Consider the following 55307-nt stretch of genomic DNA (forward strand, 5'->3'; position numbering starts at 1 on the left):
GGCGGCAAGCTCCAGGTCCCGGAGAACATCAGCCTGCTACCATTGCCGCCCTACTCGCCCGAGTTGAACCCGGTCGAGAACGTCTGGCAGTTCCTGCGCCAGAACCAGCTCAGCAACCGGGTCTACGAAACCTACGACGCTATCGTCGATGCGTGCTGCGATGCCTGGAACGCCCTCATCAACGATCCAAGCCGCATCACCTCCATCGCCACCCGCGACTACGCACAGGTCAACCGTTGAGGGCGTTGGTATGACGCCCGCGCAGCAGGCGCGGGTCGGGCGGCGCCTGCCCGGCGACAGCGCGGCACGGTGGGACGGGATGGGGCTGCCGGACCGGGTGACGCTGCTATTCGGCACGGGGGGTTGAGGCTCGGGCTCAGCCGCCCTTCTTCCGGCGCTTCGGTGCCGCCTTGGGCTTGCCGCGACGGAACAGCGCCTCAGGCTCCTGCGTGCCGCGCAGGCGACGGATGGCGGCGGCGATGTCGGGGTCCGAACGTTCCAGCGCGGCGGGATCGTCGGGGTGCTCCAGGTCGATGGCCCGGGCTCGGAGCAGCGCGATCTCGGTCGCCAGGATCTGGGGCGCCAGGCGGTCGAGGAGGTCCGCGATGTCACGCAACAGCGGCGGGTCTTTCGCCTGTTCCGCCAGGGCCATCGCCAAGTGCGGCAGCAGCGGCGGGGGAGCCGCCAAAGGATCAGATGAGGCGAGGACCTGGAGGAGCGGCGCGATGGCGCCATAGGCGGCGGCGCGACCCTGACTGGCGACGAGTGCCATGATCCGGCCAGCCGCGGCCCCGGCCGCGCGGTTCGCCATGAACAGGTCTGTGAAGCGGTCAGCATGGGCCAGCACCAGCTGCCCGATCGCCGCGCCCTGCCCCGCCGGAAGCGCCAGCGACAGGGCATGATCGAGGTAGAGCGCTGGCCATTCCGACTCATTTTCGTCCTCGGCCTTGTGCCCGAGCAGGGTCGCGAGGCGATCCACCGCGTCAGGCAAGCCGAGGCCACCTCGGGACGCGAAGAGGAGGAGGAAGCGCGATGCCTCCGCCTGTTCCCGTCGGTCGCCCGCCGCCTCCGCGCGCGCCAGCGCTTCCCGCAGCGTGGCGGTGGCCGCCGCGTGCTCGCCCATCTGGCCCTGGTTCCAGCCAATTGCACAAAGCGCCTCAGCCTGTTTCAGCAGGTCGCCAGCCGCCTCCGCCCGCGCCTGCGCATCATGCAGAGTGGCGATGGCCGCCGCGTGCTCGCCCATCGCTCCCTGGCTTAAGCCCGTCAGGCGAAGCACGGCCGCTTGTTCGCGCCGGGCACCCAGGGCCTCCGCCCTCGCTAGCGCCTCCCGCAGCGTAGCGATGGCCGCCGCGTGCTCGCCCATCTGGCCCTGGCTCCAGCCCAACAGGCGGAGCGCCGCCGCCTGCTCGCGGCGGTTGCCAGCCGCCTCCGCCCGCGACAGCGCCTCCCGCAGCGTGGAGATGGCCGCTGCCGGCTCACCCATCCGGCCCTGGCTCCAGCCGATCCAGCGAAGCGCACGCAGCGTTCGACGCGGATCACCATCCGCCCCCAGCATGGCCAGTGCGTCACGCAGCGTCTCGATGGCGGCGGTGTGGCGCGCCGCATCGCCGAGCGCATCACCCAGATCGAACAGCGCCGCGAGTTCCGCCTCGCGGTCGCCACGGCGTCGCGCCGCCGCGAGCCTGGCCTCGCTGGCGGCCACCCGGGCCGCCGGCGTCTCGCCGCCAGGCAGGACCAGATGCTTCGGCCCGGCCAGCAGCCGCTCATACACCGCGGCCTCCGCCATGCGCCCGGCGGAGCGCAGTTTCTCGGCCTCCGCCTGCTTCTCCTCCGCCGTGAAGAAGCCCGCGAGAAAATCGGCGATGCGTTCCAACCTCGGCTGCCGGCCTTCCGGGTCGAAATAGCGCAGGCGGTAGAAATGGGCGAAGAGGCGGTCGGTGACCTGATAGACCGAATCCCGCGCGCCTGGCCGTTCGGAGGCGCCGCCTGACAGGGTCTCGCTGGTCAGCAACTCGCGAAACGGCTCGGCAATGTCAGCCTGGCTGGCGCCCATCAGCGCGGCGATCTCGCTCTGCGACCGCGGCTCCCCCTGGCGCAGAAGCGTGTCCAGCACGGCACGGGCGCGGGGGCTGAGCGCCTTGAGGCGGGCGCGGTAGTAGTCAGAGAGTTCGTCGACCAGCGCATCCAGCGCGGCGGCCGCGCTTTCCGCGTCCCGGCTTTCCAGCACCTCATAGAGCACGGTCGCGATGCGCGGGCTGCCGCCGGCGAAGATGGCGATGGCGCGGGCGCGGGCGCGGGCGGCGCCTTCCAGCAGGGGGCGGCCCTCCCGCTCCCGGATCCGGTCGAAGAAGCCGAGGCAATCCTCCTCCCCCCACCGGCGCAACTCGAAGGGGGCATAGGCCTGGTAGAGCGGCGCGGCGGGGTCGCCATCCACGGCGGTGGTGCTGGTGCCCAGCAGCATCAGCCGCCCATCCTCCCGCGTCAGCAGCCCGCGCAATTGCTGTCCGGCGGCAGGATCGGCGAAGACGTCGCGCAGCAGATCGTCGAAATTCTCCACACCCACCACCAGCAGGCCATCGGGGCCGAGGCGTTCGTCGATGGCCGCGCGCAGGGCGGTGCAGGCATCCTCCCAGGCCCGCGGGCCTAGGTCCCGCCGCACGCCGACCTCGGCGGCGGTGCGGCCTTCAAGCACCCGGCGGATCTCGGACAGGAACAGGGCGGGGCGGACGATGTTCGGCTGTTCCTCCGGCAGCAGGGCGAAGCCGATGCCCGGCCGGTCGCGCAGCGCGTTCTGCACCATGCGGAGGAAGAAGGATTTGCCGAAGCCGCGGGGGGCGACGAGGAGGATGTGCTGGGCGGGCCGGCGCGTGCGGTTGGCCTCGATCTCGGCCAGCGCGTCATGCAGCACCTCCCCACGCCCCGTCGCCAGCGCGTCCACGACCTCATCGGACAGGGTGTAGGGGTTGAAGCGCTTGAGCAGCGACATCGCCGGTCAGCCCCTCGGCCGGCTGCGCCACCAGGCGCGCACCATGCGATCGGCGAGCGCCAGGGTCCGGGAATCACTGTCCCAGGCCAGGAAGCCATCCTCCCGCAGGATGGCGATGATGTCCTCGATCTCGGTTGCCGGTTCACCGGCCTCGGTGAAGGCGGTTTGGAAGGTCTCGAAGGGGATGGGCGCGTCGCTGCCCGCGACGATGGCGAGGGCGCGGTCGAGGCGGTTCAGCAGCGTCCGGTCCCGGTCGGCGGCCCCCTTGGCCGCGCCGTATTCGGCCAGGCGATCGGTGAACTGGGCGAAGAAATTCTGTTCGACGCCGGGGCGGATGATGTCGCGGAAGACGCGGTCGATCGCCGCCGAATCCCTGGCACGGGCGCTGAGCAGGCGGCGGAAGGCGAACTGGATCAGGCTGGGGTGGAATTCGACCAGGCGATCCAGCACCTGGGCATGAAGCGCATCGTCCCAGGCCAGGGCGCCGTCGCTGCCGGCCACCAGGGCGCGCACCATCGCCTCGGCCTCCGGCCGCGGCAGGGGCCGGAGCGAGACCTCCGTGAGGTCATTGAGCAAGGTGCCATCCAGGCCATGCGCCTTGACCAGCCCGCGCATGCCGACCGAGCCCGTGAGGAACATCGCGACGCGGGGATAGCCCCGCCATTCGCGCAGGCCGGCGAGGAGGCGGTTCGCGGTCTCCGCGCCATCCTTCTGCTTCAGCATCTTCTGGAACAGCATCGGCAATTCGTCGATGCAGAGGATGAAGGGGACGCTGCTTTCGGCGAGGCGTTCCCCGACCGCGGGTGCGATCACGGTCCAGTAGGCGAGGAGATCGGCCTCATCCTCCTCCCGCAGGTCGTCGCGGCCATCCTGCAGCAGGTCACCGATCTTCTTGCGCAGCTTCTCCGCCAGCATCACGCCATCGGCCAGCTTCTCCCGCACCCGGTCGCGGAGCGTCTTGTCCGGCAACCCGCGGAGGATGGCGCCGAAAAGGGCAGCGAGTCCGCGGAAATTCTGCGCGTCCACATGCACGACGACAGCGCCGCTGGCCGCGAGGCGGGCCCGGACCTCCGCCATGACGGAGCTTTTGCCGATGCGGCGGAGGCCGAACATGGTGAAGGATTCGCCGGCGGCGAGGCCGGCGACGAGGTCCTCCACCGCCTCCGGCCGCGGCCAGAAATCAGCGCCGGAGACGTGCATGCCGTAGCAGGCCTTGAGACGGGCGGGGCGGGTGGCGGCCATGGCGCGCTCCTATCTGATAGCGCAGATATCTACGCCATCAGATACGCCGTCAAGAACTATCCACTCGAACAGATATCTTCCCGAGCAGCTGCTACTCCACCCGGATTTCCCTGACCTGCACCTGGTTGTCCGCGCGATGCGTGATCGCGACACCCGCCCGATGCGCCCAGGGGATCATCATGTGGTACATCGGGATGTGGCCGAGATCCGCATTGTGGATCGCATGCGCCTGGCGGATCAGGGCGCGGCGGGCCTCCGGGTCACCCTCCACGTCGATGCGCGGCAGCAGCGCGTCGAACTCCGCATTGCTGTAGCCGCCGGCATTCCAGGTGGCGGCGCCTCCCACGCTGCGGGACGCCATGATGGCGCGCAGCGTGTAGCTGGCATCGAAGGTCGGTACGCCCCAGGACAGGGCGAACATCATCGGCTCCTGCCGCCTGATGCGCTGGCTGAACACCGCATTGGGCTGGATGGTCAGCTGCGCGCGGATGCCCACGCGGGCCAGCATGCCGGCCACGGCCTGGCAGGCCTCGTCATAGGTGCCGGTGGGACATTCGAAGGGCACGGAGAAGCCGTTCGGGTAGCCCGCCTCCGCCAACAAGGCGCGGGACCGCGCGGGGTCGTAGGGCGTGCGGCGATCGCCTTCCTGCGACCAGCCATTGACGAATTGCGTCCACATGCTGCCCGTCGGCACGCCCTGGCCGCGCAGCGTGGTACGGCGCATCGCATCGAGGTCCAGCGCATGGGCGATGGCCTGGCGGACGCGAAGGTCCTTGAAGGGGTTGCGGCCGCGCACATCGCTGCCGGCCAGCTCGTCCACATCCTGCCGCAGGCCGAGCCAGACGGTCCGGTTCTCCTGCCCCTCCAGGATCCGCAGGCGCGGGTCGCGCTGGATGCGGGCCACGTCCTGCACCGGCACCACATGGACCATGTCGACCTCCCCCGACAGCAGCGCGGCCATGCGCGTGGCGTCGGAGGTCAGCGTGATGTGGTGGTATTCCGTGACGTTGCCGCGCGGCGCGATGCCGGCCGCCGTGCCCCACCAATTGGGGTTGCGGACCATCACCGTGCGCTGCTCGGCTTCCCGCGACCGGATCACGAAGGGGCCGGTGCCATTGGCGTTGCGGACGGTGAAGGTCTCCTCCCGCTGCGCGAAATTCTGCGGCAGGGTGGCGCGGTGCGTCTCCGCCCAGCCGCGGTCCATCATCATCACGCGGGTCATCTTGTCGGGGATGACGGGGTCGGGGACGCGGGTGACGATATCGACCGTCAGGCGGTCCACCGCCACGGCCTCCGCCACCGTATCGACGAAGATGCCGTAGTTGGAGGTGGGCGCGAGCGAGCGCTGGATGCTGAAGACGACGTCATCCGAGTCGAAGGCCTCGCCGCCCGCGAAGCGCACGCCATCCCGCAGGTGGAAGCGCCAGCGATTCGGCTCCACCTGTTCCCAGCGGGATGCCAGGCCGGGCTGGACCTTGAGGTCGTCGCCCCGGTGGGTCAGGCCCTCATAGACCTGGTGGACCACCAGGAAGGTGAAGAGCGCATTGGTGGCATGGGGGTCGAGCGTCGCGGCATCCACGCTGGTGGCCATGCGGAAGACCCGCGCCTGCGGGGCCGTCGCGGTCTGAGCCGCCACCTGCCCCGAGAGCAGGGCGGCTGCCGCCACCCCCAGCATCCATGTCCGTCGCGCCATCGAGGATCCCCTTGCCTTACGAGGCCGACAGGGTGGCGCGCGACAACTCTTGAGAAAAGGGGCATTCGCAATTCGGCAGGATCCTCCCTATATTACCGATCAGAAACCCAGACCGGAGGATACGACCCCCCCATGCGACGCACCGCACGTGTCATGACCGCCCTCGCCGTGGTGGCCCTTGCCCTCGGCCCGGCCCTGGCCGAGGCGAAGCCTGGCGGCAATTCCTCCTCCGGCAGCCGCGGTAGCCGCACCCAGATGGCGCCTCCGGCCACCCAGACCGCGCCCGGTGGCGCGCAGCAGATGCAGCGCACGCAGCAGGCCCCCGCGCCGGCCGCGAACCCGGCCACCAGCGCCGCGCGCCCGGGCGTGCCCGCCGCCGCGCAGGGCAGCTTCTTCAGCCGCAACCCGATGATGGCGGGGCTGATGGGCGGGTTGCTCGGCGCCGGCCTGTTCGGCCTGCTCTCCGGCTCCGGCCTGTTCGGCGGCATGGCGGGCTTCGCCAGCATCCTCGGCCTGCTGCTGCAGGTCGCGCTGATCGGCGGCCTGGTCTACCTGGTGATGCGCCTGGTGCGCGGCGCGCGCCGCCCCGCCGTGGCCGCCGGCCCGGCCGGCTATGCCCGCGACATGAACGGTGGCGATGACGGCCGCCGCCCCCTGAACCCGGGTGCCATGGGCATGGGTGCGATGGCCGGTGGCGCCGCTGCAGCCGTGGCCAGCAAGCCGATCCAGGTGGCGCCTGCCGATTTCGAGACCTTCGGCCAGGCCCTGCTCGATGTGAACGCCGCCTGGTCCCGCCAGGACCTGGAAGCGCTGCGCCGCCTCTCCACCCCGGAGATGACGAACTACTTCGCGCAGGATCTGTCTGACCTCCGCGCCCGTGGCTGGACCAACACCACCAGCGATGTGCGCCTGGAAGCGGGCGACCTGTCCGAGGCCTGGGAAGAGAACGGCCAGCACTACGCGACCGTCACGATGCGCTTCTCCCTCATCGACGTCACCCGCGCGGCGGATGGCACGGTGGTGGAGGGCCATCCCACGAACCGGAGCACGTCGACCGAGTTCTGGACCTTCGTCCGCTCCCCCGGCGAGGCCTGGCGCCTGTCGGCGATCCAGCAGACCGCCTGACCGCGCCACGCCGCGGAGACCGGAAGGGGGGCCGAAAGGCTCCCCTTTTTTCGTGCCCGGCCGCTGGGCGGCCCTTCTTGAACTCACATTACCGAATATCCATCTGCTAGCGCGGCGACGAAGCGCCTCCCCCCGAACCCGCTCTTCGAACCGGCTCTCCAGAACGGCCAGCAGGTGGAAGCATGCAACGCGCGTGGCGGATCGACCTGTTCCGGGGCCTTGCCCTGGTCATGATCTTCGTCAACCACATCCCGGACAACCCGCTGGCCGCCTTCACCACGGCGGCCTATGGCTTCTCCGACGCGGCGGAGGGCTTCGTCCTCCTGGCCGGGGTCGCGGCCGGGCTGGTGTTCCTGAAGCGCCTGGAATCGGGCGGGGTGGCGCAGGTATCGGCCCGGGCGTGGCGGCGGGCCTTCGACCTCTATGCCGCGCATCTCCTGACCGTGCTGCTGGCCTGCGCCATCGTCGCCCATGCCGCCAGCACCCAGGGCGACCCCCGGCTGCTGGGCTGGATCAACCTCGGCCCGGTGTTCGAGGATACGGCCGCGGCGCTGGTGGGCGTGGTGCTGCTGGGCCACCAACCGGGCTACCTGAACATCCTGCCGATGTATGTGGTGTTCCTGCTGCTGCTGCCGGCGCTGCTGCCGCTGGCGGCGACGCGACCGCGCATGCTGCTGGCGGCCTCCGCCCTGGTCTGGGCGGCGGCGAACCACTGGAACCTGAACCTGCCGCACTACCCGAACGAGGATGGCTGGTTCTTCAACCCGCTGGCCTGGCAGTTCCTGTTCGTCATCGGCCTGGTGATCGGCACGCGCCTGGCGCGCGGCCTGCCCGTGGTGCCGCGGTCCAACCTGCTGCTGGGCGCCGCGATCGCCTATCTGCTGGCCGCCCTCCTCCTCAGCCTGGATGAGACGCTGGTCTGGCCGACGCTGCCGCTGCCCTGGTTCCTCTACGGGCTCGACAAGACCTGGCTGACCCTGCCACGGCTGCTGCATGCCCTGGCGCTGGCCCTGGTCCTGGCGCGGCTGCCGGTGGCGGAGGCGCTGGCGGCGCTCGACCGGCGGGGCGTGCTGACCATGCTCGGGCAGCACGCGTTGCCGGTCTTCTGCGCGGGCTCCGTCCTCGCCATCGGGGCGCAGGTCGCGCGCTTCATGCTGGAGGCAGGGGTGGCACTGGAACTGCTCCTGGTGCTTGGCGGCCTCGCCATCCAGGTCGGGCTGGCGGCAACCCTGGCCTGGATGGACCGCGGCCGCAGCCGTCCGCCCGCCCGCGCGACGACGGAAGGAGCCTACCCATGAGACTGGCGCTGCCCCTTCTTCTGCTGGCGCTGCTGCTGGCACCCGGCCCGGCGCGCGCCGGCGGCTGCCCCGGGCCGGTGCCGGAAGCCGATCTCGGCGCCGGCCTGCCGAGGCTGGCGGGGGCGCTGGCGGCGGCCGGGCCGGTCGACATCCTGCTGGTCGGGATGGGGGGCGCCCGGGCCGGGAGCCTGGAAGGACCCTTCGCACAGAGCCTGTCCCAGGCCCTGCAGCACCGCCTGCCGGGGCGGGAGGTGCGGGTGCAGATCATCCCCACCGCGGGGATGCTGGCCAAGGACGCGGCGGAACGCGTCCGCCGCGCGACGACGGAGACGGAGCCGGCGCTGGTGGTCTGGCGCACCGGCATGGCGGATGCCCTGGCCATGACGGACCCCGCGAAATTCGGCCTCACCATCCGCCGGATGGCGGAATGGGTGGCGGCGCAGCAATCCGACCTGGTGCTGGTGGACCTCGCCTATCACGCCGGATCGCCGCAGGAGCCCACCTACCGCCGCTATGTGGAGGCGCTGGGCACCGCCGTCCGCGGCATGGCGGTGCCGGTGTTCCGCCGCTACGCCATCATGGAGGCCTGGGGCCGCCAGGGTGCCACCCCGGCCGCCGCGCTCGGTGAAAGCTGCCTGGGGGAGATGCTGGCCGGCGCCCTGCTGCGCCAGGCGCTTCGGTGAGCATCCCGTCGGGCACCTCTTTGGGCACCCCCGCGCCCCTACCCCCCCACCGCCGCGCGCCGCGCCACATCCTCCCCCAGCGCGGCGCGGGTCGCGGCGACCAGGGCCTCGATCCGGTAGGGCTTGGGCAGCAGCGCGATGCCGTCCGTCTCCGCATCCCGCCGGGCGGCGGCGGCATAGGCGGTGGTCAGCAGCACCGGCAAATGGGGGCGGCGGCGCCGCACCTCCCGCGCCAGTTCCACGCCATTCATGCCGCCGGGCATCATCACGTCGCTGAACACCAGATCCACCCGGCGATGATCCGCCAGCGCCCCCAGCGCCGCGGCGGCGCTGGCGGCGCGGGTCACGGTGAAGCCGATCTGGGACAGCATCTCCTGCACCAGGGCCGCGACCTCGTCATCATCCTCCACCAGCAGGACATGGCCCGCGAGGCCGCCGGCAGGCGCTTCCACCGCCGCCGCGGTGTCCTCCTTCGCGGGATGGCGGTGGGAGCGCGGCAGCAGCAGGGCGATGGCGGAACCCTGGCCGAGCGCCGTCTCGATCCTGACCGTGCCGCCGGATTGCCGCGCGAAGCCATAGACCTGCGCGAGGCCGAGGCCCGATCCCTTGCCGATGTCCTTGGTGGTGAAGAAGGGCTCGAAGACCCGCGCCACCACCTCCGGCGCCATGCCCGTGCCGCTGTCGATGACGGAGAGCTTGACGACGTCGCCGCGCAGTTCCGGCTCCTCCAGCCCCGCGACATTCTCCGCCCGGATGGTGATGGTACCGCCGGCGGGCATGGCGTCCCGCGCATTGACGGAGAGGTTGAGGATCGACAGCTCCAGTTCCCCGGGGTCGATCTCCACCGGCCAGAGGCTGGGCGGGAAATCGAGCGCGACATGCACGTCGCCCCGCAGGCTGCGGTCCAGCAATTCCCGCATGCCGCCGATATGGCGGCGGAGGTCCACCGGTTCCGGCTGCAGCGCCTGGCGGCGGGAGAAGGCGAGGAGCTGGCGCGTCAGCCCCGCGCCGCGCATCGCGGCCTGGCGCATGCCATCCATCAGCAGGCGCCGGCGGTTCGGGTCCGCCTGGCGGTCCAGCATGTCGAGTCCGCCGGTGATGACCATCAGCAGGTTGTTGAAGTCATGCGCGACGCCGCCGGTCAGCTGGCCCATCGCCTCGATCTTCTGGGCGTGGCGCAGCGATTCCGCGATGCGTTCGCGTTCCGCGATCTGGTGGCGCAGCGCGGCATTGGCCTGTTCCAGTTCCCGCGTCCGGTGCGCGACCAGGCCTTCCAGTTCCCGCGCCGTCCGGGCCTGTTCGGCCAGGTGGGCGCGCAGCTCGTATTGCCGCCGCCGGGCGCGCAGCGCGGCCTGGATGGTGCTGGTCAGCGTGATGGCCTGCACCGGGCGTTCCAGCAGGGACACGTTGCGCAGCGCCGCCACCATGCGGGCGCGGCCGGCGACCACGGCGGGCTGTTCGCGGTGGCTGGTCAGCACCACGAAGGGCAGGTCGGACCAGGGCGGCTGGCGGCGCACCCAGGTGACGAGCGGTTCCGTCGGCGCGTTGAACAGCGCTTCCTCCGCCACGAAGGCGGCGTCCGCCCCCTCCTCCAGCCCCTGCACCAGGGCCGGCAGGTCGGCGCATTCGCAGGCGCGCAGCCCGGCCCGCCGGAACAGCTCGGCCGAGGCCGCGCCATCCCGGCCCGTGGGCGCGAGCACCAGCACCGTCCAGGGGTGGGCGTCAGAGCCCGGGGTCATCGTCGCCCAGCAGCGGCTCCGCCGTGCCGAGATAGGTGGGCATGCCGGTGAAGACGCCGCTGAAATCGCGCAGCGGCGGGCCGATGCGGATGCCCCGCGCGCCCAGTCGGAATTCGCGGATCGACGTCTCATGCGCGCTCGACCGCTTCTTCACCACGGACAGCGCCCGGCGCACCGATCCCGCATGTTCGAAGTAACGCAGCATCAGCACCGAATCCGCGAGGTAGCTGAGGTCCACCGGGCTGTGCAGCGGCCCGACCAGCCCGTGCTGCGCCAGCACCAGGATGGTCAGCACGCCGAGCTGCGCGAGGTAGCTGAGCAGCTCATGCATCTGCAGGATCAGGAAGCGCTCATCCGGCATGGCGCTGAGGTAGCCGTTCAGGCTGTCGATCACGATGATCCGGGCGTGCTCCACCTCCACCGCCTGGCGCACCAGGCTGGCGAATTCACCCGGCGCCAGCTCCGCGGGGTCGATCTGCTGGATGCGGACCAGGCCGGCATCGATGGCGGCGCGCAGCGGCAGGCCGAGCGCGGCGGCGCGGGCCAGGATGGTGCCCCCGCCCTCGTCGAAGGCGTAGAAGACGGCGCGTTCGCCCCGCTGCGCCGCGGCCACGGCGTAGAGGATGGCGAGCGAGGATTTCCCCACCCCCGCCACGCCCAGCAGCAGCGCATTGGTCCCGCGTTCCAGCCCGCCGCCCAGCATGGCGTCCAGCCCCGGCACGCCGGATGGCGTGGCTTCGCTGCTGAAGGTCGCGTGGTGTTCGGCGGCGACCAGGCGCGGATGGATCACGAGCCCGCCGCGGCGGATGGTGAAATCGTGGAAGCCGCCGCGGAAGGGAATGCCGCGCATCTTCACCACGCGCAGCCGCCGCCGGTCGCCCCCGTAATCCACCGCCGCCTGGTCCAGCATGACGACGCCATGCGCGATGGAGTGCAGTTGCAGGTCGTCCCGCTGCGACGACAGGTCATCCAGCATCAGCACGGTGCAGGCGCGCGACGCGAAGAAATGCTTCACCGCCAGGATCTGCCGGCGGTAGCGCAGCGAGTTCTGCGCCAGCAGCCGCAGCTCCGACAGGCTGTCGAACACCACGCGCTTCGGGTCGATCGCTGCCACCCTCTCGAAGATCAGGCGCGTCGTCTCGCCGAGTTCGACCTCGGCGGGATGGAAGACCGTGAGTTCGCGATCGGGGTCGAGGCTGGCTTCCGGCGGGACGAGTTCGAAGACCGTGACGCCGCGCAGCGACCAGCCATGGCGCTTGGCGACCAGCCGCAATTCACGCTCCGTCTCCGAGAGGGAGATGTAGAGCGTCGTCTCCCCGAGCCGGGCGCCTTCGAGCAGGAATTGCAGCGCGAGGGTGGTCTTGCCCGCGCCGGGGCGGCCTTCCACCAGGTAGACCCGGTCCGGGTCGAAGCCGCCGCCGAGAATGTCGTCGAGGCCCGCGCTGCCGGTGGAGATGCGGGGGGGATCCTCCTCGGCCTCGGTGTCGTCACGCCACTCGGTCATGCAGCACTCCCGCGGCGTGGGCCCGGAGCGCCATCCGCCGAAGCGGCATCCTGCGCGGCGCCCTGCCATGGCGGGAGGGTGCGGACGATCACGGCTGCGATGGAACGGGGCCGCCGCGGCCCGGCGGGCTACACGGGTGCGAGAGGGTGGAACACCGCCGGTTGCCATGCGACCGAGACGGCATCGCCCGGCGCCACGATCCCGCCTTCCAGCACCACCGCCATGACGCCCGCCTTGCGGATCAGCGACCCATCCGCGGCGCGGCCGAGCACCGCCTTCATCAGGCCGGGCTGGAAGGCATCGATCTGGTGGCAGGGGTTGCGCAGGCCCGTGACCTCCACCAGCGCCGTCGCGCCGAGGCGAAGCCGCGCGCCGGTCGGCAGGGCCAGCAGGTCGATCCCCCGCGTGGTGACGTTCTCCCCCATCTCGGCAGGGGCGACGCGGAACCCGGCCTCGGCCAGTTCGTCGAACAGCTCCGCCTGGATCAGGTGAAGCTGGCGGAGGTTGGGCACCGTCGGGTCGCGCGCAACGCGGGAGCGGTGCTTCACCGTGACGCCGGCATGGGCATCGCCTTCCACGCCGAGGCCCGCCAACAGGGTGATGGCGGGGGCGTGCTGCTTGGAGAAGCGGTGCGTGCCATCGCGCGCGACGGCGATCACGGCGGCGGCCATCAGAAGCGCTTCAGCAGGCGGTCGATGTAGTCCAGCTCCTCCTGCGGTCGGCCGCGTTCGGCGCCGCGCTTGCGCAGTTCCTCCTGGATGCGGCGGGTGCGGAGCAGCTCGGCCTCATCCGGCACGCGCGTGTCGCTGCCATTATCCTGGGCGCCGGGGGCTTCGCGGGTGCGCCGGCCGAGGGGATCGCGGCCCGGGCCCTGGTCCTGCGCCTGGTCCTGGCCCTGGCCCTCCCCCTGGCCCTCGCCCATCATCTCGCCCTCGCCTTCCCCTTCCTCCTCGCCTTCCTGGCCCTGGCCGAACTGGCGCTGCATCTGCTGCGCCATCTGGCGGCTGCCTTCCTGGAGTTCGCGGATGGCGGTCTGCTGGGGCGTGCGGGCGTCGCGGCCCTCGCTGAGCGCTTCCTGCGCCTCCCGCATCGCCTGGTCGGCGCGGCCGAGCTGGGCGGGGACCTCCCCGGTCAGGTCGCCGAATTGCTGCATCACCTCGCCAAGGGCCCGACGCAGCGCGCGCTGGGTGCGGGCTTCGCGGCTGGCCTCGGCGCGGGCGGCCTCATCGGCTTCGCGGCGCTGCGCTTCCGCCTGCTGTTCCTGCTGCGGGTTGGGGCGGGACCAGGGGGCGCGGTTCTGCAGCTGCTGGGCGCGGCGCTCGGCCTCCCGCCGCTGGGTCTCGGCGTCCGCCCGGCGATGGCCGCTATCCATCATCTCCGTCTGGCGGCGGACCATGTCCTGCACCACGCCCATCTGCTGCTGGCCGCGTTCGCGCTGCTGGCGCTGGCGCTGCTCGGCCTCGTTGCGCGGCGTGCGGCCTTCCTCCAGCGCACGGAGCTGTTCCTCCAGCTCCGCCAATTCGCGCTGCGCATCCTGCGGGCGGTTCTCCCGGTTCGCCTCCCGCATCCGTTCCATGCGGCGGTCGAGTTCCCGGCGGTCCATCATGCGGTTCTGCGGGTCGAAGGGCATCGCCTCCGCATTCTCCCGCTGGAGGCGTTCCGCCAGCGCCTCCAGGTGGCGGCGGATGGCGTCGCGGAGTTCCTGGATGCGGCGTTCGGTCTCCGCCCGCTGCTCCGCGTTCTGCTCCCGGTTTTCCTGCTGTTCGCGGGTGGCCTGTTCCAGGGCTTCGCGCAGCGCGGCGCGGGCCTGTTCCAGGGCGCGGGCGGTGCGTTCCGCACGGCCTTCCTCCAAGGCGAGGGCCGTCTCCCAGAGGATCTCCTGCGCCTCCGCCACCGCTTCGGGGCGGCGGTCCCGCACCAGGCGGTGGCGGGCGCTGCGGAGTGCCAGGTAGGTGGTGGTGTCGTGTTCGAAGGCTTCCGGCGCGGCGGCGATGCGGTCCAGCTCCTGCCGCGCCTCGACGCGCTTGGTGGGATCCAGGCTGAGCGACTTGCGCAGCGCGATCAGCGCCTGGGCGACGGGGTGGGTGAAGCTGCGCTCCGGCAGGGTCAGGGTCGCGACCTCCGACCGGCCTTCCTGGCCGGCGCCGTCGCGGGCGACCAGCACCACCTCCACCTCCAGCCCCGCCCAGGGATGGGCGGAGAGGTCGGGGCCGGCGATGCCGCGGGCGCTGCGGGGCTGGCCGCCGGGCAGGCCGATCTCGATCCCATGGGCGGGCGCCTGGGGACGTGCCTTCAGGCGGATTTCGGCATTGAGCGAGGCGACGCCCCAATCATCATCCGTGCGCCAGGACAGGCGCAGCGCCAGGCCGCGGGCGGCGCGGGCCGGGGGTTCGGCGAAGCTCGCCGTGGGCGGCTGGTCCGCCTGGACGGTGAGGGTCCAGCCCGCGACCTCGAACCCCTCTCGCCGGATGACGAGGCGGGCGCCCTGGTCCAGCTGCGCCTCCGCGCCCCAGGACCGGCCATCGAGGGCGCGGAAGGGCGTGGCATTGGTGCCGAGTTGCAGTTCCGGCGCGCCGCCGCTGCCGCCGGACAGCGCGACCTGGAGGCGGCTGCCCTGCGGGACGGTGACATTGCCGCCGGCGGGGTCGAGGAACAGGGGCGCCGCGCCGGTATAGGCGGGGGGCGTCACCCAGGCCTCCACCCGCAGGGCGGGCGGCGCGGCGGGGAGGGCGAAGCCCGGCACGACGGCGCGGCGGAGCCGTTCCGGCGCCTCCGGCCCCGCGACGAAGAGGGAGGCGAGCAGCGCGAGGCCAAGGCCGCAGCGCAGCGCGATCGGATCCCGCGCCGCAAGCCCCGGCCGGGGGATGCCCACGCGGAGCGCGCGGATGGAGGCGGCGGCCCGCTTGCGGTGGGCCTCCCAGACGGCGAGGGAGAGCGCATCGCCGCCCGCGGGCCTGTCGGCCAGGGCGGCGAGGGGGCGGTGCGGCAGGCCGGAGGCGCGTTCGAGGCGGCGATCCGCCTCCTCCTCCACCGGCAGGGCCCAGCCGCGGAAGCCGCGCCAGGCGGCATAGCCGAAGCCCAGGGCAAAGATCGCGGCCAGGAGGGGCCGGGCCCAGTTCGGCAGCAGCAGCGGCAGGCCGAGCAGCGAGAGCGTGACGAACAGCCCCAGCACGCCAAGCGGCGGCCAGAGCGCGGGCCACAGCCTTTCCCAGGCCAGGGCCAGCCGCGCCAAGGCGCGGCGTCGGGGGAGAGCGGCGAGCGGGTCCCGCCCCGTCACGTGGCGCCCGCCAGCCAGGAGGGCAGCTTCTGCCCCGCCAGCAGGGCTTCCTGCGTCTGGCGTTCCCGCACCACGGCGAAGCGGTCGCCATCCACCAGGATCTCGGCCGCCAGGGGCCGGCTGTTGTAGGTGCTGCTCATCGACGCGCCATAGGCCCCCGCATCCAGGAACGCGACGAGGCTACCCGGATCGAGGCTCGGAAGGCCACGATTTCTCGTGAAGGTGTCGCCCGTCTCGCAGATCGGGCCGACCACGTCGCAGGGGGCGATGGGCGCCACGTAGTCCGCCGGGGAGACCGGGACGATGCCGTGCCAGGCATCATACATGGCCGGGCGCACCAGGTCGTTCATCGCGGCATCCACCACCACGAAGCGCCGCTCCGCCCCCGTCTTCTGGAGGATGACGGAGGCCAGCAGCACGCCGGCGGGGCCGGAGATCCAGCGGCCCGGCTCCACCATCAACTCCACGCCGAGATTGCCGAGGGTGGCGGCGATGGCGCCGGCCAGCGCGGCCGGCGCGGGCGGCGGTTCGTCCCGGTAGGGGATGCCGAGGCCGCCGCCGCAATCCACCCGCTCCACCGGCAGGCCCTGGGCGCGCAGCGCGCGGACGAGGTCGGCGAGGTGGCCATAGGCGATGCGATAGGCGGAGACGCCGGCGGTGATCTGGCTGCCGATATGCACCGCGACGCCCACGGGGCGGATGCCGGGCAGCGACGCCATGCGGGCATAGAGGGCGGGGGCGTCGCCGATGGCGATGCCGAACTTGTTCTCCGACTTGCCGGTCGTGATCTTGGCGTGGGTCTTGGCGTCCACATCGGGGTTCACGCGCAGCGCGACCGGCGCCTCCACCCCCATGGCCGTGGCGATGGCGGAGATCATCTCCACCTCCTCCGCCGATTCGGCGTTGATCTGCTGGATGCCCTCCGCCAGGGCGTAGCGGATCTCCGCGAGTGTCTTGCCGACGCCGGAGAAGACGATGTGGTCGGCGGCGATGCCGGCGGCGCGGGCCAGGCGAAGCTCTCCCTCGCTCACCACATCGGCGCCGGCGCCGGCCTCGGCCAAAGTGCGCAGCACGGCGAGGTTGGGGTTGGCCTTCACCGCGAAATGCACCTGCGCCTTGGCGCGGGCGTCATCCAGCGCACCCTGGAGGAGACCCAGGCGGCGGCGGAGCGTGCCGGCGGAATAGACCCAGGTGGGGGTGCCATGGGCGCGGGCGATGGCGGCCAGCGCCACGCCCTCCATCATCAGCCCCGCGGCGGGGTCCATGGTGAGTTGCCGGCGGAGCGCCAGCAATTCGGCAAAAGTGGGGTCTTCGCCAGCGGGGGCGGGTGCGGGGAGGGCGGCCATCTCCTCAGTATTGGGGTCGCGGGGTCGTTCCGCCAAGCCGCCGTCCCGCCGGCGTTACACGCGGGCGTCGAGCGCCTGCGGAAATGCCGTAACGCCGCCCGGTCCCGCGCCTGGGGGGGCGGGGCTTCCTGGGGGCGGCGGATCCGGGCGGCCGGGATGCGGGCGATGGCCGCGCCCATCCCTCACCCCGCGGCTTCGCCGATTCTTCACCTTCCTGGGCTAGGGGGGGGCGCCGTCTCGCCAGGAGTGCCCGCCGATGAATCCGCTCGCCCGCACGCCGTCCCCTGCGGCGACCCCGCCGAAGGCAAGGGGGTGGATCAGCCTGCGCCTGGCGCTGTCGGGTGCCGTGGCGGGCCTGACCCTGTTGAGCCTGGGCGCGCTGGGCTGGAATGCGGCGGAGGATGTGAGGGAGCTGCGGTCGGCGCAGGCCGCGGCGGTGGCGGACCGCGCCGCGAACCGCTTCGCATCGGGGCTGTTCGAGGTGCTGATGGAACGGCTCGCCACCAACAATGCGCTGCAGGCGCCCGGGCCGGCCGGGCCGGAGGCGCTGGCCGAGATCAACCGTCGCCGGGCCGCCGTCGCGGCCGATTTCGCGCCGGGGCTGGCAGGGCTGTCGGCCCAGGAATTCACGGGAAAGGAGGCCCTGCTGCGGGACCTGCGCGCGGCGCTGGAGCGGGCGGATGATGCCCGCCGCCGCGCCGACGACGCGCTGCGCCTGCCACGGGACTCGCGGGATGAGGCGCTGCGGCGCGACTACGTCCCGACCATCACCGCCTCCGTCGATGCGGCGCTGCGGGTGTGGTTCGCGGCGTCCCACGCCGTCGCCACCGAGGATCCGACGCTGGCGCGGCTGGCGGTGGTGAAGGAACTGGGCTGGCGGCTGCGCGACACCGCCGGGCTCGAACGCTCCAACATCGCCGCCGCCATCACGGCGGGGCAGCCCGTGGCGGCCGATCGGGTGGCGGCGAATGCGGCGATCCGGGGGCGCGTCGACCTGCTGTGGGACCAGGTCGGCAACCTGGCGCCGCTGGCGGACCCCGCGACCCATCCAGCGCTGCGTGCCGCCATCGAGGAAGCGCGGCGTTCCTATTTCGAGGGCTTCCGCAGCCTGGCCGACCGCATGGTGCGGGAAGGGGCGGCAGGCCGGTATTCCATGGAGGCCGGCGCCTTCGTGGAGACGACGACGCCGCAGCTCGGCACGCTGCTCGGCGTGCTGGCCGGCGCCAGCCGCGCCAGCGAAGCGCGCGCGGCGACGCTGATCGGCGACGCGGAACGCGCGCTGCTGATCTCCTCGCTGCTCCTCATGCTGGCCCTGGCCGTGGCGGCCACGGCCAGCTGGCTGGTGAATCGCCGCGTCGCCCGGCCGCTGGCCGCGCTGTCCGGCGCCACCACGCGGATCGCCAATGGCGCGCTGGACCTGGACGTGCCCGGCGCCGGTTCGGGCGATGAGGTCGGCGCGGTGGCCGATGCGGTCGTGGTGCTCCGCGACGGCGCCCGACGCATCGAGGCGCTGGAGGCGGAGGCGGAGGCCGCGCGGCAGCGCGCCGCGCAGGACCGCGTCGCCGCGCAGCAGGCCTTGGCGCAGGAAGTCGAACGCAGCCTGGGCGGCATCGCCAGCGCGCTGGCGGAGACGGTGACGGGCCTGGACCAGGCGACCGACCGGCTGTCCGGCACGGCACGGCGCACCGGCCGGGATGCGGAAGCCGCGGTGGGCGGCGCCCAGCAGACCAGCGCCAATGTGCAGACCGTGGCCGCCGCGGCGGAAGAAATGGCCGCCAGCATCCAGGAGATCAGCCGCCAGGTGGCGGAGGCCGCGACCGTCGCCCATCGCGCGGCGGAGGAGGCGGGCGCCACCGACCGCACCGTGCAGGCGCTGGCCGAAGGCGCAGGCCGGATCGGGGAGGTGGTGAAGCTGATCGGCGACATCGCCGGCCAGACCAACCTCCTCGCCCTCAACGCCACCATCGAGGCGGCGCGGGCGGGCGAGGCCGGCAAGGGTTTCGCCGTGGTGGCGAGCGAGGTGAAGACGCTGGCCGCCCAGACCGCGCGCGCGACGGAGGAGATCGGCCGCCAGATCGCCGAGATGCAGGCCGCCACCGGCCAGGCGGTGGAGGCGATCCGCCTGATCGGCAGCACCGTCGGCCGGTCCAGCGAGATCGCGACCAGCATCGCCGCGGCGGTGGAGGAACAGGGCGCCGCGACGCAGGAAATCGCCCGCAATGTCGCCGAAGCCGCGCGGGGCACCAATGAGGTGTCGGCCGGCGTCGACAGGCTGCGTGATGGCGTGGAGGACACGGTGCAGAGCCTCGGCACGCTGCACAGCGCGAGCGCGGAGGTGGGCCGGCAGGGAACGGCGCTGCGCGGCGAACTGGCGGCGCTGGTGACGAAGCTGCGCCAGGCGGCGTGACGGATCAGCGCGACCGGATCAGCGCTTCCACCGCCATGCCCAGCACCTTCTCCGGCGTCGGCACGCCGGAGGAGGGGTGCGGCCAGCCCGCCCGTTCCAGCCCGGCGACGCCATGCGACATGGCCCAGACCTGCAGGCCGAGCAGGCGCGCGTGGTCCCTGCCCCCCCCATCCGGCACGGCGCGGGAAATGGCGGTGACCAGGGCGGTGAAGCTGTTGCTGGTATCCATCTCCCCTTCCTTCGGCAGGCGCCAGGCGAACATCGCGCTGTAGTAGCCCGGTTCCTCCCGCGCGAAGCGGAGATAGGTGGGCCCCATGGCGGCCAGCCCGCCTTCCTGGCCCGCGGCCCGCATGCGGGCGCCGAATTCGGCATAGCCACGCTGCGCCAGTTCCGACAGCAGCGCTTCCTTGTCCTTGAAGTGGCGATAGGGGGCGGAGGGGGAGACACCCGCCAGGCGCGCGGCCTCCGCCAGGGTGAAGCCGTTCGGCCCACGCTCCGCCACCAGGCGCCGCGCCGCTTCCAGCAGCGATTCCTTGAGGTTGCCATGGTGGTAGCCCCGCCTTGCGGCAAGGTCCGATTCGGCGCCCGGCAATGTGTTGTTCGTTGACATGGACTCGCTGAAACTATCGCAGCTTCAGCGGCTCGGATAGCTGCGCGGATGGGTCACCTGATCGGGTGGCCCAGGCGGGCGGATGGAGCCCGCCCGGCCGCAGGCCCCGAGCGACAGGGCCAGCAGCAGGACGGCCAGGCAGCCGGCGAAACGCCTCATCCCAGTCTCTCCTGCCATTCCGCCGCCATGCGGGCGACATTCGCCGGCGCCGTGCCGCCGAAGCTGGTGCGGGACGCGACGGAGGCCTGCACGGTCAGCACGCCGAAGACGCCATCGGTGATGCGCGGCTCCACCGACTGCATCTCCGCCAGCGTCAGGCCGGCGAGGTCCACCCCCTTCCCTTCCGCCAGCGCGACCAGCCGGCCGGTGACGTGGTGGGCATCCCGGAAGGGGAAGCGGAGTTCCCGGACCAGCCAATCCGCGAGGTCCGTCGCGGTGGAGAAGCCGGCGCCCGCGGCCTCCGCCAGGCGTGCGACCTGCGGCTTCATGTCGCGGACCATGCCGCCGATGGCGGCGAGGCCCAGCGCCAGGCTTTCCGCCGCATCGAAGATGCCTTCCTTGTCTTCCTGCATGTCCTTGAAATAGGTCAGCGCCAGGCCCTTCATCACGGTCAGCAGGCCGACCAGCGACCCGATGACGCGGCCGGTCTTGCCGCGCACCAGCTCCGCCGCATCCGGGTTGCGCTTCTGCGGCATGATGGAGCTGCCGGTGGTGAAGGCGTCCGACAGCTTGATGAAGCCGAAATAGGGGTTGGTCCAGATCACGATCTCCTCCGCGAAGCGGCTGAGATGCGTGGCGCACATGGCGCAGGCGAAGAGGAACTCCGCGGCGAAGTCGCGGGATGCCACGCTGTCCAGGCTGTTGCGCGTCGGCCCGTCGAAGCCGAGTGCCGCGGCCGTCATGTGCCGGTCGATCGGGAAGCCGGTGCCGCAGAGCGCCGCCGCGCCGAGGGGGCTTTCGTTCAGGCGCTTGCGGCAATCCGCGAGCCGGCCGCGGTCCCGGGACAGCATCTCCACATAGGCCAGCAGGTGATGGCCGAAGGTGGTGGGCTGGGCGGGCTGGAGGTGGGTGAAGCCGGGCATCACCGTGCCCGCATGCTCCGCCGCGCGGGCGACCAGTTCGCGCATCACGGCGGCGATCTGGGCATCCAGCCCATCGATCGCGTCCCGCACCCAGAGGCGGACATCGAGCGCCACCTGGTCGTTCCGGCTGCGGCCGGTGTGGAGGCGCTTGCCGGCCTCCCCGATCCGCTCCGTCAGCCGGGCCTCGATGTTCATATGGATGTCTTCGAGGGCCTCGCTGAAGGGGAAGCGGCCTTCCTCGATCTCCTGCGCGATGCCGGCCAGGCCGGCGCGGATCGCGGCCTCGTCTTCCGTGCTGATGATCCCTACATGGGCGAGCATCTTGGCATGGGCGAGGCTGCCCGAAATGTCCTGGCGCCACATCTTGCGGTCGAAGCCGATGCTGGCATTGATCTCCCGCATGATGGCGGAGGGGCCTTCGGCGTAGCGGCCGCCCCACAGGTCATTGCTGGCACGCGCTTCGGTCACGGGGGAGTTTCTTTCGGTGCAGAGGTTTTCGAGGGGCCGCCGGGCGATCCTGGCCGGGGTGCCGACCCTACTCGCGGCGGGTCTCTGCCGCAAAGCGGAGGCGGGTCCCTCCCTATCACCGGTCGCGGGCGCGGACCATGGCCTGTCACGGCTGCGGGAGACGCCGGAAGGCCGCCCGCTGCCGGAGGGGCTGACCTTCACGGACGCCGAGGGGCGCGTCACCGATTTTTCCGCGTTTCGCGGCAAGGCGTTGGTGGTGAATTTCTGGGCGACCTGGTGCCCGCCCTGCGTGGCGGAGATGCCGGCGCTGGACCGGCTGCACGGCATGATCTCCCGCGACGGGATCGAGGTGCTGGCCCTGTCCAATGACCGTGGCGGGCGGGCGCAGGTGGAGCCCTTCTACCAGCGCACGGGGCTCCAGCGCCTCGGCATCTGGCTCGACCCCCGCGGTGCCACGGGGCGGGCGCTGGAAGTGCGGGTGCTGCCGACGACCCTCATCCTCGACAGAAGGGGGCTTGAGGTGGGGCGCCTCGTGGGCGAAGCCGCCTGGGACCAGCCGGAGGTCGTCGCCGTGATAAGGCGGCTGACGCGCACGCCGGAGCCCACCACTCGAAGCTCGATCGGAACCGATTCCCATGCCTGACGACGCCGCGGTGCCCACGATGTTCGACCAGAAGCTCGACAAGCTGGCGGCGCTGGCCGTGCGCGTCGGGCTGAACCTGCGACCCGGGCAGGAGGTGGTGATGACCGCGCCGGTGGAGGCGCTGCCGCTGGTCCGCCGCATCGCCGCCCATGCCTACCAGGCGGGCGCGACCCTGGTGACGCCGCTGATCGGCGATGACGAGGTGGCGCTGGCCCGCTACCGCCACGCCGGCGACGACGCCTTCGACACCGCGCCGGGATGGCTGTTCGAGGGCATGGCCGCGGCCTTCCGCGGCGGCGCGGCGCGGCTGGCGGTGGTGGGGGAGGACCCGACCCTGCTGGCGGGGCAGGACCCGGCCAAGGTGGCCCGCGCCAACCGGGCGCGGAGCATCGCCTATCGCCCGGCGCTGGAACTCATCACCAGCTTCGCCATCAACTGGAACCTGGTGCCGGCCTCGACGCCGGGCTGGGCGCGGGAGGTCTTCCCGGGCCTGCCGGAAGCGGAAGCCGTGGCGCGGCTGTGGGACGCGATCTTCATGGCCTGCCGGGTGGACCAGGCAGACCCCGTCGCGGGCTGGGCGGCGCATAACGCGACGCTGCATGCACGGACGAAGTTCCTGAACGGGAAAGACTACGCCGAGCTGCGCTATCGCGGGCCCGGGACGGACCTGGTGATCGGGCTGGCGGACGGGCACCTCTGGGCCGGCGGCGCGGAGCCGGCGAAGAACGGGATCATCTGCAACCCCAACATCCCGACCGAGGAAGTCTTCACCACGCCACACAAGCTGCGCGTGAGCGGCACGGTGCGATCCACCAAGCCGTTGGCCTATCAGGGCACGCTGATCGACGACATCCAGGTGCGGTTCGAGGAAGGACGCATCGTCGAAGCCCATGCCTCCCGCGGCGAGGACGTGCTGCGACGCGTGCTGGAAACCGACGAAGGCGCGGCGCGCCTCGGCGAAGTGGCGCTGGTGCCGCATTCCTCGCCCATCTCGGCGTCGGGCCTGCTGTTCCGCAACACGCTGTTCGACGAGAACGCGGCCAGCCACATCGCCCTCGGCCAGGCCTACACGACCTGCCTGCGGGACAGCACTGGCGTGCCGATGGACGAGCTGGCGAAGCGGGGGGCGAACGCGTCGCTGATCCATATCGACTGGATGATCGGGTCGGGCGAGATCGACATCGACGGGGTGACGAAGACGGGCAGCGTGGAACCGCTGATGCGGGGGGGGGAGTTCGTCGCGGCGTAGTGCATGGGGAGGGCGCTGCCCTCCCCATACCCCTCCCGCCAGGGCCGAACCGGCCCTGGACCGTCTCTAAGGGGTTGGAAAGACGGGATACTACGGGTTTAGAAATTTTAGAATCGGGCGAGAATCGTTTGGCACCAATGGGTTAGAGGCCGAAACGTAAGGAGCATTTAGGGGATTTAGGACGTTTAGCACCGAATCAGAGGGGTGCTTTTGGACAAAAGCGCGGCCTGATTCGCGGGTTCAAGGAGCGGCCTCGGGCGGGGCGGCGCGAGGCATATGTTCCTATACCGCAGAGCGGGGCGCCGGGTCCAGCGGAATGGGGCGGCGGCGGGGGAGCAGGGCCGTCATGATGCCGAGCGCGGGCAGCCAGGCGACCAGGGCGTAGACGGCCTCGATCCCGATGCGGTCGGCCAGTTCCCCCAGCGCGGCGGCGCCGATGCCGCCCAGGCCGAAGGAGAAGCCGAAGAACATCCCCGAGACCAGGCCGACGCGGCCCGGCAGCAATTCCTGCGCATAGACCAGGATCGCGGAGAAGGCGGAAGAGGCGATGATGCCGATGATGATGGTCAGCACCACCGTCGCCGTCAGGCCGACATGCGGCAGCGCCAGGGTGAAGGGCAGCACGCCCAGCACCGAAAACCAGATGACGGGGATGCGGCCGAAGCGATCCCCCACCGCGCCGCCGGCGACCGTGCCGCAGACGATCGAGCAGAGGAAGATGAAGAGGTAGACCTGCGCCTCCTGCACCGAAGTGCCGAAATGCTGGATCAGGTAGAAGGTGTAGTAGCTGGTCAGGCTGCCCGAATAGATCGTCTTCGAGAACAGCAGCACCACCAGCACGCCGAAGGCGAAGATCACGCGGTTGCGGGAGAGCGGCTGCGCGGTGCTGGCGGCGGCGGCCTTCTTCGTGCGCTGGCCGAGGCGCGCGGCATACCAGCGGCCGACGACGCTCAGCACCATCATCCCCAGCAGCGCGGCGGCGGAGAACCAGATGATGGCGCCCTGGCCCCTCGGCGCGATGATGAAGGCGGCGAGCAGGGGGCCGATGGCGGAGCCGATATTGCCGCCGACCTGGAACAGCGACTGCGCCAGGCCATAGCGGCCGCCGGAAGCGAGGCGCGCGACGCGCGATGCCTCCGGATGGAAGACCGCCGAGCCCATGCCGATCATCGCCGCGGCGAGGAGGATGACGGGGTAGCTGTGGGCCTGGGAGAGGGTGAGCAGGCCGATGAGCGTGGAGCCCATGCCGATGGGGAGGGAATAGGGCATCGGGCGCCGGTCACTCCATGCGCCGATGAGGGGTTGGAGGAGGGAGGCGGTGCATTGGAAGGCCAGGGTGATGAGGCCGATTTGGCCGAAATCCAGCGCGTAGTTGGTCTTCAGGATGGGATAGAGGGCCGGCATGAGCGACTGCATCATGTCGTTGAGGAGATGGCAGAGGGATAGGGAGAGGACGATGGGGAAGGTGGTGGGGGTCATTGGCTTAGTCCGGCTCTCACAATCGACGAATTAACAATGGTCCTGTTTCTGGCAGCCGAACAGGGAAGCATTGCCGCTTTCATTGCGTGATGATAACATGACACATAGGCCACCAAAGCAATAACAAGAAATAGCACGAAAGGCGTCAAGATAACCCCGATGACCTCAACGGAAGAATGACTCGCGCCAATTTTAAGCATGATCCACAACAGATGCCATCGGAGCCCCAATGGTCGTACATTTTTTAACGATCGATGAATCTTTAGCCCAGGGTCGCTTCATAGGACCTGCAAGACTCATTCACGAAGCCGCACAACTCCTTCCCGAGCTTAAACGCCTGCTGCCTTACAAAGACGAGTGGCGGAACTGGATCGATCTGATCGAGGGCCATGGCGCGATCATACCCATGTTACGCTGGCGGGTCCCTACGAATCTTCTCCAGTCGCTCTGGGATCGACACGACAGGAACAGCCCTCGAGGCACACCCACTGATGCGTCAGTTAGCCGCGATCTGGAAACGCTTGGCAAATTCCATTATGCTAAATCTGCATGGAGCTGGGAGAGCACGCTAGCCGATTCCCTTCACCCATTAGACGACCCCAAAGACGGCATAGAGAAATTTATTGAAATTCCATCTCAGGCACCATGGCACCCAGAAATATACGCCCCCGCACCGATCAAAAGAAAAGACGCGGAAAACATTACATACGATCACCAAAATTGTATTCCGCTTTTTAGACAATGGCAAGCCTTAGCGCTGGCGGAACTGGCGTTAGCGGGACCTCGAACTTTGGGGGGGCTACGACGCGAGGAACTCAAAAATAAGTGGCCGAGTCTCGTCGATGGGAAAGACGAATGGGGGAATGAGGCGAATTTATCAGGCTTCGATAAGCATTTGGCGGCACTTGAGGCTTTATCGTGGAATGCAGCATACAGACAGCGGGCTCTTGTACTGGCAAAAAAAGCCCATCCAGATCTCGGCTTGTTCCAGGGCCTAGGCCGCGGCAAAAATCAGACTGGCGAATTCATTATCCGTGGCGCTGACCGCACCGCGTTGATTCTTGCCGAAGAGCTAGTAGCAAAAGAAGCCCTACATCGCTATGCAGTTAATGAGGACGCACTACTCGCAGCAGCAAATTGGCTCGGCTGGCGCGCGCGGTGGAAAGATGAAAGCGGACACCACAAAGTTGCCCGCGCGTACGCTCTACTTATGCGCGAAGCGATCGAGCTCAATATTTCTTTGGGCCGCACACTGAATGACTCCTTAAAGCGCATGGATGACGGCAAAGGCTTGGTGGAGCGCTACTTTCCGGTCTGGCGTGATCGCGTGCGATCAGAGTTGCATAGCTGGATAAACGGCCTCGCGCCTGACTTTCTTCAATTTCCAGCGCAGTGCCTACCTGTATTCACCGGTTCTCACACAGTTCAGTTTCTCGACTGGCTTGAGGCCGGCGGCTTGTTCGCAGCCCATATGTCTGTGTCTGCTATCGAAGGGTTCGGTCGTAGGGCTGACGACGATGCTGAGGTCGGAGTTGCTGTCCACGTGTCCAGCCTTGCAGCATGGGTAGAACACGTTTGCAATGAGGCCCTAGGACCAAACTGGACAGGCGGCAACGCACTATACGTTAAACTGGAAGGCTGCTGGGGAAAAGCATCTTGTGCGCCGATCAAAACCGCCTTCACCACATACGCATTACCGCGAGCGGCCAACTTTCAAGACAAGGTAAATGCTATCCTCGCAGTCACCCCTTCAACACAAGCCGAATGGATTGCACGCGACGCGCGCTTAACATGGGCAATCCGAAACGAAGGTCTCCATCGCGGTTTGTTTAAGTTTCAGCGTCGCGAAATGCACGACGCCGCATGCATCCTCCTCCGGACAGCAATGGGTATTTGGCTGACCACACAGATACCTTGACTTAATGACGGTCCAGGCCCGTCACGGGCCTGGCGGATGGGGTTCGGGGAAGGCGGAGCCTTCACCGATGCGCCTTTGGTAACGGCGCAGCCGCGCAATCCCACACCCCGACCCTCCCCGGCGAGCGCGGGGGAGGGAGTGATAGGCGCCGCACCGCCCAGTCTCGTGAATAGGAGTTACGCCGCAGCCCTCATAAACCCCGCGCACCGCTCCCCCACCATCAGCGCCGCAGGCTGGATGTTGGGCGATGGGATCAGCGGAAACGCGCTCGCATCCGCCACGCGCAGCCCCTCCACGCCCCGCACGCGCAGTTCCGGGTCCAGCACGGCGCGGTCATCGCTGCCCATGCGGGCGGTGCCGCAGGGGTGGAAGACGGTGCTGGCGGTGTCGCGGATGCTCTGGGCGTAGGCCTCATCCGAATCCGCGCCCGCGCCGGGGCGCAGTTCCTCCTCGATCAGACCCCGCAGCGGGCCGACGCTCGCGATGCGCCGGCAGAGCGCGGCGGCGCCGAGCATCACGCGCCAGTCATTGGGGTGGTCCAGGTAGTTGGCGTGGATCACCGGATGGTCGGCGGGGTCGGGGCTGCGCAGCGTCAGGGTGCCGCGGCTGTCGGGGCGGCAGGGGCCGTAGTTCAGCATCACGCCGGGCTGGCTGTGCAGGCCCTTCGCATAGTCGAAGGTGGAGAAGTTGACGAAGAGGAGTTGCGCCTCCGCTTCCTCCGCGCCCGGGGTGATGCGGGCGAAGGCCGTGGCCTCCCCGGCGCCGATGGATAGCGGGCCGGATTGGCGCAGCAGCCAGTCCAGGCCCATCGCGGCCTTTCGGAAATTGCTTTGCAGGATCTCGTTCAGGGTGCCGCAGGGGCGCGTGCGGAAGATGAACTTCGCGATCAGGTGGTCCTGGAGGTTGCGGCCGACATCGGGGCTGTGGGCGACCACGGGGATGCCCATCGCCTGCAGCGCGGCGCCATCGCCGATGCCGGAGAGCATGAGGAGTTTCGGCGTCTCGATCGCGCCGGCGGAGACGACGATGGATCGGGTGGCGCGGAAGGTGCCTTGCGCGGTCTCCACCGCGACCGCCCTGCCCTGCTCGAAGACCAGGCGGTGGGCCTGGATGCCGGTGCGGACTTCGAGGTTGGGGCGGGACATGGCGGGGCGGAGGTAGGTGCGGGCGGAGGAGGATCGCCAGCGGCCATCGACGTTGAGCTGGATGGGCGCCGCGCCTTCGATGCTGCCGCCATTGTTGACGTCCCGCAGGCGGGGCAGGCCGGCGGCGACGCAGCTTTCGATGAAGGCGCGGGGGGCCTCGGCCAGGCGGCGGGGTTCGCCCACCTGGATGGGGCCGTCGGTGCCGCGGGCGTCGGAGGCTTCGCCGCGCCAGCTTTCCATGCGGCGGAAGAAGGGGGCGACGTCGTCGTAGCTCCAGCCGCGCGCGCCGGCCTGGGACCAGCGGTCGTAATCGTGGGGGCTGCCGCGCAGGAAGACCAGGCCGTTGACGGAGCCGGAGCCGCCGAGGACGCGGCCGCGGGGCCAGTGGATCTGCCGGTTGCCGAGCTGGGGCTCCGGTTCCGTCATGAAGCGCGGGTCGTATTTCCCGCTGCCGAAGAGCTTGCCGTAGCCCAGCGGCAGGCGGATCCACGGATCCTTGTCGGGCGGGCCTGCCTCCAGCAGGAGGACCCGACATGAGGAATCCTCCGAAAGGCGGGCGGCGACGACGCAGCCGGCGGAGCCGCCGCCGATGACGATGACGTCCGCCGTGGTGCCTGGGGCCGTCATGGCTCCAGCTTCACGCCGGTGCGCTGCACGACCTGGGCGAATTTCGCGAGTTCGGCGCGGAAGAAGGCCTCGGCATCCCGGGGGGTGTTGGGGCGGGACCAGGGGTTCACCCCGGCGATGAGGAGGCGTTCGCGGAGTTGCGGTTCGGCGATGGAGGCGCGGATGGCGCGGTTCAGGGTCTCGACCACCGCGGGGGGCATGCCGCGCGGGCCGATGACGGCGAACCAGTTCTCCAGGTCAAAGCCCGGCAGCGCGGATTCGGCGAGGGTGGGGATATCGGGGAAGGAGGGAAAGCGTTCGAGGCCCGTGACGGCGATGCCGCGGACGCGCCCGTCCCTCACCTGGCCGGCGGCGGAGGCGAGGACGGCGACGCCCCACTGGGTCTCCCCGCGGGCGATGCTTTCGACCATCAGGCCGCCGGAGCGGTAGGGAACGTGCGGGAAGCGGCCGCCCATGTTGAGGGTGGCGGCCAGCATCTCCGCCGACAGATGCGGCATGGAGGCGACGCCGGAGGAGGCGAAGGGCAGGTTCTCCCCCCCTTCGCGGAGGCGCGCGATGGCTTCCTGCGCGGTGCGGGCCTGGAAGGAGGGGGGCGCGACCACGATCATCGGGCCGGTGCCGACGACGGCGATATGGGTGAAGTCGCCGATCGGGTCGTAGCGCGTGCCGCCCTGCACGGCGTTGGGGGCGAGGGCGTGGGACGACGCCTCCACCAGCATCAGCAGATGCCCGTCCGGCGCCTGGCGGCGGAGCCAGTCGGAGGCGACGAGGCCGGCGGCGCCGGGGCGGTTCTCCACCACCACGCGGCCATTGGGGCCGAGGGCGGGGCCGAGGCGATCGGCCAGGAGGCGGGAGGTGACGTCGGTGGAGCCGCCGGGGGCGAAGCCGACCGCCAGGGTGATGGTGCGATCGGGGAAGGCGAGCGCGGGGCTCGCGATGCTGGCGGCGAGCGTCAGGCCCAGCAGGGCGCGGCGAAGCATGGTGTCGGTCCTCCCGTGTTGTTGCGGGGAGGGTCGCGCGCCGCTGGCGGGCGCGCAAGGCTCAGCGGTGGATGGGCACGCGCTGCGCCGTCGCCCAATCCGGCCAGCCCACGAATTTCTCGATGCCGACGAGGATGAGGCAGATCGCGACGACGGCGATGAACAGCTTGATATAGGCCGGCGATGGCGGGTTCCGGTACCATTCGGCCAGGCGCAGAAGCATGCGGGTCATCGGGTCCATGGCGGGCTTATGCCATGGACCCGGGGGGCGGCGTCAGGCCGGATCGTTGATGCCGAGGCGCCGCGCGGTGTCGAGGATGCTGTCCCAGGTATCGCGCTGGAGGGGCACGCCGTTCGCCAGGCGGTCGGCCTTGGTGGCGGCTTCCTTGTCGCCGGGGGCGAGGACGGGGCTGCCGGCCTCGGCCGGGGTGGTGGAGACGATCCAGTCCACATAGGCGCGGCCGGCTTCCTCGAATTCGGCCTGGGTGCCGAAGTGTTTCGGGGAGACGTAGAAGGACAGCATGCCATTGGCGATGCGGCCGCGCGCCTCCACGGGGCCGGAGGTGCCGCCGCCGGTGAGGGCGCCGGCCAGCATCTCGCACATGAAGGCCAGGCCGCTTCCCTTGTGTTCGCCGAAGGCGCGGATGGCGCCGCTTCCATTGGCGGGGTTGCGGGGGCCGATGGTGTCGTAATGGCCGTAGAGGGTGTGGGGGTCGCCGGAGAGGGTGCCGTCGGGCTCGATCAGGGCATCGGGCGGCAGCGGCTTGCCGCCATTGGAGGCGACGAGGACCTTGCCCTCCGCGACCAATGACGTGGCGAAGTCGAGGATGAGGGGGCGGCCCGGCAGGGGGACGCCGATGCTGATCGGGGCGGTGGAGAAGCGGCGCTCCGTCCCGCCAAAGGGGGCGACGAGGACGGAGCCCGCGACGTTGACGAAGTGGACGGAGAGGAGCCCGGCCTCGATCGCCATTTCGGAATAGGCACCGACGCGGCCGATATGGCCGGCGTTGCGGAGGCCGACGACGGCGATGCCGTGCTGCTGCGCGCGCTCGATCCCCATGCGGACGGCCTGGGGGGCGACGGTCTGGCCGAAGCCGAAAAGGCCGTCGAGCAGGAGGAAGCTGCCGCCATCGGTGATGGTCTGGACGGACTGGCCCTTGAGCACGAAGCCGGCCTGGAGCCATTCGACATAGCGCGGCACGCGGGCGACGCCGTGGCTGTCATGGCCGGCGAGGTTGGCATCGAGCAGATGGGTGGAGATGCGATGCGCCTCCGCCTGGTCGCAGCCGGCGGCGGCGAAGATGCGGGTGACGAAGTGCTCGACCTGCTGGGCGGGGATGTGGATGTAATCGGCCATGGCTGCCTGTTTCCTCGGGTTGGGGGAAACCTGCACGCGCGGGGCTGACGCGTAAAGCGTCTCCCCTCACCCAACCCTCTCCCCGCTGGGGAGAGGGCTTTTCGAGTCTACAGCACCTTTCCGGATTCGGGGTCGATCAGGTGCATGTGGTTCAGGTCCGCGGCGAACTGCATGGGGCGGCCGGGCTCGGCGGGGGTGGTGGGGTCGATGCGGCAGCAGACCTCGGCGCCTTGCAGCCAGAGATGCACCAGGGTTTCCATGCCCATGGGCTCGATGACCTCGGGCGTCAGTTCGAACACCGCGATGTTGTCGCGGTCGAGGTTCTTCACCTCGGTCAGATGTTCCGGGCGGATGCCGAACAGCATGTCGCGGCCGGCGGCGCCCTGGTAGCGGGCGGTGCGGCTTTCCGGGACGGGGACGGTGATGTTGTTGGGGAGCGTCACGCGGAGCGCGCCCGATCCGTTCTCGACGCGGGCGGGGATGAAGTTCATCGCGGGGCTGCCGATGAAGCCGGCGACGAAGCGCGTCTTCGGGTGGTGATACAGCTCCTGCGGCGGCCCCACCTGTTCGATGATGCCGTGGTTCATGACGACGACGCGATCCGCCAGCGTCATCGCCTCCACCTGGTCATGGGTGACGTAGACGGTGGTGGTCTTGACGGTCTGGTGGACCTTCTTGATCTCCGTCCGCATCTGCACGCGCAGCTTGGCATCGAGGTTCGACAGCGGTTCGTCGAACAGGAACACCTTCGGGTCGCGCACGATGGCGCGGCCCATGGCGACGCGCTGACGCTGGCCGCCCGACAGCGCCTTCGGCTTGCGGTCCAGCAGCGGCGTGATGTCGAGGATGCGGGCCGCATTCTCCACGCGCTTGCGGATCTCCTCCTTCGGGAATTTCCGCAAGGTCAGGCCGAAGGCCATATTCTCATAGACCGACATATGCGGATACAGCGCGTAGTTCTGGAACACCATGGCGATGTCGCGGTCACGCGGCGGGATGTCGTTCACGACGGTGCCGCCGATCGCGATCTCCCCGCCCGTGATCTCCTCCAGCCCCGCGATCATGCGCAGCGTGGTGGATTTGCCGCAGCCGGAGGGGCCGACGAGCACGACGAATTCATGGTCGGCGATCTCCAGGTCGATGCCCTTCACCGCCTGCACGCCGCCGTCATAGGCCTTCACGACCTTGCGGATGGAAACCTGTGCCATGTCTGGATCTCAACCCTTTGTCGCGCCGGCGGTCAGGCCGGCGATGTAGTAATCCATCAGGAAGGCATAGACGATCACCGGCGGCAGCGCCGCCAGCAGCGCGCCCGCCATGATCTGCCCCCAGGCGAAGGTGTCCGCGCGGACGAGCTGGGAGACGACGCCGATGGTGAGTGGCATCTCATCCGGCGTGGTCACGAAGGCGGTCGGATAGACGAAGGCGGCCCAGCTGACGGTGAAGGCGAAGATCGTCGCCGCGATGATGCCGGGCATGGCCACGGGGATGAAGATCTTCAGCAGCATCTGGGACCAGGAGGCACCGTCGATCAGCGCGGCCTCGTCCAGCTCCTTCGGGATTGAGGCGAAGTAGCCGATCATGATCCAGGTGCAGAAGGGCACCGTGAGTGTCGGATAGACCACCACCAGGCCCCAGGAGGAATTCAGCAGGCCGAGCCCGCCCACGATCTGGTAGAGCGGGATGAAGAGCAGCGTCTCCGGGATCAGGTAGGTCAGGAAGACGCCGGTGGCCAGCGCCTGGCTGCCCCAGAAGCGCATCCGCGCCAGCGCGAAGGCCGCGAGGGTGGAGATCACCATGGTGATCGCCACCACCATCACCGTGATCTTGGCGCTGTTCCAGAAGAACGTCAGGAAGGTCGGGTTCGTCAGGATCGCCGTGTAGTTCTCCAGCGTCGGGTTGCGCACCAGCCAGGGATTGCCCTGGAGATTGGCGACCTCCGCACTCGTCTTCAGGCTGGTGATGAACATGTAGACGGGCGGCGCCAGGAAGATGATGGCGGAGAAGATGAGGGAGATGTAGGCGACCCAGAGCGCCCAGCGGCGCTCCGAGGACAGGCTGCCGGCCTTGGCATAGATGCCGGGCAGGTCGCGGGTGGCACCGGATGTGCTCATCTCACGATTCCTCCTTGTTCCGGCGCGTCACGCCGCGCAGCACGAAATAGGCGAAGATCGCCAGCAGCGGGAACATGAAGAGGGAGACGGCGGCGCCGCGCGGCACGTTGCCGGACAGGATGCCGACCTGGAACGCATAGGTGGCAAACACGTGGGTCAGGTCGCGCGGACCTCCGTTCGTCAGGACTCGAACAATGTCGTAGTTGGCGAAGGTGACGATCAGGCTGAACAGGATGGTGATGCTGATGATGTTGCGCATCATCGGCAGGGTCACGTAGCGCAGGCGCTGGAAGCCCGTCGCGCCATCGATGGCGGCGGCCTCGTACAACTGCTCGGGCACCGATTTCAGCGCGGCCAGGTACATGATCATGAAGAAGGGTGCGCCGTACCAGACATTGACGATGATGACGGAGGTGCGCGCCCACCAGGGCTCCCCCAGCCAGGGCACCGACGGCACGGCGAAAACGTTCAGCAGGTAGTTGATCGAGGAATAGGAGGGGTCGAACATCCACCACCAGCCGAGCGTGGAGAGCGCCGGCGGGATGACCCAGGGCACGAGCAGCATGCCGCGCCATTTGCGCTGCCCCTTGGCCGGGATGTCATGCAGCATATGCGCCAGCCAGAAGCCGATCGCCGCCTTCAGGAAGACGGCGGAGATGGCGAAGATGCAGCTCTGCGCGATCACCATCCAGAAGGTGTCGGTATCCAGCAGGATGGCGAACTGCTCCAGCCCGATGAACTCGGTCATGCGCCGGTTCAGGGTGGAGAGATACATCGCATAGCCCGCGGGATAGACGACCAGCCCGCCGATGACCGCGATCAGCGGCAAGGTCATCAGGAAGGCGATGGTCGAACGCCGTCGGGTGAAGCGCTGGAGGGAGGTGACCCCCTCCGTGCGCCCTGCCGTCATCGCCGCGCCGCTGGCCGACATGCGGATGCTCCCCTGTCCCGCGATGGATGTGGAAAGGGCGGGTGGCCCTGCGGCCCCCGCCCCTGCCGTGCCGGCGTCAGCCGCGCGCGAAGTTGCGCAGTTCGCGCTCCGCCCAGGTCAGCGCCTGGTCGATCGTCTCGCCACCCTGCGCAACGCGGGCGACGAGCTTGGTGTTGATCGCCTGGTTGTAGGCCTGGACGGCGATCTCCGCCGGGGCCGGCGCGAAGGCGATGCTCTGCTGCGCCTGGTGGTGCGGCTTCAGCGGGTAGTTGTAGACCACGCCGGTGGGCGGGCCTTCGGTGCGCCAGATGTCGAAGTTGGACATGCTGCCGAAGGGCGGGATGTCGTAGCCGCTGCTGGTCGTGGTCTGCCGGTCCGCACTGGTGCGGTCGGAGAGGAATTCCAGCAGGCCCTTGGCCGGGCCCTTGTTCCGGCTGAAGGACCAGATGCCCCAGAAATAGGGCAGATACGGCGTGAAGCGGCCCGCGGGGCCCGCCGGCATCGGGAAGGTCCAGCACTTCTCCGCCACCGCCGGCGCATCGCGCTTCGCCACCGCCCAGGTGGAGGGCGGGTTGAAGATCAGCGCGGAACGGCCGGAGATCAGCGCGCGGTTGTTGCTGGCATCGTCCCAGGCCCAGACATCATTGGGCAGGAAGCGCGCCAGGCGCACGAGGTATTCGAGGCCCGCGCGCACGCCCGGGTCGCGGCGCACCGTGACCTGGCCGTTCTCATCGATGAACTTCGCGTTGTGGCTGCGGAAGAAGGCGCCGACCCAGTCCACCGCATCGGTGAAGCTGCCCATGGGCAGGCCGAAATGGAAGCCGGCGGCGGCGCATCGCTCGGCCGCCGTCAGGAAGGTGGCCCAGTTCCACTGGTCCACGCCGGGGCCGAGGCGGTCCTCCGCCGGATACATGGCGCGGACATCGAGGCCGGCATGCTGCTGCAGCAGGTCGAAGCGCGCCAGCGAGGGCTTGTGCTGCGACCCGGAGACGGCGGGGATGGCGCGCCAGGCGCCTTCGCGCTTCGCCAGGTATTCGGCCGTCGGGTTGATCGGGCCGTATTTGGCGATCAGGCGGCCGACGATGTCGTCCACCGGTTCCAGCAGGCGGGCATGGGCCGATGGCTCCCAGGTCGGGAAGCTCAGGATGTCATGCCCGCTGCGGGCCTGGGCCTGGGCGGCGATGGTCAGCAGGTTCTGGTTGCCGACCGAGGTGATGAAGTCCACCTGCACGTCCACGCGGTTGTTGCGGCCCCATTCCGCGCAAAGCTCGCGCATGATGCCGTTGCCGGCCGGGACCCAATGGTCCCAGAAGCCACAGCGCAGCGTCGTCGTCGCCTGCGCGTGCACCGCGGGTGCGGTGAGTGTCGTGCCGCCGGCGACTATGGCGGCGCCGGCACCGGCGCGCAGCATGTCGCGCCGGGTGAACCCCTGGTCCATACGTTCCTCCTGCCCTGATGCGGCCGGTGAACCCGGCCTGCCTGGTTGCGGAGTGAAGGTTACGCACCGCCCGCCACGGGCCGCAAGCCCGCTTGGCTGTGACGCGCGCGCGATGTCGCGCGGCGCGGCGCTACAGCGCGAAGCCGACGCTGCCCGTGGCCTCCACCCCATAGCCCCCAAGGCGTGCGGCGCGGTCCCGGAAGGCCGCGCCGCGGGCGAAATCCATCAGCCGCTGCAGCGGCGGGTCGAACCAGTCCCGCGGCCTTGCCACCAGGTCGAAGCGTTCCCGCACCAGGGGCACGAAATGCAGGCCACGGAGCAGCGCCTCCGCCCGGATTCCGAAGCCGGCGGCGGCGCGGCCCTCCGCCACGGCGGCGGCGACCTCGTCCTCGGTCGCGGAGGGGGCCGGCAGGAAGGTCAGGGCATCGAGGCGCAGCCCCGCCTCGCTCAGCAGGTGGACCAGCAGCAAATGGCTGCCGGCGCGGGCCTGGCGGCCGGCGACGGTGATGCCGGGGCGGGCAAGGTCGGCGATGGTGGTGAGGCCGCCGGGGTTGCCGGGGGGCAGGATCAGCCCCTGTTCGCGCCAGGCCCAGACCAGGCCGACGACCGAATCGCCCGGGACCTCCGCCCGCGTCGCGGTTTCGTTGAAGCCGCCGGTATCGGGGTCCGGGACATGCACGGCGGCGGCGCAGGCCTCATGCCGCGCCAGCGCCATCAGCCCGTCCAGGCTGCCGCCCGCCCGCTGCGCCAGGCCACAGCCGGATTGGCGGACGGCCCAGTCCAGCAGCGGGTCATGGCTGCCGGCCAGGATGGGGGGCGGGGTGATGCGGTGGTCCGGCGCCTCCGCCTGGCGGCCGAGCCAGAGGCCGAGCGCGGTACGGGGGAACAGCCATTTGCCGCCGATCTGGGCCGCGGGCAGGCGGCGCTGGCGGGCGAGGTCGTAGAGCGCGCGTTCCGACAGGCGCAGCCAGGCGGCGGCTTCCTTGAGGGTCATGATCTCGGGCGGGCTCGGCATTGGCAGATTCCGGCAGATAGCGGCAGATAGCGGCAGATGATGTTACTGTATCGTAGCGTCCCGCGATGGACGCCGCCAGATGCCGGCCTTAACTCCCCGTCATGCAGGATATCGGCTCCGCCTTCGCGCTCGCCTTCGGGCTGATCCTGTCGGGCGATGACGGGCTGGCGCGGATCGTCGGGCTGTCGCTGCGCGTGTCCCTGACCGCGGTGGGCATCGCGGCGCTGGTGGGGCTGCCGCTGGGGGCGCTGCTGGCGGTGGCGCGGTTTCCCGGGCGGCAGGCGCTGGTGGTGGCGCTGAACGCGCTGATGGGGCTGCCGCCGGTGGTGGCGGGGCTGGTGATCTACATCGCCCTGTCGCGCAGCGGGCCGTTCGGGTCGCTCGGCCTGCTGTTCACGCCGACCGCCATGGTGATCGCCCAGGCCGTGCTGATCGCGCCGATCCTGGCGGCGCTGAGCCGGCAGGTGCTGGAAGCCATGTGGGATGAATACGCGGAACAACTGCGCAGCTTCGGCGCGGGCAGTTGGCGCGCCGTGCCGACGCTGCTGTGGGATGGGCGGTTCCTGCTGACGACGGTGCTGCTGGCGGGCTTCGGGCGGGCGAGTGCCGAGGTCGGCGCGGTGATGGTGGTGGGCGGCAACATCGAGGGTTTCACGCGGGTGATGACCACCGCCATCGCGCTCGAGACCTCGAAGGGCGACCTGCCGCTGGCGCTGGCGCTCGGCGTGGTGCTGATGGCGATCGTGCTGGGGGTGAACGCGCTGGCGCAGGGGCTGCGCGACCTGGCGGCAAGGCGCGGCGCATGATCCTGCCGATGGTGGCGGAAGGGCTACGCTTTTCGGCCGGCGGCGTGGAGATCATCCGCGGCATCGACCTGGAATTGCGGGCGGGCGGGCCGACCCTGGTGGTGGGGCCGAATGGCGCCGGGAAATCCGTGCTGCTGCGGCTGCTGCACGGGCTGCTGGCGCCGGGCGCGGGGGTGGTCCGCTGGGCGGCGGGGGATGCGGCGCGGCGGCAGGCGATGGTGTTCCAGCGGCCGGTGATGCTGCGGCGGTCGGTGCTGGCCAATGCGGAATATCCGCTGAAGCTCGCGGGGATCGATCCCGCGCGGGCGATGGCGGCGCTGGAACGGGTGGGCCTGGCGGCGCTGGCGGGGCGGCCGGCGCGGAAACTCTCCGGCGGGGAACAGCAAAGGCTGGCGCTGGCGCGGGCCTGGGCGATGGGGCCGGAGGTGCTGTTCCTGGACGAGCCGACCGCGAGCCTCGACCCCGCGGCGACGCGGCAGGTGGAGGCGATCATCGCCGCCATCGCGGCGCAGGGCACGAAGGTGGTGATGACGAGCCATGACCTCGGCCAGGCCAGGCGGCTGGCGGAGGAGGTGGTGCTGGTGATCGCGGGGCGGGTAAACGCCATCAGCCCCGCGCCGGATTTCTTCGAACGGCCGCCGACCGGGGAGGCCGCGGCCTTCCTGCGCGGCGACCTGTTGTGGTGACGCAAGGGAGACGACGCATGTTTCGACGGTTGTTCCTGGGCCTCGGCCTGGCCATGGCCACCGCGCTGCCGCTGGCCGCGCAAACCCAATCCATCACGGTGTCGTCCACGACATCGACCGAACAGTCCGGGCTGTTCGGCCACATCCTGCCGATCTTCACGCAATCCACGGACATCGCGGTGCGGGTGGTGGCGCTCGGCACCGGGCAGGCGCTGGATGTAGGGCGGCGGGGCGATGCCGACGTGGTCTTCGTCCATGACAAGGACGCCGAGGAACGCTTCGTGGCGGAAGGCTTCGGCGGGCCGCGCCGCGCGGTGATGTTCAACGACTTCGTCATCGTGGGCCCCGCCGGCGACCCCGCGCGCGTCAATGGGCTGCGCGACAGTGTGGAGGCGCTGAGGCGCATCGCGGCGGCGCGGGCGCCCTTCATCAGCCGGGGCGACCGCAGCGGCACCCATGCGGCGGAACTTCGCCTGTGGCAGCAGGCGGGGATCGATGTCGCGACCGGCCGCGGCGCCTGGTACCGGGAAGTGGGCCAGGGCATGGGGCCGGCGCTGAACACGGCGGCCGCGCAGAATGCCTATATCCTCGCCGATCGCGGCACCTGGCTGGCCTTCCGGAACCGCCAGGAATTGCGGATCGTGACGGAGGGCGATGAGCGGCTGTTCAACCAGTATGGCGTCATGCTGGTGAACCCGCAGCGCCATGCGCATGTGAAGGCGGAAGCCGGGCAGCGCTTCATCGACTGGCTGGTCTCGCCGGCCGGGCAGGAAGCGATCGCGGGCTACAAGATCAACGGGGAGCAGCTGTTCTTCCCCAACGCCAACCGGCCGGGGGCGTGACATGCGCTGGCTGTTGGCGGCGCTCCTCCTGATGGGTGGTACGGCTGAGGCGCAGGAGGTGCGGCTGCACGCGGCGGGGTCGCTGCGCGCGGCGATGACGGAGGTGGCCTCGGCCTTCCAGGCCGCAGGCGGTGGCACGGTGCGTACCAGCTTCGGGCCGGCCGGGCTGCTGCGGGAGAGGATCGCGGGGGGCGAGGCGACGGATGTCTTCGCCGCCGCCAACATGACACATCCGCTGGCGCTGGCGCGGGCCCGTGGGCGGGACGTGGTCCTGTTCGCGCGCAACCGGCTTTGCGCGCTGGTCGGGCGCGGCGTGGCGGTGGAGAGCGACACGCTGCTGGACCGGATGCTCGATCCCGGCGTGAAGCTCGGCACCTCGACTCCGCGAGCCGATCCCGCCGGGGACTACGCCTTCGCCGCCTTCGCGCGGGCGGAGGCGCTGCGGCCCGGCGCGCGGGCGGCGCTGGAGGCGAAGGCGCTGACCCTGACCGGGGGTGCGGCCAGCGCCGCGCCGCCGGCCGGGATCGATGGCTATGCCTGGCATGTGGCGGAAGGCCGCGCCGACATCTTCCTGACCTACTGCACCAACGCCGCCACCGCGGTGCGCCAGGTGCCGGGCGGGCGGATCGTCGCGCTGCCGGAGGCGCTTTCCGTCGCTGCGGATTACGGGCTGGTCGTGCTAGGGGATGGGCCGGCGGCCTACCGGCTCGGCCTGTTCATCCTGTCCCCCGCCGGGCAGGCGGTGCTGGCGCGGCTGGGGTTCGAGGCGCCGACCCAGCCGCGGGAGCCACTTCCCTGATGATCCGCCGCCGCCCCCTGCTCGCCGCGCCCTTGCTGCTGGCCGCGCCATCCGTGGCGGCGCGGGAGGTGGCGGATGCGACGGGGCGGCGCGTGACGGTGCCGGGGCGCATCACGCGCGTCTTCCCGGCGGGGCCGCCGGCGGCGATCCTGCTCTACACGCTGGCGCCGGATTTGCTGGCGGGATGGCCGGCGCGGCCGCCCCGGCCGCATGAAGCCGCCTTCATGGACCCCACCGCGGCGGCGCTGCCGGAAGTGGGCCGCCTGACCGGCCGGGACAACACGGCCAATCTGGAAGCCGTGCTGGCCGCCAGGCCCGATTTGGTGCTGGACTATGGATCGGTGGCGCCGGTCTTCGTGCAGCTGGCGGAACGCGTGCAGGCGCAGACCGGCCTGCCGACGCTGCTGCTGGACGGGTCGCTCTCGAAGATTCCCGAGACCTATGAGTTGCTGGGCGTGATGCTGGACCGCCGCCCCGATGCCGCGCGCCGCGCCGCCGCCGCCAGCCAGATCATCGCGGAGGCGCGGGACGCCGCGGCGTTGCTGGCGCAGCGCGGCCGGCCGCGCGTGTTCTACGCCCGCGGGCCGCGCGGGCAGGAGACGGCGCTGCGCGGCTCCATCAACGCCGAGATCATCGAATTCGCGGGCGCGGAGAATGTCGCCGTGGGCCCGCCCGGCGCGCGGGGCCTGGCGCAGGTGGGTGTCGAGCAGGTGCTGGCCTGGGACCCGGACTATGTGATGTCGCTCGACCCGGCCTTCATCGCCATGGCGCGGCAGGACCCGCTGTGGCGGAGCCTGCGGGCGGTGCGGCAGGGACGGCTGGTGCAGGTGCCGAACACGCCTTTCGGCTGGGTGGATTTCCCCCCGGCGGTGAACCGGCTGCTGGGGCTGGTGTGGCTGCCCATCCTGTTCGGCCTGGCCCCGGCGGATGGGCTGGAGGATCGCGTCGCCGAGTTCCATCGGCTGTTCTACCACCGGGACCCCGACCGGGCGCTGCTGAAGGGGCTGCTGGCGCCGGCGATGGGGCGGGGATGAGGGGCGGCCTGGCCTGGGCCGTCGCGCTGGCGGCGCTGGCCGCAGCGGTGCTGGGGGCGCTGTCCGTGGGGCGGTTCCCGATCTCGGCCACGGAGTTCTGGCTGCTGGTGACGGGGCGCGGCGATGCGGTGAATCCCGCGGCCGCGGCGGTGTTCTGGAACATCCGCGGGCCGCGCGTGCTCTCCGCCATGCTGGTCGGCGCGGCGCTGGCGGGCGCGGGGGCGGCGTTCCAGGCGATGTTCCGCAACCCGCTGGCCTCGCCGGATCTGCTCGGCGTCTCGGCGGGGGCGTCGCTCGGGGCTGTCGCGGGCATTTTTCTCGGCCTGCCGATCGCGGGGGTGCAGGGGGCGGCCTTCGCGGGGGGGATCGCCGCCGTGGCGGGGGTGGGGGCGCTGGCGCGGGCCGTCAGGGATGAGGGTGGCGATCCGTTGCTGGTGCTGGTGCTGGCCGGCGTCGCGCTGGGGGCGCTGGTGGGGGCGGTGATCTCACTCCTGAAGGTCTTCGCCGATCCCTACAACCAGCTGCCGGCGATCACCTTCTGGCTGCTGGGGACGCTGTCCGGCGTGAATGCGGGGGACCTGATGGCGGCGGCGCCCCCTGCCCTGCTCGGGCTGCTGGTGCTGGTGCTGCTGCGCTGGCGGATCAACCTGCTGACGCTGGGGGAGGATGAGGCGCGGGCGCTCGGCGTGCCCACCGCGCGGCTGCGCGCCGCGGCCATCGCGGGGGCGACGCTCGCGACCGCCGCCGTCACCGCGCTGGCGGGCGCGGTGGGGTGGATCGGGCTGGTGGTACCGCATGCCGCGCGGCTGCTGGGCGGGCCGGAGACGGCGCGGCTTATCCCGCTGTCCATGCTGCTCGGCGCGGCCTTCCTGCTCGGCGTCGATACGCTGGCGCGCGGCGCGGCGCGGACGGAGGTGCCGCTCGGCATCCTGACCGCCGCGCTGGGCACGCCGCTGTTCCTGTATCTGCTGGCGCGACGGCGCCCGGCATGAGCCTGCTGGCCTGCGAGGGGCTGTCCATCGGGCATGGGAAGCGCGTGGTGGCTTCCGGCATCGGCTTCGCGCTGGAAGCGGGGACCGTCACGGTGCTGCTGGGGCCGAATGGCGGGGGGAAGACCACGCTGCTGCGGACGCTGCTCGGGCTGATCCCGCCGCTGGCGGGGCGGGTGACGCTGGGGGGCGAGGATCTGCGCGGCATGGCGCGGCCGGCGGTGGCGCGCAGGCTGGCCTATGTGCCGCAGGCGGCGCCGGGGGGATTCGCGTATCGCGTGCTGGATGTCGTCGCCATGGGGCGCGCGGCGCATCTGCCCTTCTTCGCCCAGCCCGGCGCGCGGGACTTCGACGCGGCAAGGGCGGCGCTGGCGCGGCTCGGGATGGAGGATTTCGCGGAGCGCCGCGTGACGGAACTGTCGGGTGGTGAGCGGCAGAAGGTGCTGATCGCCCGCGCCTTGGCGCAGGAGGCCGCCGTGGTGGTGATGGATGAACCGGCGGCGAGCCTCGATTTCGGGAACCAGGCGCTGCTGCTGCGGGAAGCGCGGCGGCTGGCCACCGAGGGACATGCCGTGCTGATGACGACGCACCACCCGGACCATGCCTTCCTGGTCGCGGACCGCGTGGCGCTGCTGCATGGCGGGGCGCTGGAGGGACCGGGGGCGCCGGAGGCGATGGTGACGGCGGAGAGGCTGGCGGCGGTCTATGGCGTGCCGGCGGTGATCGGTCGGCTGGGGGAGCGGATGGTCTGCGCGCCGCTGCTGGGGTGATGCGGATGCTCGCCGGGGGCTACGGGGCCGCGTCGGTGCCGAGGCGCGCATAGAGCAACTCGTCGCGCCATTCATCGCCGACCCGCAGATTGTCCCGCAGCACCCCCTCTCGCCGGAAACCCAGTCGTTCGACCAGGGCGCGGGAAGCCGCGTTGCCGGGCTGGATGAGGGCCTGCAGGCGATGCAGCCCCAGCGTCCCGAAGCAATGGTCGATCAGCGCGGTCACCGCTTCCGTGGCCAGGCCGCGCCGGTGAAGCGACGGCTCGATGATGTAGCCGATGGCGGCGCGTCGGTTCCGGATGTGCCCGTCATGGTAGTTCGCCATGCCGATGCAGCGGTCCGACCCGAGGTCGGCCACCGCCCAGAAGCGGTAGTAGGACGGCGTGCAGTCTATCATCCGGCTCACCGCACGCTCGGTATCGAGGCGCCGCGCATGGGGCGGGGTGTTCCAGAAGCGCGTCGCCTCCCCGCTCGACAGGCAGGCGTGCAGCCCATCGGCGTCCGCGTCCCGGAACTGGCGCAGCCGCAGCCGCGCGGTCAGCAGGACGGGGTGGGCATCTTGTCGGCGGGCCATGGTCGGTGCGCAGCCTGCGCTCCCCCGCTAGCGGGATCAATGGACGATGGTCCAGGGGGCTCTGCCCCCTGGCGGGTGGGGTGTGGGGAGGGCAGCGCCCTCCCCACGGTTGACCAGACCCCGCCGCGCGCCGAACCATGCGCCGCATGGAAACGCTGGATTTCGACGTCGTCATCATCGGGGCCGGCATGGCCGGCGCCACCGCCGCCGCGCATTGCGCCTGGCGCGGCCTGAAGGTCGCGCTGCTGGAGGCGGAGGAGAGTGCGGGCTACCACAGCACCGGACGCTCCGCCGCGCTGTGGATCCTGAACTACGGCCCGCCCGATGTGCGGCGCCTGTCCGGCGCGTCCCGCGCCTTCTTCGAAAAGCCGCCGGAAGGCTTCGCCCCCGGCCCGCTCATCAGCAACCGGCCGGTGGTGAACCTGGCGCCGCCCGGCCAGGTGGCGCATCTGCGGCAGATGATCGCGGAAGGGGCGGAGATCGAGGAGATCGACGTCGCGGAAGTGGCCGCCATGGTGCCGGCCCTCAGGCCCGGCTACGCGGCGATGGCGAGCATCGAGCGCGATGCCTTCGATATCGAGGTCGCCTCCCTCCACAGCGGCTTCCTGAAATCCGCCCGGGCCGGCGGTGGCGTCCTGGCGCTGCGGCATCGCGCGGGGCGCATCTGGCACGAGGGCGGCCGCTGGCACGCCCAGGCCAGCGACGGCGCGGTGCATCGCGCGAAGGTGCTGGTGAACGCCGCCGGCGCCTGGGGGGATGAGGTCGCGACAATCGCGGGCGTGGCGCGCATCGGGCTGCAACCCAAGCGGCGCACGGCGCTGATCATCGATCCCGGCGAGCATGATTGCAGCCACTGGCCGCTGCTCGGCGATGCCGACCACAGCTGGTATGCGCGGCCGGAGGCGCGGCGGAAGCTCATGGTCTCCCCGGCCGATGAGACGGACATGGACCCGCATGACGTGCAGCCCGATGAGATCGATGTCGCCATCGCGGTGGACCGGATGCAGCAGGCGCTCGACATCCCCGTGAACCGGGTGGAGCATCGCTGGGCGGGGCTGCGCAGCTTCACGCCGGACCGGAGCCTGGCCATCGGCTTCGAACGATCGGCGCCGGGCTTCCTGTGGCTGGTGGGCCAGGGCGGCTATGGCATCCAGACGGCGCCGGCCGCGGGGCGGCTGGTGGCGGGGATCATCGCCGGCGATGTGGATGACGATGTGCTGCCGGTGGCGGCGCTGGCGGACCCGGACCGGTTCAGGAGAGATGCGTGATGAGTGGTTCCCTGCCGACACCCCAGGATGTGCGGGATGCCGCCCTGCGGATCGCGCCGCATATCGTGCGCACGCCGATGCTGCGCCACCGCCTGCTGGATGAGATGACGGGCGGCACCATCCTGGTGAAGCCGGAAGTCCTGCAGCGCACCGGCAGCTTCAAGCTGCGCGGCGCCACCAATGCGGCGATGCGGCTGCCGGAGGCGGCGCGGGGCGCGGGTGTCGTCACCCATTCCTCCGGCAATCACGGCCAGGCGGTGGCCTGCGCCTCCGCCATGCTCGGCATGCCGGCGCTGATCGCCATGCCGATGGATGCGCCCGCCATCAAGGTGGAGAGCACCAGGCGCTGGGGCGCGGAGATCACCTTCTTCGACCGCAAGACGACGGACCGGGAGACGCTGGCGAGCCGCCTGGCGGGGGAACGCGGCGGCACGGTGCTGCCGCCCTTCGACCACGCGGACGTCATCGCCGGCCAGGGCACGCTGGCGCTGGAATTGTTCGAGGATGCGAAGGCGGCGGGCCTGGCGCTGGATGCGCTGGCGGTCTGCACCGGCGGCGGCGGACTGATCGCGGGCTGCGCGCTGGCGGCGGAGGGGGCATCGCCCGGCACGGCCATCTGGGCGGTGGAGCCGGAGGGCTGGGACGATACGAAGCGCAGCCTGGAAGCCGGCGCGCGCATCACCAATGACGGCCAGGGCGAGACGATCTGCGATGCGCTGCTGTCCATGCGGCCGGGGGAGATCACCTTCGCGGTGAACCAGCCGCGCCTGGCCGGCGCGGTGGTGGTGACACGGGCGGAAGTGTTCCGCGCCATGCGCTTCGCCTTCGAACACCTGAAGATCGTGGTGGAGCCCGGCGGCGCCGTGGCGCTGGCGGCGGTGCTGGCGGGCAAGCTGGATGCGCGGGGCAAGGTGGTCGGCATCGTCATCAGCGGCGGCAATGTCGATCCGGCGGTCTTCGCGGAGGCGTTCGCAGCCTGAGACGAACTGGCCTGGGACGTGCATGATGCCGGCTGGAACGCCGGAGACCCCCATGCATCGCCGTGCCCTGCTCGCCGCGCCCGCAGCGCTGGCCCTGCCCTGCCCCGTCCGCGCGCAGGCGCCCTGGCCGGAAAGGCCGGTCCGCATCCTGGTGCCCTTCGCGCCCGGCGGCAACACGGACGGCCTGGCGCGGCTATCGGCGGAGCTGTTGCAGGAGGCGCTGCCCGGGGCCTCCTTCGTCGTGGAGAACCGGACCGGCGCGGGCGGGCTGCTGGCCGCGGATGCGCTGGTGCGGTCGCCGCCCGATGGGCATGTGCTGATGATGGTGGCGGTGGCCGTGCTGGCGGTGGCGCCCGTCGCGATGGCGCAGCCGCCGCGCTTCGATCCCGTCACGGATGTGACGCCGATCGTGAACCTCGGCACCAATCCCTTCGTGCTGATGAGCCATCGCAGCGTGGAGGCGACGGACCTCGCTTCCATGATCGCCTGGATGCGCGCGCGCAGCGGGCGCTTTGCCTATGCCTCGGGCGGCGTCGGGAGTTTCCAGCATCTGTCGATGGAGTTGCTGCTGCAACGCATCGGCGTGCAGGCGGAACACGTGCCGTATCGGGGCGGCGCGCCGGCGCTGGCGGATGTGATCGCGGGGAATGCGCCGCTGATGTTCGCGAATCTGTCGGAGGCGGTGCCCCATGCGCAGAGCGCGGCGGTGCGGCTGCATGGCGTATCGAGCCTGGAGGCCAGCGCGCAGTTGCCGGGGGTGCCGCCGATCGCGAGCCTGGTGCCGGGCTATGAGACCATCACCTGGAACGGGCTGATGGGGCCGAAGGGCATGCCGCCCGCGCTGGCGGCGCGCATCCACGGCATCATCGCGGGGGCGCTGCAACGCCCGGCGGTGCAGGAGCGGATGCAGCGCATCGGCGCCGACCCGCTGGGCGAGGGGCCGGAGGCTTTCGCCGCGCGGCTGCGCGCCGATGTGGCGCGGTGGAACGAGGTGGTGCGCGTGGCGGGGATACGGTTGCAGTAGCGACGCGGTCCAGGGTCCCGCCGGACCCTGGCGAGGGGGTTGCAGGGGGAGCAGCGCTCCCCCTGCGGCAGGTCACGCCACCGCCGCGGCCGCGCGCACCCCTTCGATCATGCTGGTCTTGAGCAGATGCGCCCGCGCCTTCGCCGGATCGGCCGCCGTCGCGCGCAACTCCGCGAGCCTCGCCGTGCGGGCCACCGGGTCCTTCTCCTCCAGGTTCTTCTTGTTGGCGATGGTCATGGCCTGGAGGAAGGCCTCCGCCACGTGTCGGCGCTGGCGGGAATAGCGGTCGAGCAGGTCATCAGCACCGCCATCCAGCACGGCGGCGATGCGCTGCGCGGCCAGGATCGCGTCATGCACGCCGAAATTCATGCCCATGCCGCCGAGCGGGTTGTTGACATGCGCCGCATCGCCGGCCAGCAGCACGCGGCCCTGGCGGAAGGTGGCGGCGACGCGCTGATGCACGGCGTAGAGGTTGGTGTGCACCACGGGGAAGTCGCCGTCCTGCGGGATCAGGGCGCGGACGCGGTCGCGCGCCGCGGCGAAGTCCAGCAGGCCCGCTTCCTCGGCCTCGGGATCCGTCGGGAAGACGATGCGCCAGAGGCCCGGTGCGGCCTTGCCGGGCACCTTGAACATCGCGCACCAGGTGACGGGGTCGGAGACGTAGGAGGAGATGGCATAGCCCTTCGCCGCCATGTCCTCCGTCGTCGTGACGACGAGGAAGCGTTCGCGGTAGGTGAAGCCCTCGAAGGCGATGCCCTGCGATTTGCGGACGACGCTGCGGCCGCCATCGGCGCCGATCACATAGGCCGCGCGATGGGTGGTGCCATCGGCGGCTTCGATGCTGACGCCGTCCTGATCCTGGGTGACGCCCGTGACCTCCACGCCCCAGACCACTTCGGCATGGGCGTGGCGCGAGAGGTGGTTCAGCAGGATGCGGCAGAGCTTGTGCTGTTCGCATTGCAGGCGGAAGGGGAAGGGCGTGACGTCGGCCAGCAGGGAGAGGTCGAATTCGGCGACCACGCCCTCCGCCCGTCCGCGAAACTGCCAGATGGGCGCGCGGATACCCTGGGCGAGCAGGTCGGCGGTGACACCCGATTCCGCATACATCTCCATCGTCGGCGGATGGATGGTGGCGGCGCGGGGGTCCTCGAAGGGTTCGGTGTGGCGTTCCAGCACGCGCACCGGGACGCCCGCGCGGGCGAGGAACAGCGCCGCCGTCAGCCCCGCGGGGCCGGCGCCGGCGACGATGACCTGCGGTTCCGCCATGAGGATCAGTGTTCCTCCAGCACGCGGCCATGGCCGAAGACGCGATCCTCGATCCCGATGGCGCGCAGCGCGTGCCAGGTCAGCACGGTGTTGATGGCCAGCACCGGCTTGCCAAGCCAGCGCTCCCCTTCCGCCGCCACGGCGGCGCCGGCCAGGTTGGTGCCGACGACGACCAGCGCCTCCACATCCGGGCCATCGAGTTCGCGCAGGGATTCGCGGATGGTCGCGGGCTGGACATGCGCGATCTCCCGCGGCGAGGGGCATTTCAGGCCCTTGAGGCGCAGTACGTCGAAGCCCGATTCGACGAACCAGGCGCGCACCATCTCATCGCCCCGGGGCTGGTGGGGGGTCAGGATCGCGATCCTCGTCGCGCCGAAGGCGCGCAGCGCGGCGGCCGTCGCGGTGGAGCCCATGGTGATGCCGACACCGGCCTTCTCCGCCAGCTCGGCCTCCAGCTTCTGGGACGCCGCGACGCCGCCCCAGAAGGCCTCCAGCGCCACGCCCATCACCAGGTGATCGGGGGCGGAGGTCATCACCTGCTCGATCGCCGCGCCGAGGCCATCGCGCATGGCCTGGACGTGTTCGAGAAACGCCTGCTCGGAGGTCAGCGGGCGTTCCTTGATGGAAACGCGGGCGAGGTGGAAGGTGACCCCGCGGGGGCGCAGGTCATCGACCTCCGGCTGCACCGTCGTGTTCGTCGACGGCACCACGAAGCCGATCCGCTTCCGCCAGCCCAGCGCATCCGCCATGCGTCATCCCCTGAAGAATCCCGATGCGGCAGGCTAGCATCGGGGCGGGATGGCCCGGAAGCCGGGCGCCTTGCGCTCCGCCGTCGCCGCCCGGAAGATCGCGCTATTGCAAGGGAGAGGACGGCATGGCGATCACGCTCTATGGCTGCGCGCGGTCACGCGCCTCGCGGAACCTGTGGCTGCTGGAGGAGATGGGCGTGGCATACCGCCATGTCCCGGTGATCCAGGCCTACCGCCTGCCCGATCCGGATGCGGCGGATGCGCCCCTGCACACGCGGTCCGCGGCGTTCCTCGCCATCAACCCGAACGGGCACATCCCGTCGCTGGAGGATGACGGGCTGGTCCTGCATGAGAGCCTGGCGATCAACCTCTACCTCGCGAAGAAGGCGGGCGGGACGCTCGGCCCGGCGACGGTGGCGGAGGATGGGCTGATGGGGATGTGGTCCCTCTGGGCGGCGACGGAGGTCGAGCCGCACAGCATCGAGATCCTCTACAACATGGCGGCGAAACCGCCGGCGGAGCGGGATGCGGCGAAGGCGGAGGCGGCGGTGGCCGCGCTGCGGGCGCCCTTCGCGGTACTGGACACCGTGCTGGCCGCCACGGGCCATCCGGTCGGCGCGCGTTTCACGGTGGCGGACATCAACCTGGCGGAGGTGGTACGCTACGCCATGCCGGCGCGCAGCCTGTTCCAGGGCGCGCCGCGCGTCGCCGCCTGGCTGGCGGCGTGCCAGGCCAGGCCGGCCTGCCAGCGCATGATGGCGATGCGGGAGCGCGAGCCCGCCTGAACCGTCAGGCGGCGCGGGCTTCCTTGGGGACTTCGCTGGGGGCTTCCCGGGGGACCTCCCTGGGGGCGGGCTTCTCGGCCTCTGGCAGCGGCGGGGGCGGCGCCTCCGCCACCGGGCGGGGTTCCGGCCGGGACAGGCGGCCGAACAGGTGATTACGACGCATCAGGACGCACTCCGAAGGCTCCCGCGATTCGATGCACGGGTTGTATGAACGATGCCCTGCCCGCCACGCTGATTGAAGCCCCCGGGGTGCCGGTTTTCCGTCAGCGTGGCGCGCCGGCGGGGCTGCGGCGAGACAGCCAGGGCAGCATCCGGGCGGCGATGTCGTCGCGGCGGATGACGGCGTGCCACAGCGTAGCGACGACATGCAGGATGATGGTGCCGAGCAGGACGTTGGCAAGGACCTCATGCACCCCTTCCAGCAGCTTGCGCAGGCCGAGGGGGGCGAGCAGCGGCGGCACCTCGAACAGCCCCAGCACCGGGAAGGGCGCGCGGCCGGACATGGCGATGGCGAGGCCCGCCAGCGGCACCGCCGCCATCAGCGCATAGAGCAGTAGGTGGCCGGCCCTGGCGGCGCGGCCCTGCCAGCCTTCCTCCGCCGGCGGCGCGCCGCCCAGCAACCGGGCCAGCAGCCGCGGCAGGACCAGGGCCAGCACGGCAATCCCGACCAGCGCATGGGTGCCGGTGGCGGCGATGCGGTCGGGGCCGCGGGCGACATCCTCCATCAACTGGCCGAGCAGCCAGGCCGCGCCGATGGCGGCGGCCATGGTCCAGTGCAGGGCGATGCTGGCGATGGAATAGCGGGGTTGCATGGCGGGGCCTCCTTCAGGCGGTGGAGGAGACCATGGCCGCGTCACGGGCTTGCGTCCTTGATGCAACGCAGGATGACGGCGCGGGGGCATCACGGTGCCGCGATCCCCCCGCGCCCTGATGGATCAGGCCCGCGCCATCCGCCCGCGATCCCCGCAGGCCCAGCCATGGCCATGGACCAGGCCGTCATCATGGTCGCTGTCCTGCTTCATCGCCATGGCGGCGGCGACCGCGGGCGCGTGGACGCGGCCGAAACGGCGATCCTGGCGAAGCAGTTCGCCCACCGGCGGCGGGGCTTCGCGGGCCCAGCCATGCGAATGGACCAGCCCGTCATCGTGAAGGTCGTCGTTCATGGGTCTTCTCCCTGGATCAGGCGTGGTGGAACTGCGCGGCCTCGGTCGAGGTCGCCAGCGCCGTGGTGCTGGCGGTGCCGCCGCTGGCGGCGGTGGCCACGGCATCGAAATAGCCGACGCCGACTTCCCGCTGGTGGCGGATGGCGGTGAAGCCCTCGGCCTCCGCCGCGAATTCGGCCTGCTGGAGTTCGCTGTAGGCGCCCATGCCGCGCTCCGCGTAGCCGCGCGCCAGCTTGAACATCGAGAGGTTCAGGCTGTGGAAGCCGGCGAGCGTCACGAACTGGAAGCGGTAGCCCATCGCCGCGATCTCCCGCTGGAAGGCTGCCGCGGCGTCCACGCCCATCTTGCGCTGCCAGTTGAAGGAGGGGCTGCAGTTGTAGGCCAGCATCTTGCCGGGGAATTCACGGTGGATCGCCTCCGCGAAGTCGCGGGCATCCTGCAGATCGGGGTCCGAGGTCTCCCACCACAGCAGGTCGGCATAGGGGGCATAGGCCAGGCCGCGGGCGATGGCGTAGGCCTTGCCGACGCCCTTCCTGATGCGGTGGAAACCCTCCGGCGTGCGATCCCGCTCGATGAAGGGGTGGTCGCGCTCATCGATGTCGCTGGTGAGAAGCTGCGCGCTCTCGGCGTCGGTGCGGCAGAGCAGGACGGTGGGGACGCCTTCCACATCGGCGGCGAGGCGCGCGGCGTTGAGGGTGCGGATGTGCTGGCTGATGGGCACGAGGACCTTGCCGCCGAGATGGCCGCATTTCTTCTCGGAGGCCAGCTGATCCTCGAAATGCACGCCGGCCGCGCCGGCCTCGATCATCGCGCGCATGAGTTCATAGGCGTTGAGGGCGCCGCCGAAGCCGGCTTCCGCATCGGCGATGATGGGGGCCATCCATTCCGTCATGTCCCCCTTCCCTTCCTGCACCGCGATCTGGTCGCAGCGGCGCAGCGCGTTGTTGATGCGGCGGATCACGGCGGGGACGCTGTCCACGGGATAGAGGGACTGGTCGGGATACATCTGCCCCGCGCTGTTGGCGTCCGCCGCCACCTGCCAGCCGGAGAGGTAGATGGCCTTGAGCCCCGCCTTCACCTGCTGCACCGCCTGCATGCCCGTCATGGCGCCGAGCGTGTTCACGAAGGGCTCGGATTGCAGCAGTTGCCAGAGGCGGCGCGCGCCGCGATCGGCCAGCGTGTGCTGCACGCGGAAGCTGCCGGCGAGGCGGGCGACATCGGCGGCGGTGTAGTCGCGCCGGATGCCGTCGAAGCGGCCAGGCTGGGGGGCGCCATGGCCGAAGCCGCCATCGGGCGCATGGACGGGGGAGGGGGTGGGACGCATGGGTGGAACCTTCCGTATGACCCGCCGCTCTCGTCGCGGCGCCTGTCAATAATTCACCTTGCGCGGGCGGATTGCAGGGGGAATCCTGGGCCCGCCGCGGCAAGGACGTGGCCGGCTTCACCGTGCAGGGCCGAAAATCTGTAAAGGATCCACAGAATGGCCCGTCCGCTGATCGGCCGCACCATCCGGCGGCTGCGGATGGAAAAGGGGCTGACCCAGCAGGCGCTGGCCGTGCGGCTCGGCATTTCCGCCAGCTACCTGAACCTGATCGAGCACGACCAGCGCGCCGTCACCGCCAGCCTCCTCATCAAGCTGGGGGAGACGCTGTCGGTCGACCTGCCATCCCTGTCCGGGTCGAAGGAACGCCAGACGGAGGCGGGGCTGCGGGAGGTGCTCTCGGACCCGCTGCTGGGGCTGGAGGAGATGCCGGAGGGCGAGATCGCGACACTCGCCGCCAGCGCCCCCAACGCCGCGCGCGCCATGCTGGCGCTGTATCGCGCCTGGCGCGTGGCGCGGGAGGATGCATCGGGCATCGCGCTGCCGACGGGACGGCGGATGCTGCTGCCGACGGAGGAGGCGCGCGACTTCTTCCATGACCGCGCCAACCATTTTCATCAGTTGGAGAACATTGCCGAGCAGATCGGCGGCGAATTGCGCGCATCCCCCGCCGAGATGAACCACGCCATCGCGGAACGGCTGCGGCGCACCCATGGGCTGACGGTGCATGTCGGGCCGCTGGGGGCGAGCCTCCGCCGCTACGATCCCGCATCCCGGCGGCTCGATCTCTCGGAATCGCTGCCGCGGGAAAGCCGCGGCTTCCAGATGGCGTTTCAATTGATGCTGCTGGAGGCCAGGGACGTCGTCGAATCCGTGGTGGCGCCGGCGGAGCCTTCCAGCCAGGAAGCGGCCTCGCTGATCCGGCTCGGCCTGCTGAACTACGCGGCGGCGGCGCTGCTGATGCCCTACCTGCCCTTCCTCGAAGCCGCGCGGGAATTGCGGCATGAGGTGGAGGCGCTGGCGGCGCGGTTCGGCGTTTCCTTCGAACAGGCGGCTCACCGGCTTTCGACGCTGCAACGGCCGGATGCGCGGGGCGTGCCCTTCTTCTTCCTGCGCGTCGATCCCGCGGGGAATGTCGACAAGCGCTTCTCCGCGGCGGGCTTCCCCTTCGCGCGCTTCGGTGGCTCCTGCCCGAAATGGATCGTGCACCAGGCCTTCGCGACCCCGGCGACGACGCGGGTGCAGGTGGCACAGCTGCCTGATGGCGCCACCTTCCTGACCTTCGCCCGCGCCATCGCCAGCCCGACCACGCATTGGGGCGAACCGCCGCCGGTGCATGTGGTGGCGATGGGCTGCGACATCGGCCGCGCCTCCGAGGTGGTCTATGCCGATGGCATCGACCTCGGCGCCGCCGCCGTCGGCATCGGGCTGTCCTGCCGGCTGTGCGAGCGCGCGGAATGCCGCAGCCGGGCCTTCCCGCCGCTGGAACACCGCCTGGCGCTGGACCCCAACGAGGATGGCGCGAGCCCCTGGCGGTTCGAGCCGGCACGCCGCCTGGTGGCGGACGCGAAGGGCTGACGGCCGGCGCTTAGTCCGCCCTTAACCCTGCGAGCCTTATCAGCCCCCTGTACGGGAAGATCCTGGGCAGGGCATGGCCAAAGGCAAGGGTGGCGGCACGATCGTCATCAAGCGGATCGAGGAAGGCGGGCACGGGCACCATGGCGGTGCCTGGAAGGTTGCCTATGCCGACTTCGTCACGGCGATGATGGCCTTCTTCCTGCTGATGTGGCTGCTGAACGCGACGACGGAGGAACAGCGCCGGGGCCTGGCCGACTATTTCGCGCCGACCAACGTGATGGGCGCGCAGCAGACCGGATCGGGCCAGCCCTTTGGCGGGCGCACGCCGCATGAAAGCGCGCCGATGGCGCAGAATGCCGGCGCCGTCACGGTGCAGCGCGGCCGCGTGCCCGTGCTGTCCGATGTGGATGTGGAGGATGAGACCGAGCAGGTCGCCCGCCCCACGCCGATGCGCGACGGACCCGATGGCGAGGACGAGGATGCGACGCCGCGCCGCGTGCGCCAGGCGCGCATCGATGCGGACACCGGCGACGCCGATCCGCGCCGGCTGGGCGAGGGGACGGAGAGCGACGCCCGCGCGCTAAGCGACGCGGCACTGCGCGCGGAGGCCGCGCGGCGGGAGAGGGAGGAGTTCGAACGCGCGGCGGAGGAGATCCGCCAGATGGTGGCGCAGGACCCCGCGCTGGCGGAACTCGGCCGGCAATTGCTGGTGGAACAGACGCCGCAGGGGCTGCGCATCCAGCTGGTGGATGCGGAACGCACGCCGATGTTCGCGCTCGGCGGTGCCGCGCCGAATGATCGCGCGCGGGTGCTGCTGGCCCGCGTGGCGCAGGTGGCGAACCGGCTGCCCAACCCGATCGCCATCGCGGGCCACACGGATGCCACGCCCTTCCGCGGCGGCACCGACCGGTCGAACTGGGACCTGTCCGCCGACCGCGCCAATGTCACGCGGCGGCTGCTGGCGGAATCAGGACTGCCGGAGGCGCGCATCCGCAGCGTGACCGGCCATGCGGAACGCGACCTGCTGATGCCGGACAATCCCAACGCGCCGGCCAACAGGCGCGTCTCCATCACGCTGCTGCGGCAGAACGAACCGGTGATCGTGACCCAATGACGACAATCGGCGGCCTGGTCTTCCTGCTCGTGATGGTGTTCGGCGGCTACACCATCGCGGGCGGCAAGTTCGGCATCATCCTGAAGGCCCTGCCCTTCGAGATGATGATGATCGGCGGCGCCGCGATCGGCGCGCTCGTCATGGGCAACAGCATGCATGGCGTGAAGCACACGCTGGGCGGCTTCGGGAAGATCATCAAGGGCGAGCGCTTCCACAAGCACGACTATGTCGACCTGCTGTCCATGCTCTACTGGTTCGTGCGGCTGGCACAGCAGAAGGGCGCCATGGCGCTGGAGCCGCATATCGAGAAACCGGCGGAAAGCCCGGCCTTCCAGAAATTCCCAAAGATCCTGGCCGACAAGGTCGCCGTGACCATGATCTGCGACTACCTCCGCATGGTGGGCATGAACGCCGACGATCCCCACCAGATCGAGGACATCATGTCCAAGGAGCTGAAGAAGATCCGGGAGGAGGAGCTGCACGTCGCGCATGTCTTCCAGAACACGGCGGATGCGCTGCCGGCGCTGGGCATCGTCGCCGCCGTGCTGGGCGTCATCAAGACCATGGCCTCGATCGACAGCCCGCCATCGGTGCTGGGCGGCATGATCGGCGGCGCGCTGGTGGGCACCTTCCTCGGCATCCTGCTGGCCTATGGCGTGATGGGGCCGATGGCGACGCGGCTGAACGGCGTGATCGCGGAGGATTGCCAGTTCTACGAGGTGATCCGCGCCGTGCTGGTGGCCCATCTGCACGGCAACGCGCCGCAGGTGGCGGTGGAGGCAGGGCGCAAGACGGCACCGAGCCATTCGATGCCGAGCTTCCAGGAGCTGGAGGAAGCGCTGCAGGGCCTGCAGATCGCGTAGCTACTCCGCCGCGGCGCGTCCCTCCGTGGACGGCAGCGCGCCCTGGCCGCGCGTGCGGACATGCAGGACTTCGACGCCCACCACGTCGCCCTTCGCGTCGAAATCGATCATCACGCCGGGCGCGACTTCCTCCGTCGTCTCGACCGCGACGGCGTCAGGCGCGAAGCGGGCGTAGAAGGCATCGGCCTCGGGTTCGTAGCTGGTTCGCATCATCGGCTGGCTCGTCGATCGAGATGGGCCGTCACGACCAGGATATCACCCCCCCCCAGCGCGGTGGACAACCTTCAGGATACGCCCCCCCGGCCGCACCGATGGCGCGGAACGCATGGACCAGGGTCGG

The 55307-nt window shown here is 70.6% G+C and carries 52 protein-coding genes (1 of these 52 running past the window's edge); 22 read left to right on the forward strand and 30 right to left on the reverse strand.

The window, feature by feature from the left end:
• Positions 1–240: transposase (locus BM041_RS23030; RefSeq protein WP_175534111.1), on the forward strand; the 240-nt coding region annotated here is incomplete at its 5' end.
• A 136-nt stretch (positions 241–376) separates the two neighbouring features.
• On the opposite strand, the gene BM041_RS23035 is transcribed toward BM041_RS23030, so the two are convergent.
• The 3 genes from BM041_RS23035 to BM041_RS23045 all read right to left on the reverse strand — a co-directional run bounded on the left by BM041_RS23035 (position 377) and on the right by BM041_RS23045 (position 5921).
• Positions 377–2986 (reverse strand): tetratricopeptide repeat protein, encoded by a 2610-nt coding sequence (locus BM041_RS23035; RefSeq protein WP_092962267.1) that lies wholly within the window; start codon positions 2984–2986, stop codon positions 377–379.
• Positions 2987–2992: 6 nt separating this feature from the next.
• Positions 2993–4228: an ATP-binding protein gene (locus BM041_RS23040; protein ID WP_092962268.1), complete on the reverse strand. Its 1236-nt coding sequence runs from the start codon at positions 4226–4228 to the stop codon at positions 2993–2995.
• Between the two features lie 91 nt (positions 4229–4319).
• Positions 4320–5921, reverse strand: a complete 1602-nt coding sequence (locus tag BM041_RS23045) for an ABC transporter substrate-binding protein (protein ID WP_245762233.1) — start codon at positions 5919–5921, stop codon at positions 4320–4322.
• 132 nt (positions 5922–6053) lie between these two features.
• On the opposite strand from BM041_RS23045, the gene BM041_RS23050 reads away from it, so the two are divergent.
• From BM041_RS23050 to BM041_RS23060, 3 genes are all read left to right on the forward strand, one after another.
• Complete coding sequence (locus BM041_RS23050; protein WP_092962270.1) at positions 6054–7046, forward strand: Tim44 domain-containing protein; 993 nt, start codon at positions 6054–6056, stop codon at positions 7044–7046.
• Between the two features lie 182 nt (positions 7047–7228).
• Entirely contained in the window at positions 7229–8344 is a 1116-nt protein-coding gene (locus BM041_RS23055) for an OpgC family protein (RefSeq protein ID WP_092962271.1), read from the forward strand.
• Positions 8341–9027, forward strand: a complete 687-nt coding sequence (locus BM041_RS23060; protein ID WP_092962272.1) for a hypothetical protein — start codon at positions 8341–8343, stop codon at positions 9025–9027. Before BM041_RS23055 ends, BM041_RS23060 begins: the two co-directional genes overlap by 4 nt.
• Positions 9028–9065: 38 nt before the next feature.
• Here BM041_RS23060 and BM041_RS31930 read toward each other — a convergent pair whose 3' ends face one another.
• The 5 genes from BM041_RS31930 to lysA form a co-directional block, all read right to left on the reverse strand.
• Complete coding sequence (locus BM041_RS31930) at positions 9066–10766, reverse strand: response regulator (RefSeq protein WP_092962273.1); 1701 nt, start codon at positions 10764–10766, stop codon at positions 9066–9068.
• On the reverse strand, positions 10750–12270 hold the full coding sequence (locus BM041_RS23070; RefSeq protein WP_092962274.1) for an ATPase domain-containing protein: 1521 nt from the start codon (positions 12268–12270) through the stop codon (positions 10750–10752). The genes BM041_RS31930 and BM041_RS23070 overlap by 17 nt, the downstream gene beginning before the upstream one ends.
• Positions 12271–12398: 128 nt before the next feature.
• Positions 12399–12941, reverse strand: coding sequence for an MOSC domain-containing protein (locus BM041_RS23075; RefSeq protein WP_092962275.1), 543 nt, complete (start codon positions 12939–12941; stop codon positions 12399–12401).
• Positions 12941–15547, reverse strand: a complete 2607-nt coding sequence (locus BM041_RS23080; protein ID WP_342713817.1) for a TIGR02302 family protein — start codon at positions 15545–15547, stop codon at positions 12941–12943. The genes BM041_RS23075 and BM041_RS23080 overlap by 1 nt, the downstream gene beginning before the upstream one ends.
• Entirely contained in the window at positions 15544–16893 is a 1350-nt protein-coding gene (gene lysA / locus BM041_RS23085; RefSeq protein WP_092962277.1) for a diaminopimelate decarboxylase, read from the reverse strand. The genes BM041_RS23080 and lysA overlap by 4 nt, the downstream gene beginning before the upstream one ends.
• Before the next feature lie 256 nt (positions 16894–17149).
• Between lysA and BM041_RS23090 the strand changes: the two genes are divergently transcribed.
• A complete protein-coding gene (locus tag BM041_RS23090) occupies positions 17150–19300 on the forward strand; it encodes a methyl-accepting chemotaxis protein (protein ID WP_092962278.1) in 2151 nt (716 codons plus the stop codon).
• 4 nt (positions 19301–19304) lie between these two features.
• Here BM041_RS23090 and BM041_RS23095 read toward each other — a convergent pair whose 3' ends face one another.
• From BM041_RS23095 to argH, 3 genes are read right to left on the reverse strand one after another with little or no spacing between them, the layout of a single operon-like run.
• Positions 19305–19910 (reverse strand): TetR/AcrR family transcriptional regulator, encoded by a 606-nt coding sequence (locus tag BM041_RS23095; RefSeq protein WP_092962279.1) that lies wholly within the window; start codon positions 19908–19910, stop codon positions 19305–19307.
• 24 nt (positions 19911–19934) lie between these two features.
• Positions 19935–20069: a hypothetical protein gene (locus tag BM041_RS31935; protein ID WP_281244657.1), complete on the reverse strand. Its 135-nt coding sequence runs from the start codon at positions 20067–20069 to the stop codon at positions 19935–19937.
• Positions 20066–21460 (reverse strand): argininosuccinate lyase, encoded by a 1395-nt coding sequence (gene argH / locus BM041_RS23100; protein ID WP_092962280.1) that lies wholly within the window; start codon positions 21458–21460, stop codon positions 20066–20068. Before argH ends, BM041_RS31935 begins: the two co-directional genes overlap by 4 nt.
• A 58-nt stretch (positions 21461–21518) precedes the next feature.
• On the opposite strand from argH, the gene BM041_RS23105 reads away from it, so the two are divergent.
• Both BM041_RS23105 and BM041_RS23110 read left to right on the forward strand, forming a co-directional pair.
• Complete coding sequence (locus BM041_RS23105) at positions 21519–22103, forward strand: TlpA disulfide reductase family protein (protein WP_245762234.1); 585 nt, start codon at positions 21519–21521, stop codon at positions 22101–22103.
• The gene (locus tag BM041_RS23110) at positions 22096–23352 is read left to right on the forward strand and encodes an aminopeptidase (RefSeq protein ID WP_092962281.1); all 1257 of its coding nucleotides are present in this window, start codon (positions 22096–22098) and stop codon (positions 23350–23352) included. Before BM041_RS23105 ends, BM041_RS23110 begins: the two co-directional genes overlap by 8 nt.
• 282 nt (positions 23353–23634) lie before the next feature.
• Here the strand turns inward: BM041_RS23110 and BM041_RS23115 are convergent, their stop codons facing one another.
• The gene (locus BM041_RS23115) at positions 23635–24831 is read right to left on the reverse strand and encodes an MFS transporter (RefSeq protein WP_092962282.1); all 1197 of its coding nucleotides are present in this window, start codon (positions 24829–24831) and stop codon (positions 23635–23637) included.
• A 229-nt stretch (positions 24832–25060) separates the two neighbouring features.
• Between BM041_RS23115 and BM041_RS30110 the strand changes: the two genes are divergently transcribed.
• On the forward strand, positions 25061–26749 hold the full coding sequence (locus BM041_RS30110) for a hypothetical protein (protein ID WP_139226156.1): 1689 nt from the start codon (positions 25061–25063) through the stop codon (positions 26747–26749).
• Positions 26750–26925: 176 nt separating this feature from the next.
• Here the strand turns inward: BM041_RS30110 and BM041_RS23120 are convergent, their stop codons facing one another.
• From BM041_RS23120 to BM041_RS23160, 9 genes are all read right to left on the reverse strand, one after another.
• The gene (locus tag BM041_RS23120; RefSeq protein ID WP_092962283.1) at positions 26926–28521 is read right to left on the reverse strand and encodes a GMC family oxidoreductase; all 1596 of its coding nucleotides are present in this window, start codon (positions 28519–28521) and stop codon (positions 26926–26928) included.
• Complete coding sequence (locus BM041_RS23125; RefSeq protein WP_092962284.1) at positions 28518–29501, reverse strand: Bug family tripartite tricarboxylate transporter substrate binding protein; 984 nt, start codon at positions 29499–29501, stop codon at positions 28518–28520. Before BM041_RS23125 ends, BM041_RS23120 begins: the two co-directional genes overlap by 4 nt.
• A gap of 61 nt (positions 29502–29562) precedes the next feature.
• Positions 29563–29742 carry a hypothetical protein gene (locus BM041_RS23130; protein WP_092962285.1) on the reverse strand — a complete coding sequence of 60 codons (180 nt, stop codon included), beginning with the start codon at positions 29740–29742 and terminating at the stop codon, positions 29563–29565.
• 33 nt (positions 29743–29775) lie between these two features.
• Positions 29776–30858 carry a malate/lactate/ureidoglycolate dehydrogenase gene (locus tag BM041_RS23135; protein ID WP_217648821.1) on the reverse strand — a complete coding sequence of 361 codons (1083 nt, stop codon included), beginning with the start codon at positions 30856–30858 and terminating at the stop codon, positions 29776–29778.
• Between the two features lie 107 nt (positions 30859–30965).
• Entirely contained in the window at positions 30966–32066 is a 1101-nt protein-coding gene (locus tag BM041_RS23140; protein WP_092962286.1) for an ABC transporter ATP-binding protein, read from the reverse strand.
• Positions 32067–32075: 9 nt separating this feature from the next.
• Positions 32076–32972 carry a carbohydrate ABC transporter permease gene (locus BM041_RS23145; protein ID WP_092962287.1) on the reverse strand — a complete coding sequence of 299 codons (897 nt, stop codon included), beginning with the start codon at positions 32970–32972 and terminating at the stop codon, positions 32076–32078.
• 1 nt (position 32973) lies between these two features.
• A complete protein-coding gene (locus BM041_RS23150) occupies positions 32974–33903 on the reverse strand; it encodes a carbohydrate ABC transporter permease (RefSeq protein WP_092962288.1) in 930 nt (309 codons plus the stop codon).
• A gap of 76 nt (positions 33904–33979) precedes the next feature.
• Positions 33980–35341, reverse strand: a complete 1362-nt coding sequence (locus BM041_RS23155) for an ABC transporter substrate-binding protein (RefSeq protein WP_245762235.1) — start codon at positions 35339–35341, stop codon at positions 33980–33982.
• 130 nt (positions 35342–35471) lie between these two features.
• Positions 35472–36356: a helix-turn-helix transcriptional regulator gene (locus BM041_RS23160; protein ID WP_092962289.1), complete on the reverse strand. Its 885-nt coding sequence runs from the start codon at positions 36354–36356 to the stop codon at positions 35472–35474.
• A 101-nt stretch (positions 36357–36457) separates the two neighbouring features.
• On the opposite strand from BM041_RS23160, the gene BM041_RS23165 reads away from it, so the two are divergent.
• From BM041_RS23165 to BM041_RS23195, 7 genes are read left to right on the forward strand one after another with little or no spacing between them, the layout of a single operon-like run.
• A complete protein-coding gene (locus tag BM041_RS23165) occupies positions 36458–37162 on the forward strand; it encodes an ABC transporter permease (protein ID WP_092962290.1) in 705 nt (234 codons plus the stop codon).
• A complete protein-coding gene (locus BM041_RS23170; protein WP_092962291.1) occupies positions 37159–37848 on the forward strand; it encodes an ATP-binding cassette domain-containing protein in 690 nt (229 codons plus the stop codon). Before BM041_RS23165 ends, BM041_RS23170 begins: the two co-directional genes overlap by 4 nt.
• Positions 37849–37865: 17 nt before the next feature.
• Entirely contained in the window at positions 37866–38690 is an 825-nt protein-coding gene (locus tag BM041_RS23175) for a substrate-binding domain-containing protein (protein WP_092962292.1), read from the forward strand.
• 1 nt (position 38691) lies between these two features.
• A complete protein-coding gene (locus BM041_RS23180; protein ID WP_092962293.1) occupies positions 38692–39489 on the forward strand; it encodes a molybdate ABC transporter substrate-binding protein in 798 nt (265 codons plus the stop codon).
• Positions 39489–40523 (forward strand): ABC transporter substrate-binding protein, encoded by a 1035-nt coding sequence (locus tag BM041_RS23185; protein WP_092962294.1) that lies wholly within the window; start codon positions 39489–39491, stop codon positions 40521–40523. Before BM041_RS23180 ends, BM041_RS23185 begins: the two co-directional genes overlap by 1 nt.
• The gene (locus tag BM041_RS23190) at positions 40520–41515 is read left to right on the forward strand and encodes a FecCD family ABC transporter permease (protein ID WP_092962295.1); all 996 of its coding nucleotides are present in this window, start codon (positions 40520–40522) and stop codon (positions 41513–41515) included. The genes BM041_RS23185 and BM041_RS23190 overlap by 4 nt, the downstream gene beginning before the upstream one ends.
• The gene (locus BM041_RS23195; protein WP_092962296.1) at positions 41512–42282 is read left to right on the forward strand and encodes an ABC transporter ATP-binding protein; all 771 of its coding nucleotides are present in this window, start codon (positions 41512–41514) and stop codon (positions 42280–42282) included. The genes BM041_RS23190 and BM041_RS23195 overlap by 4 nt, the downstream gene beginning before the upstream one ends.
• A 19-nt stretch (positions 42283–42301) precedes the next feature.
• On the opposite strand, the gene BM041_RS23200 is transcribed toward BM041_RS23195, so the two are convergent.
• Positions 42302–42856 (reverse strand): GNAT family N-acetyltransferase, encoded by a 555-nt coding sequence (locus tag BM041_RS23200; RefSeq protein ID WP_092962297.1) that lies wholly within the window; start codon positions 42854–42856, stop codon positions 42302–42304.
• A gap of 146 nt (positions 42857–43002) precedes the next feature.
• Here BM041_RS23200 and BM041_RS23205 point away from each other — a divergent pair, with 146 nt between their 5' ends.
• From BM041_RS23205 to BM041_RS23215, 3 genes are read left to right on the forward strand one after another with little or no spacing between them, the layout of a single operon-like run.
• Positions 43003–44124, forward strand: coding sequence for an NAD(P)/FAD-dependent oxidoreductase (locus tag BM041_RS23205; protein ID WP_245762236.1), 1122 nt, complete (start codon positions 43003–43005; stop codon positions 44122–44124).
• A complete protein-coding gene (locus BM041_RS23210) occupies positions 44124–45104 on the forward strand; it encodes a threonine ammonia-lyase (RefSeq protein ID WP_092962299.1) in 981 nt (326 codons plus the stop codon). Before BM041_RS23205 ends, BM041_RS23210 begins: the two co-directional genes overlap by 1 nt.
• A 52-nt stretch (positions 45105–45156) precedes the next feature.
• Positions 45157–46128: a Bug family tripartite tricarboxylate transporter substrate binding protein gene (locus tag BM041_RS23215; protein ID WP_175534113.1), complete on the forward strand. Its 972-nt coding sequence runs from the start codon at positions 45157–45159 to the stop codon at positions 46126–46128.
• Positions 46129–46200: 72 nt separating this feature from the next.
• Here the strand turns inward: BM041_RS23215 and BM041_RS23220 are convergent, their stop codons facing one another.
• On the reverse strand, positions 46201–47394 hold the full coding sequence (locus tag BM041_RS23220) for an FAD-dependent oxidoreductase (protein WP_092962301.1): 1194 nt from the start codon (positions 47392–47394) through the stop codon (positions 46201–46203).
• A gap of 5 nt (positions 47395–47399) precedes the next feature.
• Entirely contained in the window at positions 47400–48143 is a 744-nt protein-coding gene (locus BM041_RS23225) for a maleate cis-trans isomerase family protein (protein ID WP_092962302.1), read from the reverse strand.
• Positions 48144–48268: 125 nt separating this feature from the next.
• Here BM041_RS23225 and BM041_RS31940 point away from each other — a divergent pair, with 125 nt between their 5' ends.
• Positions 48269–48928 (forward strand): glutathione S-transferase family protein, encoded by a 660-nt coding sequence (locus BM041_RS31940; protein WP_092962303.1) that lies wholly within the window; start codon positions 48269–48271, stop codon positions 48926–48928.
• 4 nt (positions 48929–48932) lie between these two features.
• On the opposite strand, the gene BM041_RS30765 is transcribed toward BM041_RS31940, so the two are convergent.
• From BM041_RS30765 to aceA, 4 genes are all read right to left on the reverse strand, one after another.
• A complete protein-coding gene (locus BM041_RS30765) occupies positions 48933–49091 on the reverse strand; it encodes a hypothetical protein (protein WP_175534114.1) in 159 nt (52 codons plus the stop codon).
• A 100-nt stretch (positions 49092–49191) separates the two neighbouring features.
• The gene (locus tag BM041_RS23235; protein ID WP_175534115.1) at positions 49192–49740 is read right to left on the reverse strand and encodes a cytochrome b; all 549 of its coding nucleotides are present in this window, start codon (positions 49738–49740) and stop codon (positions 49192–49194) included.
• A 123-nt stretch (positions 49741–49863) separates the two neighbouring features.
• Positions 49864–50091, reverse strand: a complete 228-nt coding sequence (locus BM041_RS23240) for a hypothetical protein (protein WP_092962305.1) — start codon at positions 50089–50091, stop codon at positions 49864–49866.
• 16 nt (positions 50092–50107) lie between these two features.
• The gene (gene aceA, locus BM041_RS23245) at positions 50108–51415 is read right to left on the reverse strand and encodes an isocitrate lyase (RefSeq protein ID WP_092962306.1); all 1308 of its coding nucleotides are present in this window, start codon (positions 51413–51415) and stop codon (positions 50108–50110) included.
• 156 nt (positions 51416–51571) lie between these two features.
• Between aceA and BM041_RS23250 the strand changes: the two genes are divergently transcribed.
• From BM041_RS23250 to motA, 3 genes are all read left to right on the forward strand, one after another.
• A complete protein-coding gene (locus tag BM041_RS23250) occupies positions 51572–52990 on the forward strand; it encodes a helix-turn-helix domain-containing protein (RefSeq protein WP_092962307.1) in 1419 nt (472 codons plus the stop codon).
• Positions 52991–53063: 73 nt separating this feature from the next.
• Positions 53064–54104, forward strand: coding sequence for a flagellar motor protein MotB (locus BM041_RS23255; protein WP_092962308.1), 1041 nt, complete (start codon positions 53064–53066; stop codon positions 54102–54104).
• Entirely contained in the window at positions 54101–54967 is an 867-nt protein-coding gene (gene motA, locus BM041_RS23260; protein WP_092962309.1) for a flagellar motor stator protein MotA, read from the forward strand. Before BM041_RS23255 ends, motA begins: the two co-directional genes overlap by 4 nt.
• Here the strand turns inward: motA and BM041_RS23265 are convergent, their stop codons facing one another.
• Both BM041_RS23265 and BM041_RS23270 read right to left on the reverse strand, forming a co-directional pair.
• The gene (locus tag BM041_RS23265; RefSeq protein ID WP_092962310.1) at positions 54968–55180 is read right to left on the reverse strand and encodes a DUF2283 domain-containing protein; all 213 of its coding nucleotides are present in this window, start codon (positions 55178–55180) and stop codon (positions 54968–54970) included.
• Positions 55181–55208: 28 nt separating this feature from the next.
• Positions 55209–55307, reverse strand: the 3' end of a protein-coding gene (locus BM041_RS23270; protein WP_092962311.1) for a DUF4258 domain-containing protein. The gene runs 117 nt beyond the window's last position; the window shows 99 of its 216 coding nt (coding positions 118–216); the start codon falls outside the window, past its right edge — the gene reads right to left on this strand; the stop codon is at positions 55209–55211.

Origin of the sequence: Falsiroseomonas stagni DSM 19981 (assembly GCF_900114315.1) — a bacterium.
In the GTDB taxonomy this organism is placed as follows: Bacteria; Pseudomonadota; Alphaproteobacteria; order Acetobacterales; family Acetobacteraceae; genus Falsiroseomonas; species Falsiroseomonas stagni.

Bases quoted from the DNA above. Each gene is read 5' to 3' on its own strand.
- BM041_RS23235 (WP_175534115.1), bottom strand. From the start codon at position 49,740: ATGCAACCCCGCTATTCCATCGCCAGCATCGCCCTGCACTGGACCATG.
- BM041_RS23095 (WP_092962279.1), bottom strand. From the start codon at position 19,910: ATGTCAACGAACAACACATTGCCGGGCGCCGAATCGGACCTTGCCGCA.
- aceA (WP_092962306.1), bottom strand. From the start codon at position 51,415: ATGCGTCCCACCCCCTCCCCCGTCCATGCGCCCGATGGCGGCTTCGGC.
- lysA (WP_092962277.1), bottom strand. From the start codon at position 16,893: ATGGCCGCCCTCCCCGCACCCGCCCCCGCTGGCGAAGACCCCACTTTT.
- BM041_RS23170 (WP_092962291.1), top strand. From the start codon at position 37,159: ATGATCCTGCCGATGGTGGCGGAAGGGCTACGCTTTTCGGCCGGCGGC.
- BM041_RS23255 (WP_092962308.1), top strand. From the start codon at position 53,064: ATGGCCAAAGGCAAGGGTGGCGGCACGATCGTCATCAAGCGGATCGAG.
- BM041_RS23140 (WP_092962286.1), bottom strand. From the start codon at position 32,066: ATGGCACAGGTTTCCATCCGCAAGGTCGTGAAGGCCTATGACGGCGGC.
- BM041_RS23190 (WP_092962295.1), top strand. From the start codon at position 40,520: ATGAGGGGCGGCCTGGCCTGGGCCGTCGCGCTGGCGGCGCTGGCCGCA.
- BM041_RS23225 (WP_092962302.1), bottom strand. From the start codon at position 48,143: ATGGCGGATGCGCTGGGCTGGCGGAAGCGGATCGGCTTCGTGGTGCCG.
- BM041_RS23165 (WP_092962290.1), top strand. From the start codon at position 36,458: ATGCAGGATATCGGCTCCGCCTTCGCGCTCGCCTTCGGGCTGATCCTG.
- BM041_RS31935 (WP_281244657.1), bottom strand. From the start codon at position 20,069: ATGAGGCGTTTCGCCGGCTGCCTGGCCGTCCTGCTGCTGGCCCTGTCG.
- BM041_RS23180 (WP_092962293.1), top strand. From the start codon at position 38,692: ATGCGCTGGCTGTTGGCGGCGCTCCTCCTGATGGGTGGTACGGCTGAG.
- BM041_RS23040 (WP_092962268.1), bottom strand. From the start codon at position 4,228: ATGGCCGCCACCCGCCCCGCCCGTCTCAAGGCCTGCTACGGCATGCAC.
- BM041_RS23215 (WP_175534113.1), top strand. From the start codon at position 45,157: ATGCATCGCCGTGCCCTGCTCGCCGCGCCCGCAGCGCTGGCCCTGCCC.
- BM041_RS23145 (WP_092962287.1), bottom strand. From the start codon at position 32,972: ATGAGCACATCCGGTGCCACCCGCGACCTGCCCGGCATCTATGCCAAG.
- BM041_RS30765 (WP_175534114.1), bottom strand. From the start codon at position 49,091: ATGCGTCGTAATCACCTGTTCGGCCGCCTGTCCCGGCCGGAACCCCGC.
- motA (WP_092962309.1), top strand. From the start codon at position 54,101: ATGACGACAATCGGCGGCCTGGTCTTCCTGCTCGTGATGGTGTTCGGC.
- BM041_RS30110 (WP_139226156.1), top strand. From the start codon at position 25,061: ATGGTCGTACATTTTTTAACGATCGATGAATCTTTAGCCCAGGGTCGC.
- BM041_RS23195 (WP_092962296.1), top strand. From the start codon at position 41,512: ATGAGCCTGCTGGCCTGCGAGGGGCTGTCCATCGGGCATGGGAAGCGC.
- BM041_RS23115 (WP_092962282.1), bottom strand. From the start codon at position 24,831: ATGACCCCCACCACCTTCCCCATCGTCCTCTCCCTATCCCTCTGCCAT.
- BM041_RS23155 (WP_245762235.1), bottom strand. From the start codon at position 35,341: ATGGACCAGGGGTTCACCCGGCGCGACATGCTGCGCGCCGGTGCCGGC.
- BM041_RS23090 (WP_092962278.1), top strand. From the start codon at position 17,150: ATGAATCCGCTCGCCCGCACGCCGTCCCCTGCGGCGACCCCGCCGAAG.
- BM041_RS23035 (WP_092962267.1), bottom strand. From the start codon at position 2,986: ATGTCGCTGCTCAAGCGCTTCAACCCCTACACCCTGTCCGATGAGGTC.
- BM041_RS23135 (WP_217648821.1), bottom strand. From the start codon at position 30,858: ATGGCCGATTACATCCACATCCCCGCCCAGCAGGTCGAGCACTTCGTC.
- BM041_RS23265 (WP_092962310.1), bottom strand. From the start codon at position 55,180: ATGATGCGAACCAGCTACGAACCCGAGGCCGATGCCTTCTACGCCCGC.
- BM041_RS23055 (WP_092962271.1), top strand. From the start codon at position 7,229: ATGCAACGCGCGTGGCGGATCGACCTGTTCCGGGGCCTTGCCCTGGTC.
- BM041_RS23075 (WP_092962275.1), bottom strand. From the start codon at position 12,941: ATGGCCGCCGCCGTGATCGCCGTCGCGCGCGATGGCACGCACCGCTTC.
- BM041_RS23130 (WP_092962285.1), bottom strand. From the start codon at position 29,742: ATGGACCCGATGACCCGCATGCTTCTGCGCCTGGCCGAATGGTACCGG.
- BM041_RS23045 (WP_245762233.1), bottom strand. From the start codon at position 5,921: ATGGCGCGACGGACATGGATGCTGGGGGTGGCGGCAGCCGCCCTGCTC.
- BM041_RS23110 (WP_092962281.1), top strand. From the start codon at position 22,096: ATGCCTGACGACGCCGCGGTGCCCACGATGTTCGACCAGAAGCTCGAC.
- BM041_RS23070 (WP_092962274.1), bottom strand. From the start codon at position 12,270: ATGACCGAGTGGCGTGACGACACCGAGGCCGAGGAGGATCCCCCCCGC.
- BM041_RS23150 (WP_092962288.1), bottom strand. From the start codon at position 33,903: ATGTCGGCCAGCGGCGCGGCGATGACGGCAGGGCGCACGGAGGGGGTC.
- BM041_RS23220 (WP_092962301.1), bottom strand. From the start codon at position 47,394: ATGGCGGAACCGCAGGTCATCGTCGCCGGCGCCGGCCCCGCGGGGCTG.
- BM041_RS23250 (WP_092962307.1), top strand. From the start codon at position 51,572: ATGGCCCGTCCGCTGATCGGCCGCACCATCCGGCGGCTGCGGATGGAA.
- BM041_RS23240 (WP_092962305.1), bottom strand. From the start codon at position 50,091: ATGAACGACGACCTTCACGATGACGGGCTGGTCCATTCGCATGGCTGG.
- BM041_RS23120 (WP_092962283.1), bottom strand. From the start codon at position 28,521: ATGACGGCCCCAGGCACCACGGCGGACGTCATCGTCATCGGCGGCGGC.
- BM041_RS23210 (WP_092962299.1), top strand. From the start codon at position 44,124: ATGAGTGGTTCCCTGCCGACACCCCAGGATGTGCGGGATGCCGCCCTG.
- BM041_RS23205 (WP_245762236.1), top strand. From the start codon at position 43,003: ATGGAAACGCTGGATTTCGACGTCGTCATCATCGGGGCCGGCATGGCC.
- BM041_RS23060 (WP_092962272.1), top strand. From the start codon at position 8,341: ATGAGACTGGCGCTGCCCCTTCTTCTGCTGGCGCTGCTGCTGGCACCC.
- BM041_RS23175 (WP_092962292.1), top strand. From the start codon at position 37,866: ATGTTTCGACGGTTGTTCCTGGGCCTCGGCCTGGCCATGGCCACCGCG.
- BM041_RS31940 (WP_092962303.1), top strand. From the start codon at position 48,269: ATGGCGATCACGCTCTATGGCTGCGCGCGGTCACGCGCCTCGCGGAAC.
- BM041_RS23050 (WP_092962270.1), top strand. From the start codon at position 6,054: ATGCGACGCACCGCACGTGTCATGACCGCCCTCGCCGTGGTGGCCCTT.
- BM041_RS23185 (WP_092962294.1), top strand. From the start codon at position 39,489: ATGATCCGCCGCCGCCCCCTGCTCGCCGCGCCCTTGCTGCTGGCCGCG.
- BM041_RS23200 (WP_092962297.1), bottom strand. From the start codon at position 42,856: ATGGCCCGCCGACAAGATGCCCACCCCGTCCTGCTGACCGCGCGGCTG.
- BM041_RS23125 (WP_092962284.1), bottom strand. From the start codon at position 29,501: ATGCTTCGCCGCGCCCTGCTGGGCCTGACGCTCGCCGCCAGCATCGCG.
- BM041_RS31930 (WP_092962273.1), bottom strand. From the start codon at position 10,766: ATGACCCCGGGCTCTGACGCCCACCCCTGGACGGTGCTGGTGCTCGCG.
- BM041_RS23160 (WP_092962289.1), bottom strand. From the start codon at position 36,356: ATGCCGAGCCCGCCCGAGATCATGACCCTCAAGGAAGCCGCCGCCTGG.